Consider the following 57,671-nt stretch of genomic DNA (forward strand, 5'->3'; position numbering starts at 1 on the left):
GGCGCGGCAGCGAGCTCGACCCGGTGAGCCACGCGTCGACCCCGGCGGCGGCCGCACGGCCCTCGGCGATGGCCCACACGATGAGCGACTGGCCCCGGCCGGCGTCACCGGCGACGAAGACGCCGGGCACGCTGCTCATGAAGTTCTTGTCGCGTCGGACGTTGCTGCGCTCGTCGAGGTCGACGCCCAGCTGCTCGACGACACCCTCCCCCTGCGGGCCGAGGAAGCCCATGGCGAACAGGACGAGCTGCGCCGGGATGGTGCGCTCGGTGCCGGGCTTGCCGGTGGGGCGCCCGTCGACGAACTCGACCTCGGTGAGGCGCAGCCCGGCGACGTGGCCGTCGTCGTCGCCGACGAACTCGGTGGTGCTCACCGCGTACATGCGGTCGCCACCCTCCTCGTGGGCGCTGGCGACGCGGTAGACCATCGGGTAGGTGGGCCACGGCTGGCTCTCCGGACGGTCACCCCCGGGCTGCGGCATGATCTCGAGGCTCGTCACCGAGCGCGCACCCTGGCGGTGCGACGTGCCGATGCAGTCGGCGCCGGTGTCGCCGCCGCCGATGACGACGACGTCCTTGTCGGTGGCGAGGATCTGGCCCTCGACGGTCTCGCCGAGCGCGGCCCGGTTGCCCTGCGGGAGGAAGTCCATCGCCTGGTGGATGCCGGCGAGCTGGCGACCCTCGGCCGCGAGGTCGCGCGGGACGGTCGAGCCGATGGCAAGCACGACGGCGTCGTAGCGGTCGCGCAGCTGCTGCCCGGTGAGGTCGGTGCCGACGGCGACCCCGTTGCGGAAGCGGGTGCCCTCCTGCTCCATCTGGCGCAGGCGGCGGTCGAGCACCGCCTTCTCCATCTTGAACTCGGGGATGCCGTAGCGCAGCAGACCGCCGGGCTTGTCCGCGCGCTCGAAGACCGCGACCGTGTGACCGGCCCGGGTCAGCTGCTGGGCGGCGGCGAGCCCCGCCGGGCCCGACCCGACGACGGCGACCGTCTTGCCCGACAGGCGCTCCGGCGGCAGCGGGCGCACGAGCCCGTCGTCGAAGGCGCGGTCGATCGTCGTGACCTCGATCTGCTTGATCGTCACGGCCGGCTGGTTGATGCCGAGCACGCAGGCGGCCTCGCACGGGGCGGGGCACAGCCGGCCGGTGAACTCGGGGAAGTTGTTCGTGGCGTGGAGGCGCTCGATGGCGTCCTCCCAGTCGCCCTTCCACGCGTGGTTGTTCCACTCGGGGATGAGGTTGCCGAGCGGGCACCCGGAGTGGCAGAAGGGGATGCCGCAGTCCATGCAGCGGCCGGCCTGGCGCTGCAGCTGGCCGAGGTCCTGCTCCTCGTACACCTCCTTCCAGTCGCGGATGCGCACGGGGACGGGCCGCCGCTTGGGCAGCTCGCGCTCGCGGACGGTGAGAAAGCCTTGCGGGTCAGCCACGGGATGCCTCCATGATCCGGTTCCACACCTCGGTGCCGTCGGGGTCGAGCCCCTCCTGCTGCGCCCGGGCGCGCACGTCGAGCACGCGCTGGTAGTCGCGCGGGAGCACGAGGGTGAAGCGTTCGCGGGCCGAGGCCCAGTCGTCGAGCAGGGCCTGCGCCACGGGTGAGCCGGTCCACCGGGCGTGCTCGCCCAGCAGGCCCCGGAGCACGTCCTCGTCGTCGGGCCGCAGGCCAGAGAGGTCGACCATCTCGGTGTTGACGCGCTCGGCCCGCAGGTCGAGCACGTACGCGACCCCGCCGGACATGCCGGCGGCGAAGTTGCGGCCGGTCGGGCCGAGCACGACGGCGACCCCACCGGTCATGTACTCGCAGCCGTGGTCGCCCACGCCCTCGACGACGGCCTGGGCCCCGGAGTTGCGGACGCAGAAGCGCTCGCCGACGAGGCCGCGCAGGAACAGCTGGCCCGTCGTCGCGCCGTAGCCGATGACGTTCCCGGCGATGACGTTGCGCTCGGCCACGAGGGTGCTGCGCTCGTCGGGGCGGACGACGACGCGCCCGCCCGACAGGCCCTTGCCGACGTAGTCGTTGGCATCGCCCTGGAGGTCGATCGTGACGCCGGCCGGGAGGAAGGCGCCGAACGACTGGCCCCCGGAGCCGGTCATCGCGAGCTCGACCGTGTTGTCGGCGAGCCCGTGCGGGTGCGCCTTGGTGACGTGGTGGCCGAGCATCGTGCCGACCGTGCGGTTGACGTTGCGCACGGCGATCTCGGTACGCACCCGCTCGCCGTTCTCGATCGCTGGTAGGGCCCGGCTGACGAGCTCGTTGTCGAGCGCCTTGTCGAGCGCGTGGTCCTGGCCGGCCGACTGGTGCAGCGTGCCACCGGTCGGGTTGTCGGCGACGGCGAGGATCGGCGAGAGGTCGAGCCCGGAGGCCTTCCAGTGCGCGATCGCCTTCTCGAGGTCGAGGCTACCGACCTGCCCCACGGCATCCTCGACGGAGCGGAAGCCCAGGGCGGCGAGGTGCTCGCGCACCTCCTCGGCGATGTACTCGAAGAACGTCTCGACGAACTCCGGCTTGCCCGAGAAGCGGGCCCGCAGCTCGGGGTTTTGGGTCGCGATGCCGACGGGACAGGTGTCGAGGTGGCAGACGCGCATCATGACGCAGCCGGAGACGACGAGCGGCGCCGTGGCGAAGCCGAACTCCTCGGCCCCGAGCAGCGCGGCGACGACGACGTCACGGCCGGTCTTCAGCTGCCCGTCGACCTGCACGACGATGCGGTCGCGCAGCCCGTTTAGCACGAGCGTCTGCTGCGCCTCGGCGAGGCCCAGCTCCCACGGGGCACCGGCGTGCTTGAGGGAGGTGAGCGGCGAGGCCCCGGTGCCGCCGTCGTGGCCCGAGATGAGGACGACGTCGGCGTGCGCCTTGGACACGCCGGCCGCCACGGTGCCGACCCCGATCTCGGAGACGAGCTTGACGTGGATGCGCGCCGCGGGGTTGGCGTTCTTGAGGTCGTGGATGAGCTGGGCGAGGTCCTCGATCGAGTAGATGTCGTGGTGCGGGGGCGGCGAGATGAGACCGACGCCCGGCGTCGAGTGCCGCGTCTTGGCCACCCACGGGTAGACCTTGTGCCCGGGCAGCTGGCCGCCCTCGCCGGGCTTGGCGCCCTGCGCCATCTTGATCTGGATGTCGTCGGCGTGGGTGAGGTAGAGGCTGGTCACACCGAACCGGCCGGAGGCGACCTGCTTGACGGCGGAACGGCGCTCGGGGTCGAGCAGGCGGTCGACGTCCTCCCCGCCCTCGCCGGTGTTCGACCGGCCGCCGAGGTGGTTCATCGCCACGGCGAGGGTCTCGTGGGCCTCCTGCGAGATCGAGCCGTAGCTCATCGCGCCGGTGTTGAAGCGCTTGACGATCTCGCTGACCGGCTCGACCTCCTCGATCGGCACGGGCAGTCGGCCGGTGACGCCGGTGGGCTTGAAGGCCATGAGCCCGCGCAGCGTCATGAGTCGCGAGGTCTGGTCGTCGATGCGGCCGGTGTACTGCTTGAAGATGTCGTAGCGCCGCTGGCGGGTGGAGTGCTGCAGACGGAAGACCGTGTCGGGGTCGAACAGGTGCGGCTCGCCCTCGCGGCGCCACTGGTACTCGCCGCCGACGTCGAGCACGCGGTGCGGCTGCTGCACGCCCTCGGGCGGGTAGGCCTTGGCGTGGCGCTCGGCCGTCTCGCGGGCGATGACCTCGAGACCGACGCCGCCGAGCTGGCTCACGGTGCCGGTGAAGTACGCGTCGACGAGGTCCTGGCTCAGGCCAATGGCCTCGAAGACCTGGGCGCCGCGGTACGACGCGACGGTCGAGATGCCCATCTTCGACATCACCTTGAGCACGCCCTTGCCGAGCGCCTTGATGAGGTTCGCGACCGCCTTCTCGGGGGTCACGCCCTCGATCTCACCGGCGCGGACGAGGTCCTCGACGGTCTCCATGGCGAGGTAGGGGTTGACCGCGGCGGCGCCGTAGCCGATGAGCAGCGCGACGTGGTGCACCTCGCGGACGTCGCCGGCCTCGACGAGCAGACCGACCTGCGTGCGGGTCTTCTCGCGGATGAGGTGGTGGTGCACGGCCGCCGTCAGCAGCAGCGACGGGATCGGCGCGAGGTCGCGACCGGAGTCGCGGTCGGACAGCACGACGAAGCGGGCGCCGCGCCGGATGGCGGTGCTCACCTCGGCGAAGATCTCGTCGATGCGCTCGCGCATCGCCCGCGCCCCGCCGGTGACGTCGTAGAGGCCGCGCACGACGTGCGTCGCGTAGCCCGGCAGGTCGCCGTCGGCGTTGATGTGCACGATCTTGGCCAGCTCGTCGTTGTCGATGACCGGGAAGTCGAGGACGAGCTGGCGGGCGTGCGACGGCGAGGCCGACAGGGCGTTGCCCTCGGGGCCCATGTAGGTGCCGAGCGAGGTGACGAGCTCTTCGCGGAGCGCGTCGAGCGGCGGGTTCGTCACCTGGGCGAAGAGCTGGGTGAAGTAGTCGAAGAGCAGCCGCGGCCGCGAGCTGAGCACGGCGATCGGGGTGTCGGTGCCCATCGAGCCGAGCGCCTCACCGGCCGAGCGGGCCATCGGCGTGAGCAGGATGCGGAGGTCCTCGGTCGTGTAGCCGAACGTCTGCTGGCGTCGCGCGACCGACGAGGCGGTGTGCACGATGTGCTCGCGCTCGGGCAGGTCGTGCAGGCGGATCAGGCCGGCGTGCAGCCAGTCGCCGTAGGGCTTGGCGGCGGCGAGCTGGCCCTTGATCTCGTCGTCGCTGACGATGCGCCCGTGCTCGGTGTCGACGAGGAACATCCGGCCCGGCTGCAGGCGGCCGCGCTGGACGACGGTCGAGGGGTCGAGGTCGATGACGCCCGACTCGGACGCGAGCACGACGAGGCCGTCGTCGGTGACGGAGTAGCGCCCGGGGCGCAGGCCGTTGCGGTCGAGCACCGCACCGACGAGGGTGCCGTCGGTGAAGCAGACGTTGGCGGGCCCGTCCCACGGCTCCATGAAGGTGGAGTGGAACTCGTAGAACGCCCGCCGCGCCGGGTCCATCGTCTCGTGGTTCTCCCACGCCTCGGGGATCATCATGAGCACGGCGTGGGGCAGCGACCGGCCACCGAGGTGCAGCAGCTCGAGCACCTCGTCGAAGCTGGCCGAGTCGCTCGCGTCGGGCGTGCAGATCGGGAAGATGCGCTCGAGGTCGCCGGGGATGATGTCGGAGGTGAGCAGGCTCTCTCGGGCCCGCATCCAGTTGCGGTTGCCCTTGACGGTGTTGATCTCGCCGTTGTGCGCGATCATCCGGTAGGGGTGCGCGAGCGGCCACGACGGGAAGGTGTTCGTCGAGAACCGCGAGTGCACGAGGGCGAGCTCGGTCGTGAAGAGCGGGTCGGACAGGTCGGGGAAGAACGGCTCGAGCTGGCCCGTCGTCAGCATCCCCTTGTAGACGATGGTGCGTGAGCTGAGCGAGGCGAAGTAGACGTCGACCTCGTGCTCGGCGCGCTTGCGCAGGCAGAACGCGAGCCGGTCGAGGCCGATCGAGACCTGGCGGCCGATGGCGCTCGTGACGAAGAGCTGCTCGAAGACGGGCATGCACGCGCGGGCGACGGCCCCGACGAGACCGGCCTCGACGGGGACCGCGCGCCAGCCGAGCACCTTGAGGTTCTCGCTCGTGGCGATCGACTCGATGCGGGCCTTGGCCTCGGCGCGGGCGTCGTCGTCGGCGGGCAGGTAGGCGATCCCCGCGGCGTACGCCCCGGCGCCCGGCAGCGCGAACGGCACGTTGGCCGAGAAGAACTCGTCGGGGATCTGAGTGAGGATGCCGGCGCCGTCGCCGACGAGCGGGTCGGCCCCGGTCGCGCCTCGGTGGTCGAGGTTGCGCAGCGCGGTGAGCGCGTGGTCGACGATGTCGTGGCCGGCCGTCCCGCGCATCGTGGCGATGAGGGCCACGCCGCACGCGTCGTGCTCGAACTCGGGCCGGTACAGCCCGGAGCGCTGCGGCGCGGCGCTGAAGAGTGCGCGGGAGGTGGTCTGCGGCGACATGTTCACCGTCCTTCTGAAGGGTCCCCTGACATGGCGAAGGGCGTGTGGGCAGCGCTGGCCACAGGCGTGGGGGGAACGATACTGGAGGCGGCCGCCGTCCTACCTGTTGATACGGCGGATTCCGGCATCTGAGACGCCACGCTCAGGAACGGGGTCGCTCCGACCGCTCGACCGCCGCATCGAGGGACCGCTCGACCGATGGGTCCGCCGGCTCGTCCACGCCGCCGTCACGGTCGGCGGGGTCGTCCGAGGCGTCCGGCTCGGCCGTCCGGATCGGGTCGCCGCCGTCGGCCGGTCCGGCGTCGACGCCGTCACGGGTGTCGGCCGCGGGAGCCGGCCCACCGGCATCCGCCTCACGCCGGGCGAGGCGCGCGCAGCGGAACCAGAGCCACACCCCGAGGGCGAAGACGAGCAGCGAGACCCACGTGTTGACCCGCTGGCCGAGGATGCGGTTGGCCTCGTCGGTGCGCAGGTTCTCGATGACGATGCGACCGACCGGGTAGCCCATGACGTACGCGGCGAAGGTCTGGCCCGGCCGCAGGTCGCGGTGGCGCCCCAGCCAAAGCAGGACGGCGGCGAGGACGAGGCACCACAGCGCCTCGTAGAGGAAGGTCGGCTGGAAGTAGCCCTTGACGACGGGGTTGCCCGCGGCGTCGACGACGGCCCGGCCCGCACCGGAGTCCCACTCGTAGATCTTGAGCTTCCACGGCAGATCGGTCGGCGAGCCGTAGATCTCGTTGTTGAACCAGTTGCCGAAGCGGCCCATGGCCTGGGCGATCGCGATGCCCGGGGCGGCGGCGTCGGCGAAGTCGCGGAAGGTGACGCCGTTCTTGCGACAGCCGATGAGCGCGCCGACGGCACCGAGCGCGATGGCGCCCCAGATGCCGAGGCCGCCCTCGTAGATCGCGAAGGCCCGCCACGGGTTGCCGCCCTCGCCGAAGTACGGCTGGGGGGTGGTGATGAGGTGGTAGAGACGACCGCCGAGGATGCCGAACGGCACCGCCCACGCGGAGATGTCGATGGCCACGCCGGCGCGGTGGCCGCGCGCGGCGAGGCGGCGCTGGGTGAGCCAGACGGCGACGACGATGCCGAGCAGGATGCAGAGGGCGTACCCGCGGATCGGCAGCGGCCCGAGGTGCCACACGCCGACCGAGGGCGAGGGGATCTCGGCCGGCACCACGGCGGCGAGCTGCCCGCGGATGCCGGTGGGCAGGGTCGGCATGGTCAGCAGGGTCGGCAGCGCCGCCAGGGCGGTCACCGTCCGCGCCGCACGCCGTCGGCGAGCTCGCGGGCGAGGGCGCCGACGGCCTCGATGCCGGCCTCGGGGCTGCTCGCCTCCGTGAGGCAGCGCACGAGCGCCGACCCGACGATGACCCCGTCGGCGAAACGGCCGATCTCGGCGGCCTGGTCGCCGCTCGAGACGCCGAGCCCGACGCAGACCGGCAGGTCGGTGGCCTCGCGGGTGCGCGCCACGAGCTGCTCGGCGGCGGCGTCGACGCTGGTGCGGGCGCCGGTGACGCCCATCACGGCCGTGGCGTAGACGAAGCCGCGGCACTGGGCCGTGACCTTGGCCAGCCGCTCGGGCGTCGAGCTGGGGGCGACGAGGAAGACCTTGTCGAGGTCGTGGGCGTCGGCGGCGGCGATCCACTCGCCGGCCTCGTCGGGGATGAGGTCGGGCGTGATGAGGCCGGCTCCCCCGGCAGCCTCCACGTCGGCGGCGAACCGCTCGACCCCGTAGCGCAGCACCGGGTTCCAGTACGTCATGACGAGCGCCTCGGCGCCGGCCTCCTGCACCGCCTTGACGGCGGTGAAGACGTCGCTGAGGTGGACACCGCCCTCGAGGGCGCGCACGGCGGCGTCCTGGATGACGGGCCCGTCCATGACGGGGTCGCTGTACGGCACGCCGATCTCGACGATGTCGACCCCGGCCTGCACCATCGTGCGCATGGCCTCGATCGAGCCCTCGACGGTCGGGAAGCCGACGGGCAGGTAACCGACGAGTGCCGCGCGGTTCTCCGCACGGCACCGGTCGAGGACGTCGGCGACGCTCACAGCTTCTCCCCCGTGCCCTTGGCGCCCGGGTCGTCGGCCACCCGGCCCGGCCGGTCGGTGTCGAGCATCCCGAACCACTCGGCCGCGGTCTGCACGTCCTTGTCGCCGCGACCCGAGAGGTTGACGAGGATGACGGCCTCGGGCCCGAGCTCGCGGCCGAGCTTCATCGCCCCGGCGAGGGCGTGGGCGCTCTCGATGGCCGGCAGGATGCCCTCGGTGCGCGAGAGCAGCGCGAACGCCTCCATCGCCTCGTGGTCGGTGACGGGCCGGTACTCGGCGCGGCCGCTCTCGAGCAGGAACGCGTGCTCGGGTCCGACGCTGGGGTAGTCGAGCCCGGCCGAGACGCTGTGCGACTCGACGGTCTGGCCGTCGGTGTCCTGCATGACGTAGGTGAAGGCGCCGTGCAGCACCCCGGGGACCCCGGTCGAGAACCGGGAGGCGTGCTTGCCGCTGTCGACGCCCGAGCCACCGGCCTCGAGCCCGACGAGGCGCACCTGCCGGTCGTCGAGGAAGCGGTGGAAGATCCCCATCGCGTTCGAGCCGCCGCCGACGCAGGCGCAGACGACGTCGGGCAGCCGGCCGACGAGGTCGAGCACCTGCTGGCGCGCCTCGACGCCGATGACGCGGTGGAAGTCGCGCACGAGCTCGGGGAACGGGTGCGGCCCGGTCACGGTGCCGAGCACGTAGTGGGTCGTCGAGACGTTGGCCACCCAGTCGCGGAAGGCCTCGTTGACGGCATCCTTGAGCGTCTTGCTGCCGGTGTCGACGGGCACGACGGTGGCGCCGAGCAGACGCATGCGCGCGACGTTGAGGGCCTGGCGCTCGGTGTCCTTGCGGCCCATGTAGACGACGCACTCGAGGCCCATGAGGGCGGCCGCCGTGGCGGTCGCGACGCCGTGCTGGCCGGCGCCGGTCTCGGCGATGACGCGCGACTTGCCCATCCGCTTCGTCAGCAGCGCCTGGCCGAGCACGTTGTTGATCTTGTGCGAGCCGGTGTGGTTGAGGTCCTCGCGCTTGAGGATGACGCGGGCGCCGCCGCAGTGCTCGGCGAACCGGGGGACCTCGGTGATGATGCTGGGCCGGCCGGTGTACGTGCGGTGCAGCCGCTCGAGCTCGCCGACGAACTCCGGGTCGACGACGGCCTTGCGCCAGACCTCCTCGAGCTGCTCGAGGGCCGGGACGAGCGCCTCGGGGACGTAGCGGCCGCCGAAGGCGCCGAAGCGGCCCTGCAGGGCCTGCTCGAGCGCCGCCGCCGGGCTGTTCGCGGTGGGTGTGGTGGTCATCGGGGACCAGCTCCCGTCTGTGCTGTCGTCTGGGCTGAGGTCGTCTGAGAGGTGGGCGCACCCGCCGTGGCCGCCGGGTCCGCCGGGTCCGCCGTGGCCGACGCGCCGCGCACGGCGGCGGCCGCCTCGGCGAAGGCGCGGATCGCACCCGTGGGGTCGCCGTGGCGCACGAGGGCCTCGCCGACGAGGACGGCCCCCGCACCGGCCCGCACGTACGTCTCGACGTCGGCGGGGCCGGTGACGCCCGACTCGGCGACGGCGACGACGCCGGCCGGGATGCGCGGCAGCAGGTCGGTCACGGTGCGCGGGTCGACCTCGAGGGTCTTGAGGTTGCGCGCGTTGACCCCGACGAGGGCGGGGCCCAGGGCGAGCGCGCGGTCGAGCTCGGCCGCGTCGTGCACCTCGACGAGCGCCGTCATCCCGAGGCTGCGGGCCTGCTCGTGCAGGTCGCGCAGCAGGGCGTCGTCGAGGGCCGCCACGATGAGCAGGACGAGGTCGGCGCCGTGGGCGCGGGCCTCGGTCACCTGGTAGGCGTCGACGGTGAAGTCCTTGCGCAGCAGCGGAGTCGGCACGGCCGACCGCACGACGTCGAGGTCGGCGAGGCTGCCGCCGAAGCGGCGCTGCTCGGTGAGCACGCTGATGGCGCTCGCTCCCCCGGCCGCGTAGGCGCGCGCGAGGACGCCCGGCTCGGGGATGTCGGCCAGCGCGCCCTTGCTCGGGCTCGACCGCTTGACCTCGGCGATGACGGCCACGCCGTGCGCGGCCCGCATGCCGGGAACGGGGTCGAGCGCCGGCGCGACGTCGGCCAGCCGGGCCTCCAGCGAGGCGAGCGAGGTGGTGGCGCGGCGCTGGTCGAGGTCGTCGCGGACGCCGTCGATGATCCCGTCGAGAACCGTCCCCACGGGGCTCAGCTCTTGCCGCGGGTGTCGGCGCCGACCTCGTCGGGGGCGTCGGCGAAGGCACCACCGGCCTGCGCGTGGTGGCCGTCGCTGCCGTAGCCGGCCATCGAGAGGATCTTGCCGAGGGCGGCACCGATCACCATGACGACCGCACCGATGATCCCCACGACGAGGTTCGGGATGACGACGGCGACCGAGGCGATGGCGGTGCCCAGCAGGATGACCCCCACCGACACCCACGCGGCGGTGCTGTGGCCGTGGTTCTCGTCGTGATCTGCCATGAGGGACCTCTCTTCGTTCACGTCGCGCCGGTGCCGGCGCGGACATTCCCATTGTGTCAGGTGGTGCGGATGCCGGTGAGCGCGGCCGGGCGTGAGGGTGGCCACGCCGTGACCCGCCGGCCCCGGGTCGTCCCCGGGCTGCCCGCGGGTCGTCCGCGGGTCGTCCATAGGCGGCCGACGGGCGGTGGTGGTGCGGCCGGCGTCAGCCGCGGCTCGGTCGCTCGTCGTCGCCGAGGGTGGGGTCGCCGCCCTCGCTGAGCTCGTCCCACACGGTGCGCACCTGGCCGCGCGGGCCGCTCTCGGGCTTCGCGGCGGCGGTCGTCGTGCCGCGCTCGTAGCGACCGGACAGCCCGGCCCAGGAGCGGCTCGAGACGGCGGTCAGGGCGGCGCCGGCGACGAGGGCGACCGCGCTGACGAGGGCGAGCCACGCCCACGTCGTCGTCTGGCCGACGGCGTCGGGGGGCGTGGTGCGGGCGAGCTCGCGGGCGACGGCCTCGGCGACCGTCTGCGACGGGCGCAGCGCGGCGACGACGGTGAAGGCGGCGGCGCCGAGGGCGGCGAGCACCATGACGCCGGCCGACACGGCCCGGATGACGCGGCCGCCGGTCATGAGGCCGAGCAGGGCCACGACGGCGACCGCGGCCAGGCCGACGACGCCGGGCGCGGCGGTGCCACCCGAGACGGTCTTGGCGCCGGCCGACAGCACGTCGTCGGCCCGCCCCGTCGCCCAGGGGCGGGTGGTCAGGGCGAGCACGAGGACGGCGGGCACGAGCACGGCGACGGAGGCCCGCCGCTTGTCGAGGTGGCCGCGACGGGGGCGGGCGGGCGACGCCTCGGCGGGCGTACCGGCATCCGGCCCGCTCGTCGTCAGCCCGGCGGTGCGGCCTTCGCTGGTGGGCTCGGCCCCCTCGGGCGCAGGCCCGGTCATGCCTGCACCGGCCGCAGCCCGCCGGCGGCAGCGATGGCGCGCAGGGCGGCGGCCGCCTTGTTGACGGTCTCCTCGTACTCGAGGTGGGGCACGGAGTCGGCGACGATGCCGGCACCGGCCTGCACGTGGGCGAGGCCGTCCTTGACGAGAGCGGTGCGGATGGCGATGGCGAGGTCGAGGTCGCCGGCGAAGTCGAGGTAGCCGACGACGCCGCCGTAGAGGCCGCGGCGCAGGCCCTCGTAGCCGTCGATGAGGGCCATCGCGCGGGGCTTGGGCGCGCCGCTCAGGGTGCCGGCGGGGAAGGTGGCGACGAGCGCGTCGTAGGCCGAGGCACCCTCGCGCAGGTCGCCGACGACGGTCGACTCGATGTGCATGATGTGGCTGTACCGGCGCACCGACATGAAGTCGACGGTGTCGACGCTCCCCGGGCGGCAGATGCGCTGGAGGTCGTTGCGCGAGAGGTCGACGAGCATGAGGTGCTCGGCGCGCTCCTTCTCGTCGGCGAGCAGCTCGTCGGCGAGGTGGGCGTCGTGGTCGGGGCTCTTGCCGCGCGGCCGCGACCCGGCAATGGGGTGGGTGATGGCCTGGCGGCCGGTGACCTTGATGAGGGCCTCCGGGCTCGAGCCGACGACGTCGTAGACGCTGCCGTCGGGGTGCGGCAGGCGCAGCAGGTACATGTAGGGACTGGGGTTGCTCACCCGCAGGGCGCGGTAGACGTCGAGCGCGTCGGCCGGGCACGGCACGGTGAAGCGCTGGCTGACGACGATCTGGAACGCCTCGCCGGCCCGGATGGCCTCCTTGGCCTGCTCGACGGTGTCCTCGAACTGCTGCTGCGTGTGGCTGCTGCGCGGGTCGGACGCAACGGGCTCGATGGTCGCGACCGTGCTCGGGGCGGGGGCGGCGAGCTCGGCGGTCATGCGGTCGAGGCGGGCGACGGCGTCGGCCCACGCCTGCTCGATGCGCTCGTCGGTGGCGTCGTGGTTGATGGCGTTGGCGACGAGCAGCAGCGAACCGTCGCTGTGGTCGAAGACGGCGAGGTCGCTCGCGAGCATCATCGCCAGCTCGGGCAGGTCGAGCTCGTCGCGGCCGTCGTCGGGCACGCTTTCCCACCGCCGGACGGCGTCGTAGGTGATGGCGCCGACCATGCCGCCGGTGAGCGGCGGCAGCCCGGGGATGCGCGCGGTGGCAAGGGTGGCGACGGTGTCGCGCAGGGCGGCGGTCGGGTCGCCGTCGGTGGGCAGCCCGACCGGGGGCGTGCCGATCCAGTGGGCGCGACCGTCCTGCTCGGTGAGGGTGGCGGCGCTGCGGGCGCCGACGATGGAGTACCGCGACCACACGCCGCCGTGCTCGGCCGACTCGAGCAGGAAGGTGCCCGGCTCGTCGCGGGCCAGCTTGCGGTAGACCCCGACCGGGGTCTCGGCGTCGGCGAGCAGCCGGCGCACGACCGGGACCACCCGACGCCGCTCGAGGGCGAGCTCGGTGAAGACGGCGAGGCTGGGCCACGTGACGCCCCACGTGAGGTCGGCGTGCGGGGCGGGCACGGCGGTCGCGGCGGGCGCCGCCCCCGGGTCTGCCGTCGGGGCGCTGGTCACGGTGGTCGGTTCGGGCACCCGGCCATTCTCCCCCACCCCCGACCCTGCCCCCGTCGAGAGGGCACGTAGCCCCCGTCGAGAGGGCGCGTAGCCCCCGTCGAGAGGTCAGCCGGCGGCGGCCGGGGCGGGCGCACCCGCGGTGGCGGGCAGCATCCGGGCGTCGAAGCACGTGCGGTCGCCGGTGTGGCACGCCGCGCCCTCCTGGTCGACGGTGACGAGCAGGGCGTCGCCGTCGCAGTCGAGGCGCACACCCTTGACCCACTGGACATGGCCGCTCGTGTCGCCCTTGCGCCAGTACTCGCTGCGGCTGCGCGACCAGAACGTCACGCGGCCCTCGGTGAGGGTGCGGTGCAGCGCCTCGTCGTCCATCCAGCCGAGCATGAGCACCTCGCCCGTGTCGTGCTGCTGCACGATCGCCGCGACGAGCCCGTGGTCGTCGCGCTTGAGCAGGGCGGCGACGCTCGGGTCGAGCCCGAGCGGCTCGGGCGACGCCTCGACCCGGTCCACCGACGTGGCCCCCTCCGGGTCGGCGGCGTCGGTGGAGTCGGTCGGCTGGTCGCTGGTCACCGCGACATTCTGCCCGTGCGGCTGCAGGTTGCGATCACCCGGCCGATCAACTGGCCGATCAACTGGCATCGGGTGCTGTCCCCACGACACCGGGTGCCGGCTGATCCGCCAGCTGATCGGCGGTCGACCGGATGCCGGGTGGCCGGGTCGGGCCTGCACCTTTCCCAGCCGTGGCGGGCGATCGAGGCGGATGCCGTCAGACGCTGGCCTGCTGCGCCACCCACGACTCGTGCAGCCGTGAGTAGACGCCGCCCTGGCGCACGAGGTCGCGGTGCGGTCCGCGCTCGACGATGCGCCCGGCATCCACGACGATCACCTCGTCGGCGGCCTGCGCCGTCGAGAGCCGGTGCGCGATGGCGATCGACGTGCGGCCGCGCGTCAGCGAGTCGAGGGCCCGCTGCAGTCGCACCTCGGTGCCGGGGTCGACGGCCGAGGTCGCCTCGTCGAGCACGAGCAGGTCGGGGTCGGCGAGGTAGGCGCGGGCGAGGGCGACGAGCTGGCGCTCCCCCGCCGACAGCGACTCGCCGCGCTGGCCGACGTCGGTGGCGAGGCCGAACGGCAGGGTCGCCACCCAGGCGTCGAGCCCGAGCTCGGTCAGGGTGAGGCGCACGTCGTCGTCGGTGGCCTGCGGCCGCCCGAAACGCAGGTTGTCGAGCAGGGTGCCGTCGAAGAGGAAGCCCTCCTGCGGCACCAGCACGACCCGCTGGCGCAGCGACGAGAAGCGGATGCCGTCGAGCTCGGCGCCGTCGAGCAGCACCCGGCCGGTGGTCGGGTCCATGAGCCGGGTGAGCAGCTTGGCGAGGGTCGACTTGCCCGACCCCGTCTCGCCGACGATGGCGACCCGGCTTCGCGGTGCGATGGTGAGGTCGATGTCGTGCAGCACCGGCTCCCCGCCCGGGTAGGCGAACCCGACGCCGTCGAACTGGACGGTGATCGGCCCGCGGGGCAGCTCGACTCCCTCGTCGCCCGGGTCGGCGACGTCGGCCGGGGTGTCGATGATGCCGATGACGCGCCGCCAGCCGGCGACCGCGTTCTGCATCTCGTTGAGGATCTCGGTGGCCTGCTGGACGGGCTGGGTGAAGAGGTTGACGAGGAAGAGGAAGGCGAGCAGCTCGCCGAGCGTCAGGCTGCCGCGGGCGGCGAGGACGGTGCCGACGACGAGCACGACACCGGTGGTCAGGCCGGACACGAGCTGGCCGGACGTGAAGGCGATGACCGAGCGGGCCTGGGCGCCGATGGCGGCCTTGCGGTGCTCCTCGATGGCCGCGTCGATGCGCACGGAGGTGCGGTCCTCGACGCCGTACGCGCGGATGGCCTGGGCCCCGACGACCGACTCGGAGATGGCCCCGAGCATGTCGCCGACCCTCTCGCGCACCTTCGTGTACGCGCGCCCGACGATGCCCTGGAACTTGCGGATGATGATGAACAACGGCACGAAGCACAGCCAGACGACGAGCCCGAGCACCGGGCTGTAGATGACCATGAGCACGGTGGCGAGGCTGATCTGGGCGATGTTGACGAGCAGCATGAGCCCGCCGAACTGCACGAACGTCGAGATGGTGTCGACGTCGGAGGTCACGCGCGAGACGAGCGACCCGCGCCGCTCGCTGTTCTGGGTGAGCATCGCGAGGTCGTGGATGTGACGGAACGCCCGGATGCGCAGCGTCGACAGCCCGTTCTCGGAGGCGCGGAAGAGGCGCACGTTGACGAAGTAGGCCGACAGGGCGGTGACGACGACGCCGACGAGGGCGATGCCGATGTAGCGCGCGACGGCGCCGGTGTCCGGCCCACCCTCGGCGAGGATGCCGTCGTCGGTGATGCGCTGCACGACGAACGGCACGAGCACCCGGCCGAGGGTCGAGAGCACGGCGAGCACGACCGTGACCCAGATGCCCTTCTTCAGCTCGGGCGAGAGGTGCACGCCCCGCTTGAGGGTGGCCCACGTCGTGAGCGCGGGACCGGTGTCGATGCCGTGGTGCTCGACGACGGGGGCGGACCTCAGGCTCATCGGGAGACCTCCTCGTCGGCGGCGATGGCGTCGCGCTCGGCGGCCTCACGGGCGTAGGCGGTGACGAGCCGCTCGTAGCCGGCGCAGCGCGAGACGAGCGTGTCGTGGGTGCCGTGGTCGACGACCCGGCCCTGCTCCATGTAGACGACCTCGTCGGCGAGCAGGATTGTCGCCATGCGGTAGGCGACGACGAGCACGGTGGTGCCCGAGCTCTGCTCGCGCAGCCGGGCGAGGATGGCCTGCTCGACGCTCGGGTCGACGGCTGACGTCGCGTCGTCAAGCACGAGCAGCTGCGGGTCGCGGATGACGGCCCGGGCCAGGGCGATGCGCTGGCGCTGGCCGCCGGAGAGGCTCGCGCCGCGCTCGCCCACGTGGGTGTCGAGGCCCTGTCCGAGCTGGCGAACGAAGCCGGTCGCCTGGGCGACCTCGAGCGAGCGCCACACCTTCTCGTCGTCGTGGTCCTGCCCGAGGGTGACGTTGCCGCGCACGCTGTCGTCGAACATGAAGGTCTGCTGTGCGACGAGGGCGGCCACGTCGCTGACACCGCCGCGGCGCACCTCGCGCAGGTCGACGTCGTCGACGAGCACGGCCCCGGTGTCGGGGTCGACGAGGCGCATGACGAGGTTGGTCAGGGTCGACTTGCCCGAGCCGGTCGGCCCGACGAGCGCCACGGTGGAGCCGGGAGCGACGTCGAGGGTGACGTCGACGACCGCGGCGTTGAGGTCGGGGTCGCCCTGCTCGGTCTCGATCTCGTACGCGTAGGCGAGGCCCTCCGCCTGCAGGTGGCCGGCGTGGCCCCGGGGCAGCTCGCGGGAGCCGTACTCCATGCTGCCGGTCGCGTCGAGCACGGCGCTGACGCGCCTCCAGCCGACGACGGCACGGGGCAGCTCGGCGAGCACCCAGCCCAGCGCCCGCACCGGGAAGGCGAGGATGGAGAAGAGGTAGGCGATCTGCACGACCTCGGCGGCCGACAGCTGCCCGCTGCGCACCCGCAGCGTGCCGACGAACAGCACGGACAACGTGCCGATGGTGGGGATGGCCTCGATGGCGGGGTCGAAGCGCCCGCGGGTGCGGCCGACCTCGATGTTCGCGTCGCGCAGCTCGTGCGTCACCGCGCGGAACCGCTCTGCCTCGTGGTCCTCACGGCCGAGCGACTTGACGATGAGGGCCGCCTCGAAGCTCTCGTGGGCGACCTCCGACACGTCGGCGCGCAGCTGCTGGGCCCGGGTCACCCGGGGCGACATCGCCCGCTGGAAGGCGACGTTGGCGACGAAGAGCATCGGGAAGACGAGCAGGCCGACGAGGGCCAGCCACGGGTCGACGACGACCATCTGCACGATGCCGAAGACGAGCATGACGACGACGCCGAGGGCCATCGGCAGCGGCGCGAAGATGTTCCACGTCGCCTCGACGTCGGCGTTGGCGTTCGAGAGCAGCTGGCCCGACGGGTGGCGGTGGTGCCAGGCGAGCGGCAGCCGCAGGTACTGGCGGGTGACCCGCTGCCGGTACATCGCACCGAGGTTGTACATCGCCACACCACCGGCGATGCGCCGCCCGATGACGCCGACGATCGTCGTCAGCACCACGGCGCCCATCACCCCGCCGATGAACCACAGCTGCCCCGCGGTCACGCTGCGGGACTCGATGGCGGGTGTGACGGCCTCGCGGACGACGTAGCCGATGGCCGCGGCGGTCAGGCTCGTCATGACGCCGTAGATGACGCTGCCGACGACGGCGACCGCGAACCACCGCGGTTGTCCCTTGATGCCCCGGCCGACGACGGCCAGTCCCTCGCGCAACGACGCGCCGGCGGGTGGGTTCACGTGGTGCTCTCCTGTTGACGTCATGTCGCGGGCCGGTGGGCCTCAGCGACCCTTCAGCCTCTCACGCGCCACCGACAGTGCCGTCCTGCGTCACCCGTGGCCCCCTCGTCGGTACCCAGTAGCGCGCACTCCCGTCACGGATGCCGGCCGGTCGCCCGCCCGCGCCGACGATCGTCCGCGTCGAGGCGAGGTTGTCGACCTCGCACGTGAGCAGGACCGCCCCCAGCCCACGTCGCGCGGCGATCCCGAGAGCCGAGCGCAGCGCCGCCGACGCGACCCCCCGACGGCGGGAGCCGGGCGCGACCGCGTACCCGACGTGCCCCCCGCGCACGACGAGGCCCTCGTTGAGCGCGTGGCGCACGGCGATGGTCCCGACCACCCACCCACCGACGAGGACCCACCGGTACGAGCTCGGGACGCGGCCGGGCGACCACCCGTGCGGCCCCTCCTGGTCGACGAGCCACTCGACCCACAGCCCGAAGCGGTGCGGGTCACGCAGGCTGGTGCGCTCACCCGGTCGCAGCCCCGACCCGTGGACCTCCTCGCCGGCGAAGGCGTCGACCATCGCCCACCACGAGGGCGCGAGGTCGGTGGTGGGCCGGACGAGCTCGACGGGCTCGACAAGCGCAGGACGGGGGTCGGCGGGCGCTGGCACCGCACGAGCGTACGGAGCCCGGCGACCCGGCATCCACGGGTTTGGTTGGATGGGAGCATGACCCGCCACGCCCAGTCCGAACGCCGACTGCTCGCCGACGAGCTCGAGCGCCTGGGGCCGGACGCGCCCACCATCAACGAGGGGTGGCAGGCCAAGGAGCTGGCCGCCCACCTCGTGCTGCGCGAGACCCGCCCCGACCTCATCGCGGGTGCGTTCGTGCCGTTGCTCTCCGGCCGCCTCGACCGGGCGATGGCCCAGACCGCCTCCGGCGACTGGCGCACGCTGGTGCAGAAGGTCCGCTCGGGCCCACCGTCGTGGAACCCCATGTCGTTCGCGGCAGTGGACGAGAAGGCCAACCTCACCGAGTTCTTCGTCCACCTCGAGGACCTGCGCCGGGCCCAGCCCGACTGGCAGCCCCGCGACCTCCCCGGCGACAAGGAGGAGGCGCTCTGGGGCCAGCTCAAGGCCGCCGGGCGCCTCGTGCTGCGCAAGGCCCCGACGGGTGTCGTGCTCGTCGCCGACGGCCTGGGCCGGCACGCCGCCAAGGGCCCGGGTGAGCGCGGCACCGTCGTGCTGCGCGGCGAGGTCGGCGAGCTCGTCATGGCCGTCTTCGGCCGCGAGCGCGTGGCCGACGTCGTCATCGAGGGCGACCCCGTCGACGTCGCGGCCTTCCGCAGCGCCGACCTCGGGGGCTGACCCGCTCGGCACGACGGCTCAGCGCACGAGGATGCCGTCCTGCCGCAGGGCGGCCTTGACGTCACCGACGGTGAGCTCGCCGTAGTGGAAGACGCTGGCGGCGAGCACGGCGTCGGCCCCGGCGTGCACCGCCGGGGCGAAGTGCTCGACCCGGCCCGCGCCCCCGCTCGCGATGACGGGCACTCCCACCTCGGCGCGGACGCGCCGGATGAGCTCGAGGTCGAACCCCTCCTTCGTGCCGTCGGCGTCCATCGAGTTGAGCAGGATCTCGCCGGCCCCGAGCTCGGCCGCCCGGGCGCACCACTCGACGGCGTCCAGGTCGACTGGGGTGCGTCCGCCGTGGGTGGTCATGACGAAGTCGTCGGTGGGGCGGCCGTCGTCGCCGAGCCGTCGGCGCACGTCGGCGGAGAGCACGAGCACCTGCGCGCCGAAGCGGGCCGCGATCTCGGAGATGAGCTCGGGCCGGGCGATGGCGGCCGTGTTGACGCCCACCTTGTCGGCGCCGGCCCGCAGCAGGCGGTCGACGTCGTCGACAGTGCGGACGCCTCCACCGACCGTCAGGGGGATGAAGACCTGCTCGGCGGTGCGACCGACGACGTCGTAGGTCGTCGCCCGGTCGCCGCTGCTCGCCGTCACGTCGAGGAAGGTCAGCTCGTCGACGCCCTGGGCGTCGTAGAGCCGGGCCAGCTCGACGGGGTCGCCGGCGTCGCGGAGGTTCTCGAAGTTGACGCCCTTGACGACACGGCCCGCGTCGACGTCGAGGCAGGCGATGACGCGCGTCGCGACGGTGCCGAGCCCGCCGTGACCCGGCTGCCCGGCATCCGTCGTCGTGGGGGCGGTGGCGGAGTCGGGGACGGCGTCGGTCGTCATGGGGCCAATCTACGGGCGCCGGTACGCTCGCCCGGGTGTGGGACCGCACGGGCACGGCCCGCCCCGAGGACGTCGACGCCGTCGTGTCGGCGGCGCGCCAGCGGGCACCGCGCTGCGGAGGCACGGTGGTCGTGGCCGTCGACGGCCCGAGCGGCGCGGGCAAGAGCACGCTCGCGCGCGGGGTCGTGTCGGCCCTCGGCGCCGAGCGCACCGAGGTCGTGCACCTCGACCGGCTCTACCCCGGCTGGGACGGGCTCGCCGTCACCCCAGGCCTGCTCGCCGACGGGGTGCTCGCACCGATCTCGCGCGGCGCGCCGGCCGGCTTCCGCCCGTGGAGCTGGGTGCGTGACGAGTGGCGACCGTGGCGACCGGTCGCGACCCGCCCCTACCTGGTCGTCGAGGGCTGTGGCGCGAGCGTCGGCCCGGCCCGCCCCTACACGGCGCTCGCCGTCTTCGTCACGGCCGACCGAGACCTCCGACGAGAGCGCGGACTGGCCCGTGACGGTGAGACCTACCGCCCGCACTGGCAGCGGTGGGCCGACCAGGAGACGGCGCTCTTCGCGGCCGACCGCACCCGCGAGCGGGCCGACCTCGTCATCGACACGACGTCGGGCGCGTCTACCCTGTGAGCCGTGCCCGACGCGACGACGCCCCGTGACCCCCGCGCGTCGTCGACCGGCCTGGCGTCGCGTGACACAGGTGGGGCGAGTGCCCCGTCAGCCGGCCTGCCGTCGTTCTGGGTGCTGGCCGCCGTGCTCGTCGCCGTGGCCGCGAACCTGCGGGTCGCCATCACGAGCGTGCCGCCGCTGCTCGACGAGGTGTCGGCCGCCCTCGGCCTGAGCCACGCCGCCGCCGGCGCGCTGACGACCCTGCCCGTCCTGTCGATGGGGGTGTTCGCGCCCGTCGCCAGCCGGCTGGCCCACCGCATCGGCCCCGTCGCGGCGGTGCTGCTCGCGGCCGTGGCTGTGCTCCTCGGGACGCTGAGCCGGTTCGGCGCCGGCAACGTCGTGCTGCTCTACGTCGGGACCTTCGTCGCCGGGGTCGGCATCGCCGTCGGTGGGACGCTGCTCCCCCGGCTCGTCAAGACGTTCTTCCCGCCCGAGCGGGTCGGCCTCGTCACCGGGCTCTACATGCTCGCGATGATGGGCGGTGCCGCGGTCAGCTCGGCGGCGTCGGTGCCCCTGGCCGACGCGCTCGGCTCGTGGCAGGCCTCCCTCGGGTCGTGGTCAGTGCTCGCGGTCGTCGGAGTGGCCGCCTGGGCGCCCCTGACCCGTCGGCTCGCCCGCTTCGCCGGCGACGGGTCGACCACGGACACCGTCTCGCCCGAGCCGGGTCGGACGACATCCGTTGGCGTGCAACGGAACCCGATGCCGTGGCGGCACCGCACTGCGTGGGCACTGGCGCTCTACCTCGCGGCCCAGTCGTGGTGCTTCTACTCCTCGGTGACGTGGCTGGCGCCCACGTACGTCGAGCGCGGGTGGAGCCCGACGGATGCCGGCTACCTCGGTGCCGTCTTCGCCTCCGCTCAGATCGTGTCGGGTCTGCTAGGCCCTGTCGTCAGCGACCGCGTCCGCGACCTGCGGCTGCTGCTCGTGCCCTTCGCCGTCATCGGTGTCGTCGGCACGGTCGGGGTGTGGCTCGCACCCGAGGCGGCGCCGTGGGTGTGGGCCGCCGTCGTGGGCCTCGGTCAGGGGGCGGCGTTCTCGCTCGGCCTCGTCATGCTCGTGCGCTACGCCGTGACCCCCGAGGCGAGCGGTCGGCTCACCGGCATGGCGTTCCTCATCTCCTACGGCCTCGCGTCCGTCGGGCCCATCCTCATGGGTTCCGTGCGCGACGTCACCGGCAGCCTGTCACACGTCTGGGCGGTGCTGACCCTCGTCGGCGTCGCCCAGGGCCTCGTGTCGCTGCGCCTCCACCCCCGCCGTGACCGGGTGGCCTGACGGCCCACCCGACGGCCCACCCGACGGGGGCGCCGTGGCCCCGGCCGTTCACGACGACGGCTGCGCTGTCACACGGAGCACCTCGTCGACCACGTCGGTGAGCGGCCGGGTGGCGTCGACCCGGATGCCGTCGGGCAGGTCCTCGCCCGTCCCGTGCACGCGCAACACGAGCGCACGCTCCTCCGGCTCGGAGCCGAACTCCCCCGCGGGCCGCTCGTCGAGCCGGCGTCGGAGCGTGTCCACGTCGAGGTCGAGCACGACGACGCCGTCGAGCAGGTCGACGAAGTCGGCGTGGTTGCGTGACCCGCCGCAGAGGTAGGTGACCGGATGAGTGTCGTCGGCCACGAGCGCCTGCACGGCGTCGAGGCGCCACAGGTGGTTCTCGTGACCGCCGACCTCCACGGGCGCTCCTGTCGCGGGGTCGCCCCGGTAGGCGAGCTAGGTGTCACCGTTGACGGCGTGGATGCCGCGCCGCTGCAGCTCGCGACAGACCGACGTCTTGCCGCTGCACGAGACGCCCTCGACGAGGTAGTTGCGCACCCCCACGGTCAGCTCCAGACCCAGCGCCAGGAGACGACCACGCCGACGGCGAAGACGACGAGCAGCCCCAGGCCGACGACCGCGCAGCCGGTCGCCCCCAGGACCTCCTGCCACCTCGCCGGCGGCTCGCCCTCGTGACCCTGGCCTCGTCGTCGCGACCGCGCCAGCGACCGCGCCTCGCGGTCCAGGGCGCGGAGCGACTCGCTGCGATCGACGTGCCTGACGCTCGCCGGGATGCTGCGCCAGCGCGCTTCCGCGTCGCCGTGTCGTTCCTCCCAGGCCGCGAGCGAGTGACGAGCGCGGTCATCGTCCCGACCGGTGACGAACCAGAGCGCGCCGGCGGCGGGCAGGTCGCCCATGCCGTGGAGCACGGTGGCGAGGAGGTCGAGCACCTCGTCATCCTGCCGGACGCACAGCAGCCCGTGCAGGCGGTCGCGGGCCTTCCACGCGCGGCCCGACGCGAGGTCGTGACGGGCGCGGGCGAGCTGGTCGGTCATACCTGGATGCTCGCAGGGCGACGTGGCGCGCCTCAACGGGTTTGAGCACCGACAGACATCAGCAGTTGTGAGCGGCGGCAACGCTCTGGCTCCTATCGCGGCTGCACCATCATCGATAGAAGCTGGGAACTCCAGCTGACGCAGACGACTCGCGACCTCGGCTTGGTTTTACGGTCATGCCGATGACAGCGCTATTGCGTTCGCGGCCGTGCCTATGAAGCATCGACCCATGGAGATGTCACAGGTCTGGCCGCGCCTCGCTCCTTCCACCCAGACATGGCTCGTCGAACACAACGGCGAACCCCTGCCCGACGACATCTTGGACGAGATTCTGACCATCACTGCGGGCCGACGAGACCCGCGCTGGTGGGCTGGGGACTCACATGAGGGTGAGACACAACTGACCGACGAGGCTGTCGATTGGATAGACGAGACTGCCAACGGCGAGTAGCGGACATTTCTCTCCTGCCGCGTTGAAGGCGGGACGCCCGGTCATGCCGCTGTCGGCGTGACGTCCGACCATGCCGCTGTCGGCGACAGCGTCCGACCATGCCCGGCCCGCGACGCGCGCCATAAGTCATCAGGGGCAGGACATTCCCCGGAGTGGAACACTGGATGCGTCATCGACATTGTCCAACCGAAACCCACCAGCGAACCGAGGAAACGACGATGCGCATTCCGATGATCGCGAGAGTGGTGGGCGTGGTCGCAGCGGCGGTGATGGCCGGCTTACTGGCTACGGCGGCGACTTCGTCACCGTCCCAAGACCAGTGCAGTCGTCCCGTGTCCGAGCGGGTCGGCGGGTGGGCGTGCCCTCCCGGAGATCAACCTGGACCGGCGAACCCCACGTCAGGGTGAGTGCGCCTTGCGCATCTGACAATGCCCTTGGTCTCCGACGCGGGGCACCTGAGTCGCCAGACGGTTGGCCGCCCTCGACGGCCGCCACTGTTGCGAGCAACACGCTTTCGTCGCTCGCCGCGGGGCGAGGTGCAGTCCTCAGCGGCTGCCACTCTCGCCGAACAGCCGGCTTCTCCACCCGGTACCGGCGCGCCTGTCTGAGCCGGAGGACCACCCGGCGTTCCACGCCGAACCCACGGGCGTCACGCCGTTGGTAAGTACTGCCGCGGCAGGGTCGCACGAATCCGTGGGCGGAGTCTCGTTGGTGCTCCACTGTCAGGGGGCTCACAGGAATGGCACGAGCGGAACATATGCTCGCGGCGTGGACCACATCACAACGCTGACCGAGTTCAACGACGAACGCGGCAATCGCATCATCTACGACGGCCCACCGGTCACCATCGGTGTCAACATCTACTTCCGCGGCAGCAACAACACCCTGCGCGTCGCGGCCGGCGCAAGAGTCGGGCGTCTGTCGGTCTCGTTCGACTGCGACAACGGCCGTTGCGAGATCGGCAGCCACGACGCCGTGCCGGCGATCAAGGCGACCATCCGCGTGGGCCAGGACGCGGCGGTGCTCGTCGGCGACGACGTGTCCATGACCGAGACGTGCGGCATGTCGGCCGTGGAGGGCGCCACCATCCGCATCGGTGACGACGTCATGTTCGCGAGTGGCAACCAGCTCCGCGCCGACGACGGACACCCGATCTTCGACGTCGCCACCGGGCAGCGGGTCAACCCCGCCCGGGACATCACCATCGGCAACCACGTGTGGGTCGGCCTGCGCGCGATCCTCCTTGCCGGCGCGACCGTCGGGGACGGCACCGTCATCGGCCTGGGCAGCATCGTCACCGGGCCGGTGCCGAACAACTGTGTCGCGGCCGGCGCGCCGGCGCGGGTGGTGCGTAAACACGTCGCGTGGGAGCGCCCGCACCTCTCCCTCGTCGAGCCGTACTACAAGCCCGACGGGGACACCGTCACCCGCAGTCCGTACTGGAACCTGACGGAGGAAGCGCCCCGGCCGAGTCGGATGCGGCGCCTGCTCCGGCGCTGACAGCGCCACCACACGAGGCCGGCGTCAGCCCCAGTAGTCGTCGAGCGGCTCGGGGCCGTCGTCGCGCGTGGCGCTGGTGCGCCGCTCGGTGACGGAGAAGCGCCCGCGGTAGAACAGCATCGGCCGGCCGGCCGTCGCGTCGTCGAGCCCGACGACACGACCGATGACGACGTCGTGGTCGCCGGCCACGTGCACCTGCTCGACCTCGGCGTGCACGCGGACGAGCACCCCCGGCAGCGACGGTCCGCCGGCGACCGAGCGTTCCCACGCCAGACCGTCGAAGCGCTTACCGGCCGACGAGCCGAAGCGGTCGACGAGCTCGCGCTGGTGGTGGCTGAGCACGTTGACGGTGAAGCGTCCCGACTCACGGATGAGCGGCCACGTGCGGCCACGGTGGTCGGCGCAGAACAGCACGAGCGGGGGGTCGAGCGACACCGACGCGAACGACTGGCAGGCGAACCCGACCGGCTCCCCGTCGGGGTCGTAGCCGGTCACCACGGTGACACCGGTGGCGAAGTGCCCGAGGGCGTGACGCATCCGCGTCGGGGTGGGCGGCTCGAGCGGCGCGGAGGCGGCTGCGCTCACCCGCGCTCACCGGCATCCGGCTCGCGCGTCTCACCGAAGGCCTGCACGAGCGCGGCGAGGCGCGACGCCTCACGCCCGGCGAGATCGCCGTCGGCCTTCTGGATGGCCATGACTGCCAGGGTGTCGCCGTCCTCGAGGTCGAGGCTCACCCACGGCTCGCCGCCACCGAACTGCACGCCGACGACCTCCGACCATTCGAGCCGCCGGGTGACGACGAGGTTGCGCACGACGAGCCCCTCGCGGCTGGGTCGGGCGACGATCGAGGCGTAGCGCCAGGCGAGGAACGCGATGACGGCGCCGAGGCCGAAGAACATGAGGCGGTCGCCGAGGTTCCAGCGGCCGTCGACCTGCGTGGGGATGATGACCGCGATGGCGCCGAAGAGCGCGAGCGAGCACCACGTCGTCGCGAGCGCCACGGCCCGCCCGCGCCGTGGCCGGAAGGGGGCGAGGGCGTCACCGGATGCCGGGGAGCCCGTCGCGGGTCCGCCACCCTCGGGTGCGGGGCCGCGCCCTGCGTCGGGCGTCGCGTCGGGCGTCGTGTCGGTCACGACGTCACAGCCGGCACGCGGCGATGTCGGTGACGAGGATCGCCCGCGCGCCGAGGTCGTAGAGCTCGTCCATCAGGCGGTTGCGCCCGGCCCGGGGCACCATGGCGCGCACCGCCACCCAGCGGTCGTCCTGCAGCGGCGAGACGGTCGGCGACTCCAACCCGGGGGTGAGCTCGGTGGCCCGGTCGACGAGCTCGCGGGGGCAGTCGTAGTCGAGCATCACGTAGGTACGGGCGGTGATGACGCCCGTGAGGCGGCGCTGGAGCACCTCGACCGCCGCCGTCGCCTCGGGGCGGTCGCCTCGGATGAGTACGGCCTCCGACCGTAGGATCGGCTCGCCGAAGACCTCGAGGCCCTGGCTGCGCAGGGTCGCGCCGGTCTCGACGACGTCGGCGATGACGTCGGCCACGCCGAGGGTGATGGCGGTCTCGACGGCCCCGTCGAGGCGCACGACGTCGGCGGCGACCCCAGCCCGGGCCAGGTCGGCCCGCACGAGGCCCGGGTAGCTCGTCGCCACCCGCTTGCCGTCGATGTCGGCGACCGTGGCGACCCGACCGGGCTGGCCGGCGTAGCGGAAGGTCGACCCACCGAAGCCGAGGGTCATCACCTCGACGGCGGGCGACCCGCTGTCGAGCAGCAGGTCCCGGCCGGTGACGCCGGCGTCGACGGTGCCGGATCCGACGTAGACGGCGATGTCACGCGGGCGCAGGTAGAAGAACTCGACGTCGTTCTCGGCGTCGGTGACGACGAGCTCCTTGCTGTCGCGGCGCACCCGGTAGCCGGCCTCGCGCAGCATCTCGACGGTCGCATCGCTGAGGGCGCCCTTGTTGGGCACGGCGAGGCGCAGCGGGGGGGCCGGCTCCCCCGCGCGCCCCGTGCGGGCGTCGGCGGGGCCGCCGGTCGCGCCGCTCGTGGTGGTCTCGGTGTTCGTGGTGGTGCTCGTCATCGGGGTGCTCTCAGAGGTGGGCGTAGACGTCGTCGAGGCCGATGCCCTTGGCGAGCATCAGCACCTGGAGGTGGTACAGCAGCTGGCTGATCTCCTCCGCGGTCTCGGCCGTCGTCTCGTACTCGGCGGCCATCCAGACCTCGGCCGCCTCCTCGACGATCTTCTTGCCGATGGCGTGCACCCCGGCGTCGAGCTGCGCGACGGTGCCCGACCCCTCGGGTCGCGTCTGCGCCTTCTCGGCCAGCTCGGCGTACAGCTGCTCAAAGCTCTTCACGGGGCCACAGCCTACGGTGGCCCCGTGTGCGGTCAGGACGGCGCTCACCCCCTGGCGGGCTGACGGGCGACCCCGGCATCCTCGATCTCGGGGGTGGGGCGCTCGGTGCGGCTGGCCCTGACCCACGCGACGAAGCCGTAGAGCACGAACACCGAGTACACGCCGTAGAGCACGGCGGTGGGCAGGTAGCCCGAGTGCACGAGCAGGGGCACGCCGACGAGGTCGACGGCGATCCACACGAGCCAGAACTCGTTCCAGCCGCGGGCCATCGCGTACGTGGCGAGCATCGAGCCCACGAAGATCCACGCGTCGCACCAGAAGTACCAGCGCGGCGCGGGCCAGCCCGCGCCGATGACGGCGAAGACCTGCTGCACGACGAGCACGCCGACGACCATGGTCACGAGCAGCGTGACGCGCTCCCGGGCGGTCGCCCAGCGCGGCACGATGGCCGGGGCGTCGGCGGGCCGGTCGGCCGCCTTCTTCACCTGGTTCCACCGCCACCAGCCGTAGACGCTCGTGATGATGAAGAAGATCTGGCGGCCCGACTGCCCGAAGAGCGGGGCGCGGCCGTCGGCGGCGTCGAACGTCACGGTGATGTAGACGAAGAACAGCAGCACGTTGCCGACGATGCCGACCGGCCACGCCCAGACGCGGCGGACGAGGCCGCCGACGGCCGAGGCGAGCCCGAAGAGCACGCCGATGAGCTCGAGCCAGTGCAGCTCGTAGCCCCCGATGGGGATGCTGGCCTCGTAGAGCCAACGAAGAATGTCCATGGTGTCCGTCCCTGGGTCGTCGCAACTGAGAGCGGACTCCGGGGGTCTCGATCGCGGGACTACGGGACGGCGCCGACGCGGGCTCGGGGGCGACCGGGCGGACCGGTGCGCCGACGGATGCCGACGTCAGGCCGACCACGTCGTGGCCCGCCTCGTGCTGCCTCCCATCCGGACTTTCACCGTCGGTCCCGGAGTTTCACCAGGTCAACCGGCCGCTGGATGCGGTCGGGTCGCGGACTGTCACCGCCGGCTCGGAATTACACCGACCCCGGAGCACGTCCGGCCAGTATGCACCCGGGCCTGGCGGGCGCGCACATCCCGCCCGCGGACGCTCAGGCCCCCGGGGCGCCGTGCGTGCCCGCTCGCCGCCGGCTCGGGTGGGCCCTCAGTGGTGCGGATGCCGGGAGGCGAGCTCGCGCAGCTCGCTGACCGCCGCGGCCGCGTCGTCGGCGCCATAGACGGCCGAACCGGCCACGAAGACGTCGGCGCCGGCCTCGGCGCACTGCTCGATCGTCGAGGCGCTCACCCCGCCGTCGACCTGCACCCAGATCTCGCCGCCGTGACGCCGGACCGCCTCGCGCACCTGACGCACCTTGGGCAGCTGGTCGGCCATGAACGACTGACCGCCGAACCCGGGCTCGACCGTCATGACGAGCACCATGTCGAGGTGCGGCAGCAGCTCCTCGTACGGCCCGAACGCAGTGGCGGGCTTGAGGGCCATCGCGGCCCGGGCGCCGGCGGCCCGCAGGTCGCGGGCGATGGCCCGCGGGTCGGCGGCGGCCTCGATGTGGAAGGTCACCGACCGGCATCCGGCCTCGGCGTAGTCGGGGGCCCACCGGTCGGGGTCCTCGATCATGAGGTGGGCGTCGAGGGGCACCGGGCTCACCTTGGCCAGCGCCTCGACGACGGGCAGACCGAGCGTGAGGTTGGGCACGAAGTGTGCGTCCATCACGTCGACGTGCGCCCAGTCGGCGTCGGCGATGCGCTGCAGCTCGTGCTGGAGGTTCGCGAAGTCGCTGTTGAGGATGCTCGGTGAGATCTGCACGGGGCCGAATCTACTTCTTGCGCAGCAGCGTGAAGAACATCGCGTCGGTGCCGTGCAGGTGCGGCCACAGCTGCACCGACGGGCCGGTACCGAGCGACCCCAGCGGACGGCCCGCGCTGTCGACGAAAAGCTCTCTCGCGTCGACGATCTCGACGTCGTCACGGTGCTTGACGACGTCGTCGACGACGAACGTCGTCTCGTTGAGGTGCGGGCTGCAGGTGGCGTAGCCGACGACCCCGCCGGATGCCGTCGCGGTGAGCGCCGAGCCGAGCAGCTCGCGCTGCAGCGTGGCGAGGGTCGCGACGTCCTCCGGCCGTCGTCGCCAGCGGGCCTCGGGCCGCCGTCGCAGTGCGCCGAGCCCGGTGCACGGCGCGTCGACGAGGACACGGCTGTACCCGCCGGGCTCGTACGTGCCGGCCTCGCGGCCGTCGGCCTCGAGCACCTCGAGGTCGACTCCCTCCTCCCGCGCCCACGCGCGCGCCGCCGCGAGCGTCTGCCACACGAGGTCGGCGCGGTGCTCGCTGACCTCGTTGGCCACGAAGGGGATCCGTCGACCGACGGCCAGCGCGGCGAGCAGGCCGGCCTTGCCACCCGGGCCGGCGCACAGGTCGAGCCAGCGCTCGTTCGCGGCGGCGTCGCCCGTGACGTCGGCCGCGGCGAGGGCGAGGGCGAGCAGCTGCGAGCCCTCGTCCTGCACGGCAGCCCGACCGTCACGGACGGCCTCGATGTCGCCGGGGTCGCCCTCCGGCCACGTGGCGCCCACCGGGCTCGTGTCCGAGCGGTAGGCGCCCGCCGCGACGAGCTCGTCGACCGTGGACAGGCCGGGGCGGGCGACGAGCGAGACGAGCGGCGGGGTGTTGTCGCTCTCGAGCAGGGTGGTCAGGGACGCGTCGACGTCGTCGGGCGTCACCGTGCCGTGGCCGACGAGGGCGGCGCGCAGGGCCCTGACCACCCACAACGGGTGTGACGTCTCGAGGGCCAGCGCCTCCAGGGCGTCGCCGGCGGTGGCGGTGACCCGACGCACCCACTCGTCGCGCTCGCGCTCGCTGATGCGGCGCATGACGGCGTTGACGAAGCCGGCCGCGCCAGCGCCGTTGACCTGTCGGGCGAGGGCCACGGTCTCGTCGACGGCGGCGTGGGCCGGCACCCGCATGCCGAGCAGCTGGTGGGCACCGAGGCGCAGGGTGTCGAGCACGGCGCCGTCGATCTTGTCGACCGACCGACCGGCGGCGTCGGAGACGACCGCGTCGTAGAGGCCGCGCAGGCGCGTCGCGCCGTAGACGAGCTCGGTCGCGAAGGCGGCGTCACGGCCGTGGATGTACCTGTCGCGCAAGGCCTTCGGCAGGGCGAGGTTGGCGTAGGCGCCGTCGGACACGTCGCGCATCACCCCGTAGGCCGCCAGCCGGGACAGGTCCGTCTGTCGCGACCGCTGCGAGGGCGCCAACGACGACCGGTGCTGCGCCGACCGCTCACGGGCGGGCGGTCGCTGCCGCTCGCCCCGTCGTCCGTCGTGGCCGCCACCGCGGCGTCCGTCCTGTCCGTCACTCATCGCCGACCCGCTCCCCCGTCGTCACGCGCACGCCGCGCGCCCAGTCGGGCGCCGGCATCGGCTTCTTGCCGTGTGCCTGCACGACACCGAGCCGCACGGGGTCGGTGCCGGTGCCGACGAACACGGCACGCTTGGTCGCCACGAGCTCACCCGGCCGCGGGCGGGCCTGCTGCAGGTCGGGTGGCAGGTCGGTGGCCATCGTCACCTCGACCGGCTCGAGCTTGAGCCGTTCGCCGCGGAACGTGGTCCAGGCACCCGGGGCCGGGGTGCAGCCGCGCACCCGGCGGTCGACGGCGAGGGCCGGCAGGGCCCAGTCGACCCGAGCGTCGTCGACCTCGATCTTCGGCGCGAGGGAGACCCCCTCGGCCGGCTGCGGCACCGGGACGAGCTCGCCAGCCTCGAGACCATCGAGCGTGGCGACCAGCAGCCCGGCGCCGGCGCGGGCCAGACGACCCAGCAGGTCGCCGGCCGTGTCGCGCGGGCGGACGGCCTCGGTCATGACGCCGAGGACCGGGCCGGTGTCGAGACCACGCTCGATGACGAACGTAGAGGCGCCCGTCATCTCGTCACCGGCCATGAGGGCGTGCTGCACGGGCGCTGCTCCCCGCCACGCCGGCAGCAGCGAGAAGTGGAGGTTGACCCAGCCGTGCGTCGGGATGTCGAGTGCCGTCGGCGGGATGAGGTTGCCGTAGGCGACGACCGGGCACGCGTCCGGGGCCAGCGCCCGCAGGCGCTCGAGGAAGTCCTCGTCGCGCACCCGGGCCGGGGTGAGCACCTCGACGCCCAGCTGTTCGGCCCGTCGGCGGACGGGTGAGGCCTCGAGCCGGCGACCGCGCCCGGCGGGCGCGTCGGGGCGGGTGACGACGGCGACGAGCTCATGGCGTGAGGCCGCCACGGCCTCGAGAGCCGGCACCGCGGCATCCGGTGTGCCGGCGAAGACGACCCTCACGTCACATCGCCCGGCCGAAGGTGGTGTGCGGGCTGACCCGCACGTCGGGAGGCGGCTCGCCGAACCACTCCGCCTCGCGGATGGCGCGCATCGCGGCCCGGCGGGCCTCGGAGTCGAGCCGGTCGACGAAGAGCACGCCGTCGAGGTGGTCGGTCTCGTGCTGGACGCACCGCGCGAGCAGGTCGCTGCCCTCGACGACGACGGGCTCGCCCCACATGTCCTGGCCACGCGCCACGACGTGCCGCGCCCGGGTCGTGTCGAAGGCGATTCCGGGGATCGAGAGGCACCCCTCGGGGCCGCACTGCTCCTCGTCGGACAGCTCGAGCACCGGGTTGACGAGGTGGCCGAGCACGTCGTCGACGTAGTAGGTGAAGACCCGGAGCCCGACCCCGAGCTGCGGGGCGGCGAGGCCGGCCCCGGGCGCGTCCATCATGGTGTCGCCGAGATCGGCCACGAGCTGGCGCAGCTCCTTGTCGAAGTCGACGACCTCGATCGCGCGGGTGCGCAGCACGGGGTCACCGAACAGTCGGATGTCTTTGATCGACACGCGGGGTGGGTCCTTGTCGCCGGGGCGCGGTCGTGGGCCGACCGCGGGCCCCATCCTAGGAGGCCGGGGGCGCCGGTCCGGCCTGCACGGACGGGGGCCGCGCCGGTATCCGGCCGGGTCCCATGTCGTCGAGCCGACCGAGGTCGCGGACGGAGCGCGAGAGCAGGGCGCTCAGCGAGAGCACGGCGTAGAGGATGCCGCTGACGACGAGCAGCGACTCGAGCGACACGTGGGTGGCGAGCCAGCCGTAGGCGAGGGTGCCGACCGGGATGGCGACGAAGGAGCCGAGCAGGTCGTAGCTCGAGACGCGCGAGAGCACCTCGGTGGGGACGTGCTCCTGCAACGCCGTGCTCCACCCGACCCCGAAGACCTCGAGGGCCATGCCCGCGAGGAGGAAGCCGACGGCGACCGTGACGAGCTCGGGTCGCACCCCGAGCAGGACGAGCGGCAGCGCGAACACCGTGCAGGCGAGCATCCCCCAGCGCAGCGGGTGGGTCAGGCGCAGCCGGAGCAGGACCACCGTCATGACGACGGTGCCCACGGCCTCGGCGCTGAGGATGACGCCCCAACCCGCCTCTCCCACAGCGGGGTTCGTCGAGGCGACGAGAGGCCCCACGACACCGACGACGCCGGCGTGGATCATGTTGCTCAGGCCGAAGACGAGCACGACGACCCAGAGCCACTGCCGGGAGACGAACTCCCCCCAGCCCTGGCGCAGCTCGACCACCATCGAGGCCCTCGGGGGCCGGTCCTCCTCCGACCGACGGGGCAGCCGCACCCGGGCGAGGCAGACGACGGCCACGACGTAGGTGAGCGAGTCGACGGCCAGGGCCCAGCCGGGGCCGACCCCCACGACCAGCAGCCCCGCCGCCGCCGGGCCGAGCATCCCGAGACCGCTGCGGCTGAACGACAGCAGCGCGTTGGCCTGCTGGAGCCGGTGACGCGCGACGACGAGGGGCACGATGCCGGTCATCGCCGGCATGGTGAAGGCCGACACCGCGCCGTTGACGCCCTCGATGACGGTCAGCTGCGTCAGCGTGGCGTGCCCGGTGACGACGAGCCACGCCGCGAGGCCCTGCGTCACGAAGGTGAGGACGTGGGCGACCTGCAGCACGACGATGCGGGAGAAGCGGTCGGAGACGACGCCGCCGACGAGCAGGAACACGACGAGCGAGGCCGTGCGCACGCCGAGCACCTGCGCGAGGGCCGCAGGCGACTCCTCGACGTGCAGGACGGCGAAGGCGAGGGCGACCGGCACCATGACCGACCCGGCCGTCGAGACGGTGCGGGCCGTGAAGTACCAGGCGAAGCGTCGGTCGCCGAGCGCCCCCAGTGACTCCCCCGGCCTCACCGTGCCCCCCGCGCGTCGTCGCGCAGCCGGAAGGCCGCGAGCGTCAGGTTGGTGCGCACGGCGCCCTCCGTCCGCGGTGGCCGGGCCGAGGCGTGCACGAGCCGGCTCGCCTCGAGCACGAGGTCCTGCACGCGTTGCCAGACCTCCGGCTCGACCCACAGGTCGGCATCGGTGAAGACGCCGCCCGTACCGGTCTGCCGCTCGGCGAAGCGGGCCGGGACCGCGGCCGCCAGCGTCGTCACGTAGGCGAGGCGGGCCTCCTCGTCCGCCTCCGTGGGGTCGGCGACCGGGTCCGCGGACGTGTCACCGGACGTGCCACGGGATGTGCCATCGGGCGCATCACCGGACGCCTCACCGGACGCCTCACCCGGCTGGGGCGCGTCCCACGGGTGCCGGTAGCGCTTGGCCTGCCCCCCGCGCACCGACTCCTCGCTGCCGACGACGAGCAGGCCCGCCGCCTGCAACGTGCGCAGGTGGTAGCTGGCGTTGGCCTGGGTGATGCCGAGCTCGCGCGCCACCTCGGCAGCGCTCAGCTCGGCCCCGGTGAGCAGCGAAAGCATCTGCAGCCGCAGCGGGTGCGCGGTCGCGCGCAGGCGGCTGGTCCGACTGACCTCCAAAGACATGTTTGACAGTGTGCTGCCGGGATGTGTGCACCGTCAAGCACTTCTTTGGCGGTCGCCTCACCCCGCCGTCGGCCCGTAGGCGAGGTGGACGACCCCGCTGTCGTACGAGTCGGTCTCGAGCAACCGCAGCCGGGTCGTCTCGTCGTCGGTGAAGAGCCGCTCGCCGCTCCCGAGCACGATCGGGAAGACGAAGAGGTGCAGCTCGTCGACGAGCCCGTCGCGCAGCAGGGCGCGCACGAGGGTGCCGCTACCGCTGACATAGAGGTCTCCGTCGACCTCCGCCCGGAGGGCACGGACCCGCTCGGGGTCGTAGGCCCCGATGACGCGCGAGTTGTTCCAGTCGAGCCGGTCGTCGTCGCGGCCGGAGACGACGTTCTTGCGGGCGCCGTTGAAGAACGCCACGCCGGGGTCGTCGTCCGCCGAGCGGGACGACCACGCCGGTGCGAACATCTCGTACGTCTCGCGGCCGAGGAGCAGCTCGGTGCCCTCCCCACCGGTGAGCCGGCCGATCGCCTCGCTCATGCGCGGGTCCCAGGGGTACTCCGCCGTCCAGGCCGGGTTCTCGAAGACCCCGTCCAGGGAGATGAACTCGTGCACCTTGATGCCGCCCATGCGCGTTCCCTTCGTCGTCACGCCGGCCGCCGGTCGGCCGGTCGTCACCTCGTCAATCCGTCAGTCGGCCCGTCAGCCCGTCGTCAGCCGCTCGCACTCGAGGGTGAAGCCCCGCTCCCGCAGGCGCTCGAGGAGGAGGGAGCCGATGGCGGTGGCGGGCGTGAGCACCCCCGCCCGGTCAGGCAGCCGGTCGGTGTCGAGGGCGAGCGCGAGCGCCGCCTCGCCCAGCATGACCGCCGTGCCGTCGTAGCCGGGGTCGTGGTCGGCGGCCACCCGGGTGCGGTAGCGGGCCCCGGTCGTCGTCGTGGCGGTGATCTCGAGCCGGAACCGCCCGGCCGCACGCTGGGCGGCGCTCGGCCCCTGCCCGGGGCTCGGCAGCACGCGGTCGAGCACGGCGCGCGTCGGCCCGTACGCCAGGCCGCCCAGGGTGGCGCCGAGGCCCACGGCCATGCCCCCCGCGAGCAGGGGCGAGACGGGGCTTCGGCCGAAGTCGACGACCTCGCGGTAGCGCAGCGTGCGGCCGTACGACCAGTCCGTCAGGGTGTTCGACAGCCGCACGATGCGGGTGTTGAAGGAGGCCATGACGAACGGTCCGTTCCACCGTCCCGTCACCGGGTCGCGGTCGACCGGCAGGGCGCGGCGCACCTTCTCGAGCAGCCCGGATGCCGGTCGGCGGCCGCCGCTCGGCTCCTCCCCCCGGCGGGGGCTGAGCCCGTAGGGGTCGGCGATGGTGCGCCGGGCGGCAGCGTCATGGCGGGCCGTGATGGCCTGCTGGCGACCCGAGTCGATGGTGCCGCCGGAGAAGCCACCGCGCATCGAGCGGACGGCGAGGGTCGTCTCCGCGAGGGTGCCCTCCCCGTCGGCCGCGACCTGCTGGGCCGTGACCATCACGCCGAGGTCGGACGGCACGGAGTCGAAGCCGCACGCGTGCACGATGCGGGCGCCGGTCTCACGCGCCCGGTCGGCCAGCTCGTCCATCGACCAGCGGACGAAGAGGACCTCACCCGTCAGGTCGGCGTAGTGCGTCCCCTCCTCGGCGCAGGCCCGGGCCACCTCCTTGCCGTGCACCGCGTACGGGCCGACCGTCGTGACGACGACCGTCGTGCGTGCCGCGAGGGTGCGCAGGGCGCCGAGGTCACCGGCATCCGCGACGGCGACCTCCCACGTGCGGGCCGGCTCACCCAGGTCGGCCCGCAGCGCCTCGAGCCGGTCGCGTGACCGGCCGGCGAGGGCGACGCGCACCTCCGGGCCGGCCACCTCGGCGAGGTGGGCGGCCGTCAGCGCGCCGACGAAGCCGGTGGCGCCGTAGAGGACGATGTCGAGCTCTCGGGAGGTCATGGCGACACTGTGCCAGCAGCGGCCGCCCGCAGGGGTCCGGGTGTCCGACTGGCAGGGTCGTCCGCGCTCCCACCGGCCACGCCTGCCATGGCCGCCGGCCTCACACGGGGCGCACGCCGACCCAGGCCACGTCCGTCCCGACGTCGGTCACGACGGGTGCATTCGGGAGAAAAGGCCCACAGTCGAGGGCCGGCAAGCACACCGTCTCCTGTGAGGCCTAGAGGGCTTCGCAGCGTCCCAGCGCTGCACCACCCGCCCCGGCCCTGGACCGGGCCGGTCTCAGAGGCTCGCCGGGCCGGCGTCGCTCGGGCGCTTGCCGACTTACCGGATCTGCCGAGAAGCGGACGTGCGTGCAGCTGGCGCTGATGTGCCGTCAAGGCGCGACGGGTGAGAGCTCTCGGGACTACGACCACTCGGCGAGTCCGTGCTCACTCGCTAGGGCGGGCGGACTTCTAGCTCCGTGCCGTCTTGAGCTCGGCTGACGGCGCGAGTTCCCAACGGGGCCTTCAGCTCCAGATAGTCGCTGGCCAGGAAGGCCATGGGCCCGCATGACAAGGTGGCCGCCGCGCGGCCAGCCGGTGACCGACCCGAGGGCTCAGGTTCGGATGGCCGCGGGCAGCCCGTCGGAGAACACCTCTGGCGGGTCGGGCCGCGACACGGAGTCGCCCGCGGCGTGGCGGACCGCCGTCCAGGCCACGGCGCACGCGTCGAGCACGTCGTCGGCCGCGTAGCCGGAGCCCTCGAGGACGCTCGGCGAGGCCAGCCCGCCCGCGCGCAGGGCGGCCAACCGAGCCGCGCGACCCTCGGGCGTCTTCTTGTTCGGCAGAAGCGGTGCACCGGCCATCGTCGCGAAGGACAGCTCGGGGTGCGCCTCGACCACCTCGACGGTGGGTCGTGACCGCAGCCACGCGTCGACCTCGCGCACCTTGGCGTGCAGGGCGAAGGCCTGGGCGCCTACCCCCTGGCCACACCGCAGCCGGTTGACGACGTCGGCCTCGGCCCGGCTCGCGGCGGCGTACGCCTCGCGTGTCAGGGTCGAGAAGATGGTCGACGCCTTGCCCGGCAGAGCCCTGCGCGCGAGCGCGTCGGCCTGCCGTGTGCTGCTGTCGGGCAGGCCGATGGGCATGTCGACGGCGACGACGCGCAGACCCGTCGACCGACGCACGGTCTCGACGAGCGCCCCGATGGTGGCGGCCACGGCGACCCGTGGCCGTGGCGCCCCGGGCTCGAGCACGGCTCCCACCCAGCCCGCCTTGCAGCCGTCGACGCCGAGCACGGGCACGGTCACCTCGACGGCCGGCAGAGCGGCGCCGCCCTCGGCCACCCTCGATGTGGTGGTTGCGGATCCAGACGCAGCCGGATGCCGGTCGGCCACGGCCTGCTCCACCGCCTCCAGCGCCTCGGTGGCGTCGCGCAGCGCGACCCGGACCTCGGCCGTCACCCCACCGGGCACCTCCCGGTCCGGCCGCGGCCCGCCCGCCGCCTCGACCAGCCGGCGCTCGACCGCCGCGGCCGCCCGGCTCAGCCGACGCGCCGCCTCCAGCGCCGCGTCGGCTTCCGCCCTCTCGTCCGGCTTCATGCCCGTCTCACCAGCCCTCCAGAGGGTCAACCCGCACACCCACGGGCTCGAGCTCCTTGCGCGCCGAGCGCAGTGCCTTGAGGGCCTGCAGGGCGCTCGTCAGCTCGGACGTGCGCCCGGGGTCGATCCGCACGAGGGCGTGGCGGTCGGCCGGGGCCCGTCCGCCTGCACCCGGCGCGTCGGCCCCACCGGCGCGGTCGGCACGGTCGGCACGGTCGCCGCCGACCCGGGCCGCCGCGGGCAGCGGCATCGGCCCGAGCACCGAGGCGCCGTCAGGCAGGCGGAGGTCGTGCAGCGACGCCTCGAGGGCACGACGGCTGCCGGTCAGCTGCGCGTACCTGGCCGCCGGGGGCAGCCCGAGCTCACGGCGCTCGGCCAGCTCTCGCTCGGCCAGCCAGGCGGGGTCCCACCGGACGAGGGCCTCGACCGCGGGCAGGGCGACGACGTCGGGCACCCCACACAGGACGACGGCACGGCCGGGCCGGGCGAGGGCTGCGGCGGCCGCCCACCGGCGCAGCGACTCGATCGGTGCGTCGAGCACCGGCAGGTCGAGGCTGGCCCAGGCGTCGAGCAGCAGCACGGCGCTGTAGCCGCCCACCGCGACCGGCTCGGCACCAGGGGTGGCGATCACGAGGGCCGGGTCGCCGGGCACGGACCCGAGCACCTCCCCCGACCCGGACGTCACGACCGCCGCCCCCGGGAAGGCGCGCCCGATCTCCTCCGCGGTGCGCCGGGCGCCCGTCACCGAGGAGCGGAGCCGGCGCGAACCGCACTCGCCGCACTCGAACCCGCTGACGGGCAGGCCGCTGCCGCACCACCGGCACGACGGCGGGGCGCCCCGCGACCCGAGGGCCATCGGCCCCTGGCAGCGCGTGCAGCGCACCGGGGTGCGGCACTCGGCGCACGACAGCGACGGCAGGTAGCCGCGGCGAGGCACCTGGAGCAGCACGGGGCCGTCGACGAGGGCGTCCTTGGCGACCCGCCACGCCCGTGAGGGCAGGTGGGCGCGGGCCCCCGGGCCGTCGCGCTCCTCGTCGGCGCCCTCCCCCGCGACGGCCACCCTCGGCGCCGCCGCCCGGATGCCGGCCGGCTCGGCCACGACGGGAACGAGCCGGCCCGCGTCGACCTCCGCCTGCACGCGCAGGCTGCGCACGAAACCGCCCACGAGCAGCGCGGCGCCCGACTGCTCTACCCGCGTCGTGAGCACCACGCCCGTGTGGTGGTAGGGCGCCCGGGGCTCGGTCAGCAGATCGTCGCCGTCGTCCCACCACCCGACGAGGCCGAGGTCGTGCACCGGCGCGAAGGCGGCAGCCCGGGTGCCGATGACGACGCGGACGTGCCCGCGCAGCACCTTGAGCCACGCCGTGTACCGCGCCTGCGGACCCTGGTCGGCGGTGAGCCGCACGTGACGACCCGCGCCCAGCACCTCCGTGAGGGCGGCGTCGAGCCGGTCGACGTCGCGGTGGTCGGGGACGACGAGTAGGGCGCCACGACCTCCGGCCAGGGCCGCCTCGGCGGCGACGGCGAGAGCGCGGGGCCAGTCGTCGGAGGGGCCGCGGCCGGGCAGCGCAGTCCACGCCGCCGCGGGCCCCTCCCCCGACGCGACCCGACGCAGCCAGGCCGGCCCCGCCGGGTAGGCCGACCACGGCCCCGGCTCGGGTGGGACGCGGCCACTCGCGGGCTCGCCGGCCGTTCGCTCTCCGTCGCCCCACGGTTCGGCCGGCGCCGCCGGCGCCTTCGGTTCCGGCAGAACGGGCGGCTCCAGCGGCAGGTTGCGCTCGGCGGTCGCGTGTCGCTTGGGCACGGCGAGGCGCAGAACGTCGCTCAGGGTGCCGGCATACCGGTCGGCGACGGCTCGGGCGAGGCGCAGCACCTCGGGGGTCAGCACCGGCTCGGGGCTCACCACCCGCCGCAGGTCGGCGAGCCGGCCGGCGTGCTCGGGCCGCTCGCGTCGCTCGACGACGAAGCCCTCGAGGTCACGGCCCGCGAACCGCACCCGCACGCGGGCGCCGACGACGGCATCCGACGCCAACTCGGGCGGGACGGCGTACTCGAAGACGCGGTCGAGGTGGGCGAGCGGTGTTTCCACGACGACGGCCGCGACCGGCCGGTCGGCCGGTCGCCCCTCGTCGGTCGTGTCGCTCACCTCGGGCACCTCTGGCACGAGGCGAATGTAGCCTCAGGCGCCGAGGGCGGACCTCAGCGCGTCCACACGGTCGGTGCGCTCCCACGTGAAGGGGTTCTCGACGCCGGGCGCCGAGGTGCGGCCGAAGTGCCCGTAGGCGGCGGTCGGCTTGTAGATCGGGCGCAGCAGGTCGAGCGCCTCGACGATGGCGGCGGGGCGCAGGTCGAAGACCGTCGTGATGGCGTCCTGGATGGCGTCGACCGGCTTGGTCTCGGTGCCGAAGGTCTCGACGTAGAGGCCGACCGGCTGGGCCTTGCCGATGGCGTACGCGACCTGCACCTCGCAGCGACGGGCCAGACCGGCGGCGACGATGTTCTTCGCGACCCAGCGCATGGCGTAGGCGGCCGAGCGGTCGACCTTGCTCGGGTCCTTGCCCGAGAAGGCGCCACCGCCGTGGCGGGCCATGCCGCCGTAGGTGTCGACGATGATCTTGCGGCCGGTGAGCCCGGCGTCGCCCATCGGGCCGCCGATCTCGAAACGGCCGGTCGGGTTGATGAGGGCGCGGAAATCGCTCGTGTCGAGGTCCGTGCCGGCGGCCGCGAGCTCGGCGAGCACGGGCTCGAAGACGTGCGCCTTGATGTCGGGCTCGAGCATCCCCTCGAGCGAGACGTCGGGGGCGTGCTGGGTCGAGAGCACGACGGTGTCGAGGCGCACGGCCCGGTCGCCGTCGTAGGCGATGGTCACTTGGGTCTTGCCGTCGGGCCGCAGGTAGGCGACCTCCTCGCTCTTGCGCACGGTGGTGAGGCGCTCGGCGAGGCGGTGGGCGAGGTAGATCGGCAGCGGCAGCAGCTCGGCGGTGTCGTCGCAGGCGTAGCCGAACATCAGGCCCTGGTCGCCGGCGCCCTGGTTGTCGAGCGGGTCGACGCCGCCGTGGCGGTTCTCGTGCGCGGTGTCGACGCCCTGCGCGATGTCGGGCGACTGGGCGCCGATGCTGATGGAGACGCCGCACGTGCGCCCGTCGAAGCCCTTCTGCGAGCCGTCGTACCCGACCTCGAGGATCGTGTCGCGCACGAGCTTGGGGATCTCGACGTAGCCCGTCGTCGAGACCTCGCCCGCCACGTGCACGAGACCGGTCGTCACCATGGTCTCGACGGCCACCCGCGCCCGGGGGTCCTCGCGCAGCAGCGCGTCGAGGATCGAGTCGCTGATCTGGTCACAGATCTTGTCCGGGTGGCCCTCGGTGACGGACTCGGACGTGAACAGGCGTGCGGGCACTGACTTCTCCCTAGGTCGGGTTCGTGACAGGTCGTCGGGTCGGTCGTGAACGCCGGTGGATGCCGTGCACCCCGTCCGGGTGCGACCGTGCCGACCCGGGGCGAGCATAGCCGTCGCGACCACGGCAGCCGGGGGCCCGTCCGCCTCGCGGGTCCTCGCCCCGCAGGGGCCCGGACGTCACCGCGCCGGGCGGTCAGCCCAGGGCGTCGACGACGGCGTCGAGCACGGCGTCGGCGACGACGTCCTTCGACGCCGGGCCGACGGAGAGCACTTCGTCGGTGCCGCGGCGCATGAGGTGCACCGTGTTCTCGTCCTGCCCGAAGGCCTTCCCGATGCCGACCTCGTTGACGACCTGCACGTCGCTCCCCTTGCGCGCGAACTTGGCCCGCGCGTGCTCGAGCACGCTGCCCTGCGCGTCGCCGGTCTCGGCCGCGAAGCTGACGATGACCGGCAGGGCCCGCCGACCGGCATCCTCACCCGCCCTGCCGGAGGACGTCGGGGCACCGTGGGTGTCGCGCTGCGCCACGAGGGAGCGCACGATGTCAGGGTTGGGGACGAGCTCGACGGTGAGGCCGGCGTCGGGGTCGGCGGCGTCCTTCTTGATCTTCGAGCCGCTCACCGTGGCCGGGCGGAAGTCGGCGGGGGCGGCGGCCATGACGACGGCGTCGGCGCCGGCGGCCGCGGTCAGCACCGCCTCCTGCAGCTCGGCGGTGGTCATCACCTCGACCACCCGGGCACCCGCCGGCGCTTCGAGGGTCACGTTGGCGGCGACGAGGGTGACGTCGGCTCCCCGTCGGAGGGCCGCCCGCGCGATGGCCAGACCCTGCTTGCCCGAGCTGTGGTTGCCGAGGTAGCGCACCGGGTCGAGCGGCTCGCGCGTGCCGCCCGCCGAGACGACGACGTGGCGTCCGGCGAGATCGCCCGGAGAACCGGTGTCGCCCTCCGTGCCCGTCGTCGCTGCCATCTCCGTCGGAACCTCGGATGCCGTGAGGCCGGTGGTCGCGTGACCATCGAGCAGCTCGAGGCAGGCGGTGTAGATGTCGTCGGGCTCGGGCAGGCGACCCGGCCCGGTGTCGGTGCCCGTGAGGCGACCGGCCGCGGGTTCGATGACGTGGCAGCCGCGCTCGCGCAGGAGGGCGACGTTGGCCCGGGTGGCCGGGTGCTCCCACATCTCGGTGTGCATCGCCGGCGCGAAGACGACCGGGCAGCGGGCCGTCAGCAGGGTGTTGGTGAGCAGGTCGTTCGCGAGGCCGTGCGCGGCGCGGGCCAGGACGTCGGCCGTGGCCGGGGCGACGACGACGAGGTCGGCCGTCTTGCCGATGCGAACGTGCGGCACCTCGTGCACGCCGCTCCAGACGTCGGCGTGCACCGGCTTGCCCGAGAGGGCCGCCCACGTGGGGGCGCCCACGAACTCGAGGGCCGCGGCGGTCGGGACGACGGTGACGTCGTGGCCCGACTCGGTGAACAGCCGCAGCAGCAGGGCGGCCTTGTAGGCGGCGATACCCCCGGCGACGCCGAGGACGACGCGCTGGCCGCCAGTGCCCTGCGGCTGCGGCACGGCGGGGCTCAGGCCTCGGTCGGCTCGGAGGTGAGCAGGCCCTCGTTGATCTCGCGCAGAGAGATCGACAGCGGCTTCTCGTGGACCTCGGTCTCGACGAGCGGGCCGACGTAGTCGAGCAGGCCCTCCTGCAGCTGCGAGTAGTAGGCGTTGATCTGGCGCGCACGCTTGGCGGAGTAGATGACGAGCGCGTACTTGGAGTCGGCGATCGTCAGGAGGTCGTCGATCGGCGGGTTGGTGATGCCGATGGGAGCTGCCTGCGTACCGGACACGGTGATCTCGTTTCGTTCGGGTTCTCGTGGTCAGCGGGCGCCGTACGGGCCCGCCGGGCCGTGCGACGGCGGGTGGGCCGGACGCACGACGAGGTCGGGGCTCACCTCGCGGCCGGCCCCGACCGCATCAATGATACGAGTTCTTCGCTCGCCCGACGAACGTCGTCGTTGACGATGACCTCGTCGAACTCCGGCTGGGCGGCCAGCTCGGCCCGGGCGGTGGCGAGCCGTCGCTCCCGCTCGGCCTCGTCCTCGGTGCCGCGCCCGACGAGGCGGCGCACGAGCTCGTCCCAGCTCGGCGGGGCGAGGAAGACGAAGAGGGCGTCGGGCCACGACTCACGCACCTGGCGGGCCCCCTGCAGGTCGATCTCGAGGAGAGCGTCGCGGCCCTCGCGGACGGCCCGCTCGACGGGTCCGCGCGGGGTGCCGTACTTCGCGATGCCGTGCACGACGGCGTACTCGAGGAACTCCCCCGCGTCGACGAGGCGGTCGAACTCCTGGTCGTCGACGAAGTGGTAGTGCACACCGTCGACCTCGCCGGGCCGCGGGCGGCGGGTCGTCATCGACACGGAGAACCAGATGCCGGGGAAGTGCGTGCGCACGTAGGCGGACATGGTCCCCTTGCCCACGGCGGTCGGGCCCGCCAGCACGACGAGGCGTCCGCGGCGAGGTGCGGCCACGGGCGCGACAGGCTCGGTGCTCACGGTCGCTCGAAACGGCGGAGCAGGGCGGCGACCTGGTTGGCCCCGAGCCCACGCACGCGACGCGACTCGGCGATGCCGACCTCGGCCATGATGGCGCGAGCCCGGACCCGACCGACCCCGGGCATCGCCTCGAGCAGCTCGGTGACCTTCATCTTGCCCACGACCGGGTCGGTGCGACCGCCCTCGATGACCTCGGACAGCGAACCGCTCGAGTACTTGAGCCGGTTCTTCACCGCGGCCCGTTCGCGACGAGCGGCGGCGGCCTTCTCGAGTGCCTGGGCGCGCTGCTCGGGGGTGAGCGGGGGTAGAGCCACGGTCGACGGTCTCCTCGGTGGCGAGCGCGGGTGGGCTCGCATCGTGCGGGGGCTGGGCGGTACGGGTGTCCTGCTCCGAACCTAGCGAGGTGGTCGCCGCGGTCGCAACGCGGCCCGCGTCAGCCGCCCGCGCCCGAGCCGCCGGCCAGGTCGACCTGGCACGTGCTCTTGGCGTGCTCCTCGATCGTCTGGGCGTTCTGGCGCAGCGTGCTCAGCTCCCCGGTGAGGGCCGTGAGGTCGCGGTTGCCCGAGGTGAACTTCTCGTAGACCTGCTCGAGCGAGGCCCACTGCTGCTTGACCTGCTCGGGCGCGACGGCCTCGATCGACTTGACGGTCTCGACGAACTTCGCCGCCGTGCCGCTGTCGGCCAGCGACGCCCCCGCGTCGCTCCAGGCGGTCGTCGCGTTGCGCAGGGCCGCGCAGTAGGCGTCCGACCCCGCCGACGAGGCGGCCGACGCGCCGGCCGAGGCGGCGGCCCCGGCCGCGGCACCGGCGGTGTCGGAGACGGCCGAGCAGGCGCCCGCACCGAGGAGGGTCGCGGCGGCGAGGGCGGCCGTGACCACGCCGCGGCGCGCGCGCGTCGAGGTGACCGGGGGGCGGAGGGAGCGGCTCATGGCCTCACCGTAGGTCCGTTCTCTGTGCACGGTCGTCCTCCCGCGGTCGCACCCCGGGTGGAGGTGATGCGCGACCACGGGTGGTCGCGGATCACCTCCGCCCGAACGACCCGACGCGCTCAACCCCGAACCGTCGAGAGGCCATTTCCCGACGCACTCCACCCCCTGACCGTCGAGAGGCCACTTCCCGACGCCTCCGGGGCGGGCGACGTCAGGCCGAGAGCGACTCGGCCAGCTCGCCGGCGAGGCGACGGGCGTGCTCACGCAGCGCACCGGCATCCGGGCCCGACTGCAACAGCTCACGGCTCGACGACACGAGCACCTGCGACAGGGCTGGCCCGAAGGTCGCGCGCAGCTGGTCGACGGTGCCGCCCTGCGCGCCGAAACCCGGCGCGAGCACCGGCGTCGCCGCCGTGACGAGGTCGAGGCCGAGGTCGCTGACGGCGGTGCCGACGGTCGCGCCGACGACGAGCCCGACGCTGCCGAGCGAGCCACGCTCACGGGCCAGCGCGTTGTCGACCGTCGCCCCCTCGACGACCGAGGCGGCCACGGAGCCGGGGCCGTGCCGCGGCACGGCGTGCTGCACCGAGGCGCCCTCGGGGTTCGAGGTGAGGGCGAGGACGAAGACGCCGCGACCGGTGCGGTCGGCCAGGTCGAGCGCGGGGCGCAGCGACTCGTAGCCCAGGTACGGGCTCACGGTGAGCGCGTCGGCGGGCGCCACGGCGTCGGGCCCGAGGAACGCCTCCGCGTAGGCGCTCATCGTCGAGCCGATGTCGCCGCGCTTGGCGTCGAGCAGCGTCAGCGTGCCCGCGTCGTGCAGGTCGGTCAACGCCCGCTCGAGCACGGCGATCCCCCGGCTGCCGAACACCTCGAAGAAGGCCGACTGCGGCTTGACCACGGCCACCTGCCCGCCGAACGCCTCGACGCACGTCATGGTGAAGCGCTCGAGACCGGCGAGGTCGTAGGTCAGGCCCCACGCCTCGACGAGCGACCGGTGCGGGTCGAGGCCGGCGCAGAGCGGGCCGCGGGACTGCATGGCCCGCTGCAACCGCGTGCCGAACGGTGACGTCATGACTCCCCCTGCCGTCCGTGCGCGATGCCGACGACCTCGTCGAAGGTGGCGAAGCCCTTCTCCTCGAGCAGACCGGTGAGCTCGCGTAGCACGCGCACCGGTGCGGTCGGGTCGTTGAAGCTGGCCGTCCCGACCTGCACGGCGCTGGCGCCCGCGGCGACGAGCTCGAGCGCGTCGGTGCCCGTGCGTACGCCGCCCACCCCGATGATCGGCACGGTCGGCATGCGGCCCTCGTCCATCGCCGCGCGCACCTGCCACACGGCACGCACCGCGACGGGCCGGATGCCGGGTCCGCTCAGCCCGCCGGTCACCCCACCGAGGTGGGGGCGCAGCCGGTCGGTGTCGATGCTCATGCCGAGCAGGGTGTTGATCATCGTGAGGCCGTCGGCACCCGCCTTGACGCAGGCCGCCGCGATGGCCGTGATGTCGGTGACGTCGGGGCTCAGCTTGGCGAAGATCGGCACGTCGCGCGGCACCTGCTCGCGCACGAGGGCGATGACCTTCGCGGACGACAGCGGGTCGCAGGCGAAGACGAGACCGCGGTTGGCGACGTTGGGGCACGAGATGTTGACCTCGACGCCGGCCACGCAGCCGAAGGCGTCGCTCGAGCGCAGAACCGCTGCCACGTGGGCGAACTCGGTCGCCGAGCCCCCGGCGATCGACGGCAGTACCGTCGCCCCGACCGACGCCAGCCAGGGCAGGTCGTGCTCGACGAACGCCTGGATGCCCGGCCCCTGAAGGCCGATCGAGTTGAGCATCCCTGACGGCGTCTCGGCCATGCGCGGGGTGCCGCGACCCGAACGCGGCTCGGACATCACCGACTTCGTCACGAACGCGCCCAGCTCGGAGACGTCGAAGAAGCGGTGCAGCTCCTGCCCGTTGGCCGCGCAGCCGGATGCCGTCATGAGCGGGTTCGCGAGACGGCGGGCCCCCAGCGTGGTGGACATGTCGACCATCAGCGCGTCACCGCCCGGGGGGCGCCGACGGCATCCGGTGGCACGACCGCGCCGGTGGGCGTGACGGCGTCCCAGCGCACGCGGTCGCCGCGGAACACCGGCCCCTCGACGCACGAGCGGACCATGCGGGTGAGGCCGTCGCTGCCGACCACCGGCATGACGCAGGTCATGCAGATGCCGATGCCGCAGGCCATGGCCTCCTCGACCGCGACCTGGGCCACCGCCCCGTGCGCCGCCGCGACGTCGCTGACCGCGCGCAGCATGCCCATCGGACCGCAGGCGTAGACGACGCCGGCACCGCGGCGGTCGATGACGTCGGGCAGCACGTCGCTGACCCAGCCCTTCACGCCGGCGCTCCCGTCGTCGGTCGTCACGGTGACGCCGTCGCAGCTGCGTCGGGCCTCGAGCACACCGAACAGGCGGTCCTCGCTGGCGGCCCCGAGCACGATGTCGACGGTGCAGCCGCGCTCCCGCAGCTCGCCGGCGAGCCAGAACAGCGGGGCGCTGCCGTAGCCGCCGCCGACGAGGACGCACGGCACCGGCGCGGTCGGCAGCGGGAAGGCGCGCCCGACCGGTCCGACGACGTCGATGCGGTCGTGCACCTGCCGCGAGGTGATCCACCGCGTGCCGGCCCCGACGGCCGAGACGACGATCTCGACGGTGCCCCCCGCGCCGTTCGACGACGGGCCCGGGGTCACCTTGTGGATCGAGAACGACCGCCGCAGAAGCGTCCCCGACGACTCGTCACCGACGGCGAGGGCGACGAACTGGCCCGGTCTCGCCAGGCCGGCCACGCCGGGCGAGGCGAGGGTCAGGTGCTGGTAGGCACCCACCCGCGTGGTGGCGACGAGCTCGGCCTGCTCCTGCACGACCCGCGCCCGCCGTGCGGCCGAGACCGGCTGGGTGGGCAGGTCGTTCACGCCGTCACCCCGGCCTCGACCTCGGCGACGTCGTGGGGCGAGGCGGCGTCGGCGTCGGCGGACGTCCCCGTCGGGGCGTCCGACACCGTGACGGCGGAGGTGTCGGCGGCCGTGTCGGCGGCGTCGCGAGTGCCGCGACCGTAGAGGTCGAGGGCACGGGCATGGTCCTGCAGTGAGGTCACCCGGATCGTCTCGGTGAGCTGCGCCTCGATGCCGAGCACGGCCGCCGCGAGGGTCGCGATGGTCGTGACGATCGGCTTGTCGGCGCTCGTCGTCGCGGCGCGGATGGCGTAGCCGTCGGCGCGCGCGTCCTGCCCCGAGGGGGTGTTGACCACCATCTGCACGGTGCCGTCCTCGATGAGGTCGACGATTGAGCGCTCTCCGGCCTCGCCCTCCCCCGAGCGCTCGGTGATCTTGCGGACCACCGTCGCCTCGATGCCGTTGCGCTTGAGCACCGCCGCCGTGCCGCTCGTGGCGAGGATGGTGAAGCCGAGGTCGACGAGGCGCTTCACCGGGAAGAGCATCGCTCGCTTGTCGCGGTTGGCGACCGACACGAAGACGGCGCCCGAGCGCGGCAGGGCCGAGCCGCCACCGGTCTGCGCCTTCGAGAAGGCGGTGCCGAAGTCCTTGTCGATGCCCATGACCTCGCCGGTCGAGCGCATCTCTGGCCCGAGCAGCGAGTCGACGGCGACGCCCTCCTTGGTGCGGAACCGCTTGAAGGGCAGCACCGCCTCCTTGCAGGAGACCGGCGCGTGGGCCGGCATCGAGCCACCGTCACCGTGCGGCGGCAGCATGCCCTCGTCGCGCAGCTGCTGCACCGTGGCGCCCAGCATGACCCGGGCCGCGGCGCTCGCGATCGGCACGCCGGTGGCCTTGGCCACGAACGGCACCGTGCGCGAGGCGCGCGGGTTGGCCTCGATGACGTAGAGGATGTCCTGCGCGAGGGCGAACTGGACGTTCATCAGACCGCGGACGCCGATGCCCTCGGCCAGCTGTCGTGTCGCCACGCGGACCCGCTCGAGCTCACCGTCGCCGAGCGTCGCCGGCGGCAGCGTGCACGAGCTGTCACCCGAGTGGATGCCGGCCTCCTCGACGTGCTCCATGATGCCGCCGAGGTACATGTCCTCGCCGTCGAAGAGCGCGTCGACGTCGATCTCGATGGCGTCGTCGAGGAAGCGGTCGATGAGCACCGGGTGGTCGGGTGAGGCCTCGGTGGCCTTCTCGACGTAGGTGACGAGCGAGTCGTCGTCGTAGACGATGACCATGCCGCGGCCGCCGAGCACGTACGACGGACGCACGAGCACCGGGTAGCCGATCTCTCGGGCGACCGCGAGGGCCTGCTCGGGGCTGACGGCGGTGCCGTGCTTCGGGGCGATGAGGCCCGCACGGGCGAGCACCTGGCCGAAGGCGCCGCGGTCCTCGGCGAGGTGGATGGCGTCGGGCGAGGTGCCGACGATCGGGACCCCCTCGGCGGCGAGAGCCTTGGCCAGGCCGAGCGGTGTCTGGCCGCCGAGCTGCACGATGACACCGGCGACCGGCCCGGCCAGCGTCTCGGCGTGGATGACCTCGAGGACGTCCTCGAGCGTCAACGGCTCGAAGTAGAGCCGGCTGCTCGTGTCGTAGTCGGTCGACACGGTCTCGGGGTTGCAGTTGACCATGACGGTGTCGAAACCCTTGTCGCGCAGGGCGAACGACGCGTGCACACAGGAGTAGTCGAACTCGACGCCCTGGCCGATGCGGTTCGGGCCCGATCCGAGGATGAGCACCGCCGGGCGCTCGCGCGGGGCGACCTCCGTCTCCTCGTCGTACGACGAGTAGTGGTACGGCGTCGTGGCGGCGAACTCGGCCGCGCAGGTGTCCACGGTCTTGTAGACCGGGCGCACCCCGAGGGCGTGACGCACGCCGCGGACCACGGCCTCCGGCATCCGGCGCAGGGAGGCGATCTGGGCGTCGCTGAAGCCGTGCTGCTTCGCGAGCCGCAGCAGGTCGGGGGTCAGCTGGTCGGCGGCACGGACCTCGTCGGCCACCTCGTTGACGAGCGCCATCTGGTCGAGGAACCACGGGTCGATGCCGGTCGCCTCGTGCACCTCCTCGACGGAGTGGCCACCGCGGAGCGCCTGCTGCACGAGCACGATCCGCCCGTCGGTGGGGACCTTGGCCTCCTCGAGGGCGCGCGCCGCGGCGGCGGGGGTGAGCTCGCCGTCCCAGTGGAACGACGCGCCCTTCTTCTCGAGCGAGCGCAGCGCCTTCTGCAGCGCCTCGGTGAAGTTGCGGCCGATGGCCATGGCCTCGCCCACCGACTTCATCGTCGTCGTCAGCGTGGGGTCGGCGGCCGGGAACTTCTCGAAGGCGAAGCGCGGCACCTTGACGACGACGTAGTCGAGCGAGGGCTCGAAGCTGGCCGGCGTCTCGCGCGTGATGTCGTTCGGCACCTCGTCGAGGGTGTAGCCGATGGCCATCTTCGCGGCGATCTTGGCGATCGGGAACCCGGTGGCCTTGGAGGCCAGGGCCGACGAGCGCGAGACGCGCGGGTTCATCTCGATGACGATGATGCGGCCGTCGACCGGGTTGACGGCGAACTGGATGTTGCAGCCGCCGGTCTCGACCCCGACCTCGCGGATGACGGCGATGCCGATGTCGCGCAGCCGCTGGTACTCGCGGTCGGTGAGGGTCAGGGCCGGCGCCACGGTGATCGAGTCACCGGTGTGCACACCCATCGGGTCGAAGTTCTCGATGGAGCAGACGACGACGACGTTGTCGGCGTTGTCGCGCATGACCTCGAGCTCGTACTCCTTCCAGCCGAGGATCGACTCCTCGAGGAGCACCTCGGTGGTGGGGCTGTACTGCAGGCCCTGGCCGGCGATGCGGCGCAGGTCCTTCTCGTCGTACGCGAAGCCGGAGCCGAGCCCGCCCATCGTGAACGAGGGCCGCACGACGACGGGGTAGCTCAGCTGCTCGGCGGCGTCGAGGCACTCGTCCATGGTGTGGCAGATGAAGGAGCGCGCCGACTCGGCACCGCACCGCTCGACGACGCCCTTGAAGGCCTCGCGGTCCTCGCCGAGCTCGATGGCCTCGACGTTGGCTCCGATGAGCGGGCACCCGTACTTCTCGAGAATCCCCTTCTCGTGCAACGCGATCGCGCAGTTGAGGGCGGTCTGGCCACCGAGGGTGGCGAGCACGGCATCCGGTCGCTCCTTGGCGATGATCGCCTCGACGTACTCCGGCGTGATCGGCTCGACGTAGGTCGCGTCCGCGAACTCGGGGTCGGTCATGATCGTCGCCGGGTTGCTGTTGACGAGGATGACGCGGATGCCCTCCTCGCGCAGCACCCGGCAGGCCTGCGTACCCGAGTAGTCGAACTCGCACGCCTGCCCGATGACGATCGGGCCGGACCCGATGACGAGGACGCTCTTGATGTCGTCGCGCTTGGGCATCAGGCCCGCTCCTCCTGCTGCTGGTGGTCGGTGGTCCGCTCGGTCATGAGCTGGGTGAATCGGTCGAAGAGGTAGCCGGCGTCGTGCGGGCCGGCCGCGGCCTCGGGGTGGTACTGCACGGAGTAGGCCGGCGCGTCGAGCAGCTCGAGGCCCTCGACGACGTCGTCGTTGAGGCAGACGTGCGACACGCGGGCGCGACCGAAGGGGGTCTCGGTCTCGCGGTCGGTCGGGGCGTCGACGGCGAAGCCGTGGTTGTGGGCGGTGACCTCGACCTTGCCGGTCGTGCGGTCCATGACCGGCTGGTTGATGCCGCGGTGGCCGTACTTGAGCTTGTACGTGCCGAAGCCGAGGGCGCGGCCGAGCAGCTGGTTGCCGAAGCAGATGCCGAAGAAGGGGATGCCGCGGCGCAGCACCTCCTGCAGGAGCGTCACCTCGTGGTCGGCGCTGGCGGGGTCGCCCGGGCCGTTGGAGAAGAAGACCCCGTCGGGCCCCCCGTCGCCGACCGCGAGGACGTCCTCGATGCCGGAGGTGGCGGGCAGCACGTGCACCTCGATACCTCGCTCGGCGAGGCGCTGCGGGGTCATCGCCTTGATGCCGAGGTCGACGGCGGCGACGGTGAAGCGCCGCTCCCCCACCGCCGGCACGACGTAGGCCTCGTCGGTGCTGACCTCGGCCGCGAGGGCGGCTCCGCTCATGCGGGGGCTGGTGCGCACGGTCTCGAGCAGCTCGGACTCGGGCCGGCCGGCGGCGTCGCCGCTGAAGAGGCCGACCCGCATCGAGCCGCGCTCGCGCAGGTGCCGGGTCAGGGCCCGGGTGTCGAGGCCGCAGACGCCGACGACGTCCTGGGCCGCGAGCTCGTCCTCGAGCTCGCGGGTGGCGCGCCAGCTCGAGCTGCGCAGGGCGGGGTCACGCACGACGTAGCCGGCCGCCCAGATGCGGCCGCTCTCGTCGTCCTCGTCGTTCCAGCCGGTGTTGCCGACGTGGGGGGCCGTCATGACGATGACCTGACGGTGGTAGCTCGGGTCGGTGAGCGTCTCCTGGTAGCCGGTCATGCCGGTCGAGAAGACGGCCTCGCCGACGGTCTCTCCGACGGCGCCGTAGGAGCGGCCGCGGAACGTGCGCCCGTCCTCGAGCACGAGCAGGGCGGGCTCGCGGCGACGTCGGTCGAGCAGGGACGACGCCCCGGCGGTCGCGGCGCCCGGTGCGCCCGCTGCACCCGGGCTCGTCGTGGTCGGGCTGGTCTCCGTCGTGGTCGTCACAGGCTGCTCCCCGTCGCGGTGGTCGGTTCTCGTTCGGTCGTGTGGGTGACGCGGCCGCCGTACACGGTCGTCACGACGGCGCCGCGCAGGGTGGCGCCGTGCCACGGGTTGTTGCGGCTGCGGCTGCGGCTCGCCCCGGCGTCGACGGTGACCTCGCGGTCGGGGTCGACGAGCACGAGGTGGCCCGGGCTGCCGACCCGGAGCGGCTGCCCCTGGCCGGCGAGGCGCGCGATGCGCGCCGGTGCGGTCGACATGACCCGGGCGACGTCGGCCCAGTCGAGGATGCCAGGTCGCACCAGGGTGTCGCTGACGACGGCCAGGGCCGTCTCGAGTCCGAGCATCCCGAACGCGGCGTCGACGAAGGCGTGCTGCTTGTCGTGGCGGGCGTGCGGGGCGTGGTCGGTGGCGACGGCGTCGATGGTGCCGTCGGCGAGGCCGGCGCGCAGGGCGTCGACGTCCTCCTGCGGTCGCAGGGGCGGGTTGACCTTGTAGACGGGGTCGTAGCCGGCCAGCAGGTCGGTCGTCAGGACGAGGTGGTGCGGCGTCACCTCGGCGGTGACGTCGACGCCCTGGGCCTTGGCCCAGCGCAGCACCTCGACGGTGCCGGCGGTCGACACGTGGGCGACGTGCACGCGCGATCCGGTGTGGCGGGCGAGCATGACGTCGCGGGCGACGACGGCCTCCTCGGCGATGCCGGGCCAGCCGGGCAGGCCCAGCCGGCCCGAGACCTCGCCCTCGTGGCAGCAGGCGTCGGGCCCGGCCAGCCGGGGGTCCTGGGCGTGCTGGCTGACGACGGCCCCGTAGGGCTTGAGGTACTCGAGGGCGCGGCGCATGACGCGGGCGTCGTGCACGCAGTGCCCGTCGTCGCTGAAAACCCGCACTCGCGCCCGCGACCGGGCCATGAGCCCGAGCTCGGCCAGCTCGGTGCCGGCGAGGCCCTTCGTCACGGCGCCGACCGGGACGACCTCGGTGAGGCCGCAGGCGCGGCCGAGGTCGAGCACGCGCTCGGCCGCCTCCGCGGTGTCGGTGACGGGGTTCGTGTTCGCCATGGCCAGCACCGCGGTGTAACCACCGGCGGCCGCCGCGGCCGAGCCGGTGGCGATCGTCTCGGCGTCCTCGCGGCCGGGCTCACGCAGGTGGACGTGGAGGTCGACGAGCCCGGGGAGGGCGACGAGGCCATCGGCGTCGACCGTCTCGTCGGCCGACGTGCCGGCGAGCGACCCGACCTCGGTGATGACGCCGTCGACGACGAGCAGGTCGCTCGACTCGGTGCCGAGCAGGCGGGCGCCCTTGACCAGCAGGCGGCTCATCGCACCGCTCCTTCGTTCGTCGTGGTGGCACCGGCGAGCGTCGCCGGCGACGGCGGCCCGCTCGGGGCGCCGTCGTCACCGGCGAGCAGGTGGTAGAGAACGGCCATGCGCACGGCCACGCCGGCGGAGACCTGGTCGAGCACGACCGACTGGGGCGAGTCGGCCGCCTCCGGCGCGATCTCGAGTCCGCGGTTCATCGGTCCCGGGTGCAGCACGAGCACCTCGGGGTTGCGGGCGACGAGGGTCTCGAGCCGGTCACGTGTCAGCCCGTAGCCGACCGTGTACTCGCGGGCGGTCGGGAAGTACCCCCCGCTCATCCGCTCGCGCTGGACGCGCAGCATCATCACGGCATCCACGGGGCCGTGCTCGTGCTCGCCGGCGAGGACGGGGTCGAGCTCCCAGCTCGTGGCGAAGTCGTCGGCGGCGCTCCACGCGCCGATGCCGCTCGGCATGAGCGTCGGCGGCGCGACGACGGTGACGCGGGCACCGAGCTTCTTCAGGGTGATGACGTTGCTGCGGAAGACCCGGGAGTGGGTGAGGTCGCCGACGATCGCGACGTGCTTGCCGTCGAGGTCGCCCAGCCGTGAGCGGAGGGTGTAGGCGTCGAGCAGCGCCTGCGTCGGGTGCTCGTGGGTGCCGTCGCCGGCGTTGATGACGCTGCAGCGCACCCACTGGGCGACCTGGTGGGCGGCGCCCGAGGCCGGGTGACGCATGACGAGCGCGTCGACCGCCATGGCGTCGACGGTCATCGCCGTGTCACGCAGGCTCTCGCCCTTGCTCGTCGAGCTGCCCTTGCCCGAGAGGTTGATCGTGTCGGCCGACATCCACTTGCCCGCGATCTCGAACGAGCTGCGGGTGCGGGTGGAGTCCTCGAAGAAGAAGTTGATGACGGTGCGACCGCGCAAGGTGGGCACCTTCTTCACCTCGCGCCGCTGCAGGTCGTGCATCGACCCCGCGGTCTCGAGGATGGCCTCGACGTCGGCGCGGCCGAGGTCGGCTGAAGAGATGAGGTGACGGGTCACCGGGCCTCACCGCCGCTGATGCGCACGACGTCGAGCCCGTCGGTCTCGGTGAGGCGCACGTGCACCCGCTCGTCGCGCGAGGTGGGCAGGTTCTTGCCCACGTGGTCGGCCCGGATCGGCAGCTCGCGGTGGCCGCGGTCGACGAGCACGGCGAGGCGCACGGCCCGCGGTCGCCCCAGCTCGCTGAGGGCGTCGAGCGCGGCGCGGATGGTGCGCCCGCTGTAGAGCACGTCGTCGACGAGCACGACGACGCGGTCGTCGATGCCGGATGCCGGGATGCGCGACCGGTGCGCGGCACGCACGGGTCCGCGGCGCAGGTCGTCGCGGTGCAGCGTGATGTCGAGCTCGCCGACGGGCACCTCGCCCCCCTCGACGGACGCGATGGCGGCTGCGAGGCGGCGGGCGAGCGGCACGCCGCGCGAGGGGATCCCGAGCAGGACGAGGTCGTCGGCGCCCTTGTTGCGCTCGAGGATCTCGTGACCGATGCGGCGCAGCGCGCGCGAGATCTCGTCGGCGGTGAGCACGTCGCGGGCGTCACCGGGGATGGGCACCGGTGTGACGTCGCGCCGGTCGACGCGCTCGGGGAGGGCGGGGTTGCTCGAACCGGGCTCGTGGGCAGTCAGGTCGGGGCAGGGCACAGCCGCCGGACCTCCTTCCCCGCCTCACAGGACGGTGGTTAAAGGATGTCGAACGGCCCCCACTGTAGCCGCCCCCGGTGGGCACATCCGAACCGTGCCCACCCACCGGGCCGACCGGCATCCGCCCACGCCAGGTCCCGGCATCCGCCCACCCCACCCCCGTCGAGAGGCCGATGAGAGGGCACGGCGAGGTCGGTGCCCGTCCGCGAGCCACCCCGGAGCGGCCGTGGGGCCGACGCCGGTCGCGGCGCCGGCCCCACGGGTCGGTCGAGCTGGATGCCGGTGGGCGCGGGCCCGCCGGGAACTGGCCTCTCGACGGTGTCTACTTGGCCTCTCGACGGTGTCTACTTGGCCTCTCGACGGGTGGTGGTGGGCTCGTCGGCGGCGTCGTCGCGGGCGACCCGGACGAGCTCGACGAGCCCGGCCGCGTACTCCTGCGACTCGGCGTGCGCCTCGTCGTACGGCGGCTGGAAGCCGACACCCTCCCACTGCTGGGTCGTGGCGTTCCACAGGTCGTTGCCGACCTCGAAGTCCCAGGCGTAGATGCCGAACTCGTAGTACAGCTGGTCGGCGGAGTTGCCGGCCGCGCTGTAGAGGACGTCGGCGACCGGCCCGGTGTTCGACGGCCACGTCACCGTGCCGCGGGTCGTGCTGATGGCGCCGACGATGCGCTTGGCCGAGGCGAGGAACGCCGCCGACTGCTCCGCGTCGGGCCGGGGCAGCGTGATGCGACCCGGCAGCGAGTAGGCGCCGGGCGGCCACATGAAGTAGCCGCCGTAGCTGTGCACGTTCATCGCGTAGCGGATGTTGGAGTGGTTCTTCGCGAGCGAGATGACGTTGCTGCTCTCGGCCTCTGAGAGCTCGCCGGTGCCGGCGGCGACGGTCGAGAGGCAGTCGGTCGAGGCGCCGACGTAGCCGTCGAAGACGGACCCGACGGTGTAGTTGCGGTTGACGTCGACGCCCCACCGGTTGCGGTTCTTGGGGTCACGCGCCGCACCGGTGCAGAAGTTGTCGAGGTTCTTGCGCTGGAAGTTGTAGTCGTTGAAGGAGTAGTTGGCCCCGTCGGGGTTGGTCACCGGCAGCACGAAGACGTCGACCGAGTCGAGCAGGGCCTTGGTCTCGGCGTCGGTCTTCGCGTTGGCGAGCATGCGCTCGGCGAACTCGAGGGTGACGAGCGGCGTCGCCCACTCGCGGGCGTGCTCCTGGCTGTAGATGAGCACGCCGGGCTTGCTGCCGTCGCGGTGCGTGCCGATGCGCAGCGCCTGCACCTGCCACGGGCGGCTGAGGCCCGAGGCGGTCAGGCCGTCGTCGAGACGCACCGGCGACACGACGGGCATGACCTTGCCGGCCGAGCCGTCCTCGACGAACGCCGTGAACCGCGTCGGGAACTTCTCGGCCACGAAGGCGGCGACCTCGTCGGTCGTGCTGACGACGGTGCCGTCGGCCCCGGTGGCGAGGGTGATGGTCAGCACCCGGTCGCGGAACGTGGCGGCCAGCGGGCGGTTCGCACCCGTGCCGGCGACCGTCTTGACCTGGATGCCGTTGCCGCCGGCCGAGCCGAACGCCTTGGTCTCGACGACGATCGCCGCGGCGGCCGGGTCGCCGACGTAGCCGACCGCGGTGCGGCGGTAGCCGTTCGTCTTGTTCGGCAGGTCGACGAGCTCGACGAGCTCGGGGTACTGCCGGGCCAGGCGACGCAGCCGCTGCTGGATGTCGGTCGGGGTCATGTACGCCGAGATGAAGTCCTGCTGGTAGCCGCTCGGTGCCGGCGGCGCGGTGGTGCCCGGCCACGCCTTGGGCGCCTGGGTCGCGGTCCCGCCGAGGCTCGAGGTCGCGACGAGCTTCACGGGCTTCGAGGGCACGGCCTGGGGCAGGGCGACGTGGTACTGGTACTCGTCGGCGTCGACGAACCGCTGCAGCGGGAAGGTGCCCGTCTGGCCGTCGGCCGTCTCCCACTGCACCTGGATCTCGACGTCCGGGTCCTGCACCGCGGTCGTGGCCACCTCGACCTGCACGAACGTCTGGCCCTTCGAGGTCCACCAGTACGACTGGAGGAAGTGCAGGGTGTCGGCCCCCGTGGCGTCGGCCGCGGCGGTCGTGCGGCTCCCGCCCTTCTGGGCGGCGAGACCGGCGGCGGTGCGCGCCGCGGCGGCGGCCTTGCTCGCGCGGAAGTTGGCGGTGCCGTCGCCGGCGCGCGCGATGACCTGCACGACCCGGGCGCCCTGCGACTGCAGCGTCTTCAGTGCCGTGCCCGTGACGACGACGTCGACGAGCGGCGACGCGTCGCCGCTCGAGCGCGGCGAGGCGGCCGGGGTGGCGGCGATGTCGGCGCCCGACGCCACGAGGCGCTCGAACGCGGCCCGGTCGGGCAGCTTGAGGCGCACGAGCGCCTCCTGGGACCCGGTCGGCAGACCCGACCGGACGTCGGAGACGACCGACGGCGGGGCGGCTGCCCCCTGACCTGCGACTGCCACTGCGGTGGCAGCGGCGGCGGCACAGGCCGCGAGCAACGACGAACGGCGACGAACCACGATGTCCTCCCCTGGCGCCGGCCGGGTGGGGCGGATGTCCCGTCGGTTCGCGGCGCCGTGTCCAGGCTTCGCAGTCGACCACCAACCCCGAGGGTCGGCAACTTGAAACGGACTGCGCCACAACCCGGTCCGTGACGCCGCCATCGTGACGGCGTCGGGCGGGGGCCCGCTCGCGCCCCGACCGACCCGACGGGCCGCCGGCATCTAGGCTCGCGAGGGTGACCGACACGAGCCTGCCGTGAGCCCCGCCGTCCTCGTCGTCATCCCGGCCTTCGGGTCGCCCGAGCTGACGGATGCCGTGCTCGCCGACCTCGCGCGCGACGGCTCCACCGACCGGTCCGACGTGCGCACCGTCGTCGTCGACAACGGCGACGACTACGAGCTC

General features: G+C 73.3%; 53 protein-coding genes and 1 riboswitch (2 of these 54 running past the window's edge). Of the genes, 6 read left to right on the forward strand and 47 right to left on the reverse strand.

Features of this window, described 5'->3' with window-relative positions:
- The 13 genes from DFJ68_RS08095 to DFJ68_RS08155 all read right to left on the reverse strand — a co-directional run.
- Positions 1 to 1,423 carry the 5' portion of a glutamate synthase subunit beta gene (locus DFJ68_RS08095; RefSeq protein WP_121032303.1) on the reverse strand. 35 nt of this gene lie to the left of the window's left edge, so 1,423 of the gene's 1,458 nt are visible here — the first part of the coding sequence; it begins with the start codon at positions 1,421 to 1,423; its stop codon lies off the left edge, out of view.
- Positions 1,416 to 5,981, reverse strand: coding sequence for a glutamate synthase large subunit (gene gltB / locus DFJ68_RS08100; RefSeq protein WP_121035206.1), 4,566 nt, complete (start codon positions 5,979 to 5,981; stop codon positions 1,416 to 1,418). The genes DFJ68_RS08095 and gltB overlap by 8 nt, the downstream gene beginning before the upstream one ends.
- 142 nt (positions 5,982 to 6,123) lie before the next feature.
- Complete coding sequence (gene lgt, locus DFJ68_RS08105; RefSeq protein ID WP_121035207.1) at positions 6,124 to 7,203, reverse strand: prolipoprotein diacylglyceryl transferase; 1,080 nt, start codon at positions 7,201 to 7,203, stop codon at positions 6,124 to 6,126.
- Between the two features lie 32 nt (positions 7,204 to 7,235).
- On the reverse strand, positions 7,236 to 8,033 hold the full coding sequence (gene trpA / locus DFJ68_RS08110; protein ID WP_121032304.1) for a tryptophan synthase subunit alpha: 798 nt from the start codon (positions 8,031 to 8,033) through the stop codon (positions 7,236 to 7,238).
- On the reverse strand, positions 8,030 to 9,316 hold the full coding sequence (gene trpB / locus DFJ68_RS08115) for a tryptophan synthase subunit beta (protein ID WP_121032305.1): 1,287 nt from the start codon (positions 9,314 to 9,316) through the stop codon (positions 8,030 to 8,032). Before trpB ends, trpA begins: the two co-directional genes overlap by 4 nt.
- On the reverse strand, positions 9,313 to 10,218 hold the full coding sequence (trpC, locus tag DFJ68_RS08120) for an indole-3-glycerol phosphate synthase TrpC (RefSeq protein ID WP_121032306.1): 906 nt from the start codon (positions 10,216 to 10,218) through the stop codon (positions 9,313 to 9,315). The genes trpB and trpC overlap by 4 nt, the downstream gene beginning before the upstream one ends.
- 5 nt (positions 10,219 to 10,223) lie before the next feature.
- A complete protein-coding gene (locus tag DFJ68_RS08125) occupies positions 10,224 to 10,496 on the reverse strand; it encodes an HGxxPAAW family protein (protein WP_121032307.1) in 273 nt (90 codons plus the stop codon).
- A 202-nt stretch (positions 10,497 to 10,698) separates the two neighbouring features.
- Complete coding sequence (locus DFJ68_RS08130) at positions 10,699 to 11,424, reverse strand: Trp biosynthesis-associated membrane protein (protein ID WP_121032308.1); 726 nt, start codon at positions 11,422 to 11,424, stop codon at positions 10,699 to 10,701.
- Complete coding sequence (locus DFJ68_RS08135) at positions 11,421 to 12,965, reverse strand: anthranilate synthase component I (protein ID WP_245963777.1); 1,545 nt, start codon at positions 12,963 to 12,965, stop codon at positions 11,421 to 11,423. Before DFJ68_RS08135 ends, DFJ68_RS08130 begins: the two co-directional genes overlap by 4 nt.
- A gap of 156 nt (positions 12,966 to 13,121) precedes the next feature.
- Positions 13,122 to 13,523, reverse strand: a complete 402-nt coding sequence (gene hisI, locus DFJ68_RS08140; protein WP_245963778.1) for a phosphoribosyl-AMP cyclohydrolase — start codon at positions 13,521 to 13,523, stop codon at positions 13,122 to 13,124.
- A gap of 256 nt (positions 13,524 to 13,779) precedes the next feature.
- The gene (locus tag DFJ68_RS08145; protein ID WP_121032310.1) at positions 13,780 to 15,591 is read right to left on the reverse strand and encodes an ABC transporter ATP-binding protein; all 1,812 of its coding nucleotides are present in this window, start codon (positions 15,589 to 15,591) and stop codon (positions 13,780 to 13,782) included.
- Positions 15,588 to 17,438, reverse strand: a complete 1,851-nt coding sequence (locus tag DFJ68_RS08150; protein WP_170165723.1) for an ABC transporter ATP-binding protein — start codon at positions 17,436 to 17,438, stop codon at positions 15,588 to 15,590. Before DFJ68_RS08150 ends, DFJ68_RS08145 begins: the two co-directional genes overlap by 4 nt.
- A 37-nt stretch (positions 17,439 to 17,475) precedes the next feature.
- Positions 17,476 to 18,069, reverse strand: a complete 594-nt coding sequence (locus DFJ68_RS08155; protein WP_121032312.1) for a GNAT family N-acetyltransferase — start codon at positions 18,067 to 18,069, stop codon at positions 17,476 to 17,478.
- A 57-nt stretch (positions 18,070 to 18,126) separates the two neighbouring features.
- Between DFJ68_RS08155 and DFJ68_RS08160 the strand changes: the two genes are divergently transcribed.
- A complete protein-coding gene (locus tag DFJ68_RS08160) occupies positions 18,127 to 18,765 on the forward strand; it encodes a TIGR03085 family metal-binding protein (protein ID WP_121032313.1) in 639 nt (212 codons plus the stop codon).
- 18 nt (positions 18,766 to 18,783) lie between these two features.
- Here DFJ68_RS08160 and hisF read toward each other — a convergent pair whose 3' ends face one another.
- A complete protein-coding gene (hisF, locus tag DFJ68_RS08165) occupies positions 18,784 to 19,635 on the reverse strand; it encodes an imidazole glycerol phosphate synthase subunit HisF (protein ID WP_245963535.1) in 852 nt (283 codons plus the stop codon).
- A 35-nt stretch (positions 19,636 to 19,670) separates the two neighbouring features.
- Here hisF and DFJ68_RS08170 point away from each other — a divergent pair, with 35 nt between their 5' ends.
- Both DFJ68_RS08170 and DFJ68_RS08175 read left to right on the forward strand, forming a co-directional pair.
- On the forward strand, positions 19,671 to 20,264 hold the full coding sequence (locus DFJ68_RS08170) for a nucleoside/nucleotide kinase family protein (protein WP_121032314.1): 594 nt from the start codon (positions 19,671 to 19,673) through the stop codon (positions 20,262 to 20,264).
- A gap of 3 nt (positions 20,265 to 20,267) precedes the next feature.
- A complete protein-coding gene (locus DFJ68_RS08175) occupies positions 20,268 to 21,575 on the forward strand; it encodes an MFS transporter (RefSeq protein ID WP_245963536.1) in 1,308 nt (435 codons plus the stop codon).
- Between the two features lie 48 nt (positions 21,576 to 21,623).
- On the opposite strand, the gene DFJ68_RS08180 is transcribed toward DFJ68_RS08175, so the two are convergent.
- Genes DFJ68_RS08180 through DFJ68_RS08185 form a run of 3 tightly spaced genes read right to left on the reverse strand, consistent with a single transcriptional unit; the run spans position 21,624 to position 22,612 of the window.
- Positions 21,624 to 21,977: a nucleoside/nucleotide kinase family protein gene (locus DFJ68_RS08180; RefSeq protein WP_245963537.1), complete on the reverse strand. Its 354-nt coding sequence runs from the start codon at positions 21,975 to 21,977 to the stop codon at positions 21,624 to 21,626.
- A 36-nt stretch (positions 21,978 to 22,013) separates the two neighbouring features.
- Positions 22,014 to 22,121, reverse strand: a complete 108-nt coding sequence (locus tag DFJ68_RS18680; protein ID WP_245963538.1) for an AAA family ATPase — start codon at positions 22,119 to 22,121, stop codon at positions 22,014 to 22,016.
- Positions 22,122 to 22,123: 2 nt separating this feature from the next.
- The gene (locus DFJ68_RS08185; protein WP_121032315.1) at positions 22,124 to 22,612 is read right to left on the reverse strand and encodes a DUF6584 family protein; all 489 of its coding nucleotides are present in this window, start codon (positions 22,610 to 22,612) and stop codon (positions 22,124 to 22,126) included.
- A gap of 229 nt (positions 22,613 to 22,841) precedes the next feature.
- Between DFJ68_RS08185 and DFJ68_RS08190 the strand changes: the two genes are divergently transcribed.
- Together DFJ68_RS08190 and DFJ68_RS08195 are read left to right on the forward strand one after the other, a co-directional pair.
- A complete protein-coding gene (locus tag DFJ68_RS08190) occupies positions 22,842 to 23,063 on the forward strand; it encodes a hypothetical protein (protein ID WP_121035211.1) in 222 nt (73 codons plus the stop codon).
- Positions 23,064 to 23,831: 768 nt separating this feature from the next.
- Positions 23,832 to 24,563: an acyltransferase gene (locus DFJ68_RS08195; protein ID WP_121032316.1), complete on the forward strand. Its 732-nt coding sequence runs from the start codon at positions 23,832 to 23,834 to the stop codon at positions 24,561 to 24,563.
- A 24-nt stretch (positions 24,564 to 24,587) separates the two neighbouring features.
- Here DFJ68_RS08195 and DFJ68_RS08200 read toward each other — a convergent pair whose 3' ends face one another.
- From DFJ68_RS08200 to DFJ68_RS08345, 30 genes are all read right to left on the reverse strand, one after another.
- Positions 24,588 to 25,148, reverse strand: coding sequence for a flavin reductase family protein (locus DFJ68_RS08200; RefSeq protein WP_245963539.1), 561 nt, complete (start codon positions 25,146 to 25,148; stop codon positions 24,588 to 24,590).
- Complete coding sequence (locus DFJ68_RS08205) at positions 25,145 to 25,696, reverse strand: PH domain-containing protein (RefSeq protein ID WP_121032318.1); 552 nt, start codon at positions 25,694 to 25,696, stop codon at positions 25,145 to 25,147. The genes DFJ68_RS08200 and DFJ68_RS08205 overlap by 4 nt, the downstream gene beginning before the upstream one ends.
- 4 nt (positions 25,697 to 25,700) lie before the next feature.
- Positions 25,701 to 26,642: an ATP phosphoribosyltransferase gene (gene hisG, locus DFJ68_RS08210; protein ID WP_121032319.1), complete on the reverse strand. Its 942-nt coding sequence runs from the start codon at positions 26,640 to 26,642 to the stop codon at positions 25,701 to 25,703.
- A 10-nt stretch (positions 26,643 to 26,652) separates the two neighbouring features.
- Positions 26,653 to 26,916: a phosphoribosyl-ATP diphosphatase gene (locus tag DFJ68_RS08215; protein ID WP_121032320.1), complete on the reverse strand. Its 264-nt coding sequence runs from the start codon at positions 26,914 to 26,916 to the stop codon at positions 26,653 to 26,655.
- A 44-nt stretch (positions 26,917 to 26,960) separates the two neighbouring features.
- Positions 26,961 to 27,689 carry a nicotinamide riboside transporter PnuC gene (pnuC, locus tag DFJ68_RS08220; protein ID WP_121032321.1) on the reverse strand — a complete coding sequence of 243 codons (729 nt, stop codon included), beginning with the start codon at positions 27,687 to 27,689 and terminating at the stop codon, positions 26,961 to 26,963.
- Positions 27,690 to 27,840: 151 nt separating this feature from the next.
- Positions 27,841 to 27,969: riboswitch (FMN riboswitch) on the reverse strand.
- Between the two features lie 105 nt (positions 27,970 to 28,074).
- Positions 28,075 to 28,734: a ribulose-phosphate 3-epimerase gene (rpe, locus tag DFJ68_RS08225; RefSeq protein WP_121032322.1), complete on the reverse strand. Its 660-nt coding sequence runs from the start codon at positions 28,732 to 28,734 to the stop codon at positions 28,075 to 28,077.
- Positions 28,735 to 28,744: 10 nt separating this feature from the next.
- On the reverse strand, positions 28,745 to 30,283 hold the full coding sequence (locus DFJ68_RS08230) for an RsmB/NOP family class I SAM-dependent RNA methyltransferase (protein ID WP_121032323.1): 1,539 nt from the start codon (positions 30,281 to 30,283) through the stop codon (positions 28,745 to 28,747).
- Positions 30,276 to 31,232 (reverse strand): methionyl-tRNA formyltransferase, encoded by a 957-nt coding sequence (fmt, locus tag DFJ68_RS08235; protein WP_121032324.1) that lies wholly within the window; start codon positions 31,230 to 31,232, stop codon positions 30,276 to 30,278. The genes DFJ68_RS08230 and fmt overlap by 8 nt, the downstream gene beginning before the upstream one ends.
- A gap of 1 nt (position 31,233) precedes the next feature.
- Positions 31,234 to 31,779 (reverse strand): peptide deformylase, encoded by a 546-nt coding sequence (def, locus tag DFJ68_RS08240; RefSeq protein WP_121035212.1) that lies wholly within the window; start codon positions 31,777 to 31,779, stop codon positions 31,234 to 31,236.
- Positions 31,780 to 31,834: 55 nt separating this feature from the next.
- Entirely contained in the window at positions 31,835 to 33,130 is a 1,296-nt protein-coding gene (locus tag DFJ68_RS08245) for an MFS transporter (protein ID WP_121032325.1), read from the reverse strand.
- Positions 33,127 to 33,753, reverse strand: coding sequence for an ArsR/SmtB family transcription factor (locus DFJ68_RS08250; protein ID WP_121032326.1), 627 nt, complete (start codon positions 33,751 to 33,753; stop codon positions 33,127 to 33,129). Before DFJ68_RS08250 ends, DFJ68_RS08245 begins: the two co-directional genes overlap by 4 nt.
- A gap of 57 nt (positions 33,754 to 33,810) precedes the next feature.
- Positions 33,811 to 34,365, reverse strand: a complete 555-nt coding sequence (locus DFJ68_RS08255) for a dihydrofolate reductase family protein (protein ID WP_121035213.1) — start codon at positions 34,363 to 34,365, stop codon at positions 33,811 to 33,813.
- 72 nt (positions 34,366 to 34,437) lie between these two features.
- On the reverse strand, positions 34,438 to 35,703 hold the full coding sequence (locus DFJ68_RS08260; RefSeq protein ID WP_121032327.1) for a saccharopine dehydrogenase family protein: 1,266 nt from the start codon (positions 35,701 to 35,703) through the stop codon (positions 34,438 to 34,440).
- A gap of 595 nt (positions 35,704 to 36,298) precedes the next feature.
- Positions 36,299 to 37,282: a DUF429 domain-containing protein gene (locus DFJ68_RS08265; RefSeq protein WP_121032328.1), complete on the reverse strand. Its 984-nt coding sequence runs from the start codon at positions 37,280 to 37,282 to the stop codon at positions 36,299 to 36,301.
- A gap of 7 nt (positions 37,283 to 37,289) precedes the next feature.
- Positions 37,290 to 39,428, reverse strand: a complete 2,139-nt coding sequence (locus DFJ68_RS08270) for a primosomal protein N' family DNA-binding protein (RefSeq protein ID WP_121035214.1) — start codon at positions 39,426 to 39,428, stop codon at positions 37,290 to 37,292.
- A 33-nt stretch (positions 39,429 to 39,461) separates the two neighbouring features.
- A complete protein-coding gene (metK, locus tag DFJ68_RS08275; RefSeq protein WP_211333293.1) occupies positions 39,462 to 40,682 on the reverse strand; it encodes a methionine adenosyltransferase in 1,221 nt (406 codons plus the stop codon).
- A 193-nt stretch (positions 40,683 to 40,875) separates the two neighbouring features.
- On the reverse strand, positions 40,876 to 42,240 hold the full coding sequence (locus DFJ68_RS08280; protein WP_121032330.1) for a bifunctional phosphopantothenoylcysteine decarboxylase/phosphopantothenate synthase: 1,365 nt from the start codon (positions 42,238 to 42,240) through the stop codon (positions 40,876 to 40,878).
- Positions 42,241 to 42,248: 8 nt separating this feature from the next.
- Positions 42,249 to 42,512 (reverse strand): DNA-directed RNA polymerase subunit omega, encoded by a 264-nt coding sequence (rpoZ, locus tag DFJ68_RS08285; protein ID WP_121032331.1) that lies wholly within the window; start codon positions 42,510 to 42,512, stop codon positions 42,249 to 42,251.
- A gap of 101 nt (positions 42,513 to 42,613) precedes the next feature.
- A complete protein-coding gene (gene gmk / locus DFJ68_RS08290) occupies positions 42,614 to 43,126 on the reverse strand; it encodes a guanylate kinase (protein WP_245963780.1) in 513 nt (170 codons plus the stop codon).
- 86 nt (positions 43,127 to 43,212) lie between these two features.
- Positions 43,213 to 43,530 carry an integration host factor, actinobacterial type gene (gene mihF, locus DFJ68_RS08295; protein WP_121032332.1) on the reverse strand — a complete coding sequence of 106 codons (318 nt, stop codon included), beginning with the start codon at positions 43,528 to 43,530 and terminating at the stop codon, positions 43,213 to 43,215.
- Positions 43,531 to 43,649: 119 nt separating this feature from the next.
- A complete protein-coding gene (locus DFJ68_RS08300) occupies positions 43,650 to 44,144 on the reverse strand; it encodes a hypothetical protein (protein WP_121032333.1) in 495 nt (164 codons plus the stop codon).
- Positions 44,145 to 44,355: 211 nt separating this feature from the next.
- Positions 44,356 to 45,216 (reverse strand): orotidine-5'-phosphate decarboxylase, encoded by an 861-nt coding sequence (pyrF, locus tag DFJ68_RS08305; RefSeq protein ID WP_121032334.1) that lies wholly within the window; start codon positions 45,214 to 45,216, stop codon positions 44,356 to 44,358.
- Entirely contained in the window at positions 45,213 to 46,163 is a 951-nt protein-coding gene (locus DFJ68_RS08310; protein ID WP_245963540.1) for a dihydroorotate dehydrogenase, read from the reverse strand. The genes pyrF and DFJ68_RS08310 overlap by 4 nt, the downstream gene beginning before the upstream one ends.
- An 8-nt stretch (positions 46,164 to 46,171) precedes the next feature.
- The gene (locus tag DFJ68_RS08315; protein WP_338067413.1) at positions 46,172 to 47,092 is read right to left on the reverse strand and encodes a dihydroorotate dehydrogenase electron transfer subunit; all 921 of its coding nucleotides are present in this window, start codon (positions 47,090 to 47,092) and stop codon (positions 46,172 to 46,174) included.
- The gene (gene carB, locus DFJ68_RS08320) at positions 47,089 to 50,526 is read right to left on the reverse strand and encodes a carbamoyl-phosphate synthase large subunit (protein WP_245963541.1); all 3,438 of its coding nucleotides are present in this window, start codon (positions 50,524 to 50,526) and stop codon (positions 47,089 to 47,091) included. The genes DFJ68_RS08315 and carB overlap by 4 nt, the downstream gene beginning before the upstream one ends.
- Positions 50,526 to 51,698, reverse strand: a complete 1,173-nt coding sequence (carA, locus tag DFJ68_RS08325) for a glutamine-hydrolyzing carbamoyl-phosphate synthase small subunit (RefSeq protein ID WP_121035217.1) — start codon at positions 51,696 to 51,698, stop codon at positions 50,526 to 50,528. The genes carB and carA overlap by 1 nt, the downstream gene beginning before the upstream one ends.
- Positions 51,699 to 51,781: 83 nt before the next feature.
- Complete coding sequence (locus tag DFJ68_RS08330; protein ID WP_121032336.1) at positions 51,782 to 53,095, reverse strand: dihydroorotase; 1,314 nt, start codon at positions 53,093 to 53,095, stop codon at positions 51,782 to 51,784.
- Positions 53,092 to 54,117 (reverse strand): aspartate carbamoyltransferase catalytic subunit, encoded by a 1,026-nt coding sequence (locus DFJ68_RS08335; protein WP_170165724.1) that lies wholly within the window; start codon positions 54,115 to 54,117, stop codon positions 53,092 to 53,094. Before DFJ68_RS08335 ends, DFJ68_RS08330 begins: the two co-directional genes overlap by 4 nt.
- Positions 54,114 to 54,668 (reverse strand): bifunctional pyr operon transcriptional regulator/uracil phosphoribosyltransferase PyrR, encoded by a 555-nt coding sequence (pyrR, locus tag DFJ68_RS08340; protein WP_276330723.1) that lies wholly within the window; start codon positions 54,666 to 54,668, stop codon positions 54,114 to 54,116. Before pyrR ends, DFJ68_RS08335 begins: the two co-directional genes overlap by 4 nt.
- 431 nt (positions 54,669 to 55,099) lie before the next feature.
- Positions 55,100 to 57,139, reverse strand: coding sequence for a M14 family zinc carboxypeptidase (locus DFJ68_RS08345; RefSeq protein WP_211333294.1), 2,040 nt, complete (start codon positions 57,137 to 57,139; stop codon positions 55,100 to 55,102).
- A gap of 385 nt (positions 57,140 to 57,524) precedes the next feature.
- Between DFJ68_RS08345 and DFJ68_RS08350 the strand changes: the two genes are divergently transcribed.
- On the forward strand, positions 57,525 to 57,671 hold the 5' portion of the coding sequence (locus DFJ68_RS08350) for a glycosyltransferase family protein (protein WP_121032337.1). 654 nt of this gene lie beyond the right edge of the window; only the first 147 of its 801 coding nucleotides appear in the window; the start codon lies at positions 57,525 to 57,527; its stop codon lies beyond the right edge, outside the window.

It is taken from the genome of Terracoccus luteus, assembly GCF_003635045.1.
GTDB lineage: Bacteria > Actinomycetota > Actinomycetes > Actinomycetales > Dermatophilaceae > Terracoccus > Terracoccus luteus.

Coding starts and splice junctions, on each gene's coding strand:
- gltB (WP_121035206.1), bottom strand. CDS start 5,981: ATGTCGCCGCAGACCACCTCCCGCGCACTCTTCAGCGCCGCGCCGCAG.
- lgt (WP_121035207.1), bottom strand. CDS start 7,203: ATGCCGACCCTGCCCACCGGCATCCGCGGGCAGCTCGCCGCCGTGGTG.
- trpB (WP_121032305.1), bottom strand. CDS start 9,316: ATGACCACCACACCCACCGCGAACAGCCCGGCGGCGGCGCTCGAGCAG.
- DFJ68_RS08125 (WP_121032307.1), bottom strand. CDS start 10,496: ATGGCAGATCACGACGAGAACCACGGCCACAGCACCGCCGCGTGGGTG.
- DFJ68_RS08130 (WP_121032308.1), bottom strand. CDS start 11,424: ATGACCGGGCCTGCGCCCGAGGGGGCCGAGCCCACCAGCGAAGGCCGC.
- DFJ68_RS08145 (WP_121032310.1), bottom strand. CDS start 15,591: ATGAGCCTGAGGTCCGCCCCCGTCGTCGAGCACCACGGCATCGACACC.
- DFJ68_RS08150 (WP_170165723.1), bottom strand. CDS start 17,438: ATGACGTCAACAGGAGAGCACCACGTGAACCCACCCGCCGGCGCGTCG.
- DFJ68_RS08160 (WP_121032313.1), top strand. CDS start 18,127: ATGACCCGCCACGCCCAGTCCGAACGCCGACTGCTCGCCGACGAGCTC.
- hisF (WP_245963535.1), bottom strand. CDS start 19,635: ATGACGACCGACGCCGTCCCCGACTCCGCCACCGCCCCCACGACGACG.
- DFJ68_RS08185 (WP_121032315.1), bottom strand. CDS start 22,612: ATGACCGACCAGCTCGCCCGCGCCCGTCACGACCTCGCGTCGGGCCGC.
- DFJ68_RS08190 (WP_121035211.1), top strand. CDS start 22,842: ATGGAGATGTCACAGGTCTGGCCGCGCCTCGCTCCTTCCACCCAGACA.
- hisG (WP_121032319.1), bottom strand. CDS start 26,642: ATGACGAGCACCACCACGAACACCGAGACCACCACGAGCGGCGCGACC.
- pnuC (WP_121032321.1), bottom strand. CDS start 27,689: ATGGACATTCTTCGTTGGCTCTACGAGGCCAGCATCCCCATCGGGGGC.
- DFJ68_RS08230 (WP_121032323.1), bottom strand. CDS start 30,283: ATGAGTGACGGACAGGACGGACGCCGCGGTGGCGGCCACGACGGACGA.
- DFJ68_RS08250 (WP_121032326.1), bottom strand. CDS start 33,753: ATGTCTTTGGAGGTCAGTCGGACCAGCCGCCTGCGCGCGACCGCGCAC.
- DFJ68_RS08255 (WP_121035213.1), bottom strand. CDS start 34,365: ATGGGCGGCATCAAGGTGCACGAGTTCATCTCCCTGGACGGGGTCTTC.
- DFJ68_RS08260 (WP_121032327.1), bottom strand. CDS start 35,703: ATGACCTCCCGAGAGCTCGACATCGTCCTCTACGGCGCCACCGGCTTC.
- DFJ68_RS08265 (WP_121032328.1), bottom strand. CDS start 37,282: ATGAAGCCGGACGAGAGGGCGGAAGCCGACGCGGCGCTGGAGGCGGCG.
- gmk (WP_245963780.1), bottom strand. CDS start 43,126: ATGTCCGCCTACGTGCGCACGCACTTCCCCGGCATCTGGTTCTCCGTG.
- DFJ68_RS08300 (WP_121032333.1), bottom strand. CDS start 44,144: ATGAGCCGCTCCCTCCGCCCCCCGGTCACCTCGACGCGCGCGCGCCGC.
- pyrF (WP_121032334.1), bottom strand. CDS start 45,216: ATGACGTCACCGTTCGGCACGCGGTTGCAGCGGGCCATGCAGTCCCGC.
- DFJ68_RS08310 (WP_245963540.1), bottom strand. CDS start 46,163: ATGTCCACCACGCTGGGGGCCCGCCGTCTCGCGAACCCGCTCATGACG.
- carB (WP_245963541.1), bottom strand. CDS start 50,526: ATGCCCAAGCGCGACGACATCAAGAGCGTCCTCGTCATCGGGTCCGGC.
- DFJ68_RS08330 (WP_121032336.1), bottom strand. CDS start 53,095: ATGAGCCGCCTGCTGGTCAAGGGCGCCCGCCTGCTCGGCACCGAGTCG.